Genomic DNA, 57671 nt, shown 5'->3' with positions numbered 1-57671 from the left:
ACACCGATCTTACATTGTAGCATTAAAACATATAGAATCTTTTACTAACGAGGAAATAACCATTAATAACACCGCCTTAACCATAAGTAGAAGTTATAAAAAGGATGTATTACAGATTTTAGAAAAGTATTAAAAACAAAAAAACCCTTTCCAAATTAATGAAAAGGGATTTAAATATAGATAGTTTCAATATTAACAAGTATTAACCAACCAAATTAACCCTAACTTATAGAAAACTCTGTTTATATATAACTAACTACAATTTACTTGTTATACCAGAGCACAAGTGTTAACTAACTTTTCTTTTGCTCTTTTTATTCTCATTTTAACCGCGCTTGTTCCTAACCCCATAACCTCTTCAATATTTTTAATAGATAAATCGTTTTGATATTTTAATAATAATATGGATTTATCTTCGGCAGAAATCATGCTTAAACCGTAGTTTAACTTGTCAACCAAATCTTGGTTACTATAACTTTCTTCAGTTAAATCGGCTGCATCATAAAACTCAGGAAAACGCTTTTCGTATTTTTTTACTTTACTTCTAGATAAATAATTTACACAATGATTATAAGTGAAAGAATATACCCAAGTTGAGAATTTAGAATCTCCTTTAAAACTTGAAAGTTTTACAAATAACTTTAAAAAGATGTCTTGAGTTAAATCTTTAGCTTCGTCTTCATCATTTACAAAAGAATAACATTTGTTGTAAATACGCTTTGAAAATCTATCGTATAAAATTTCAAATAAAGCGGAGTCTTTTTTTACTACTATTGCGGATACTAATTGTTCGTCTGTCAAAATTAAAAGGGTTATTGGTTATTGATACCCCAATATTACAGAATAGATAACCCGATGCACTTTTTAAACAGAATTGGTAAACCAAATCGATTAAAAACATATTTAATCGTTGATGTGTAATTATTTTTGACAGAAAAAACCTAATTTATAATTTTTAGCTGAATTTTAAAAAAAGGAAAACAATTAAAACCATCTGCGATAATTACTTTTTTAAATAAAAAAACCTCTTAAGTTATGATAAGACTCATAACGAAAGAGGTGTAATATAAGAGTAGAGAGTTTTTCGGTGTACAGAAAAGTAACCAACCAAATTTTAACCCTAACTTAAAGTTAATCCTGTATACTTACTTGACTCTCTACAATATCTTTAATTGGTACTATTAATTTTCCTTCTTCAGTTTTAATGGTTACTGTTATCCCGTCTATGGATTCAATTCTTCCTTTTAAATTATTAAATTCTATTTTCTGTCCTAACTCGTAGGTTTTTCTTGTATAAAAAGTTCTTAGCAAATCGGCTACTACCTTTTGTGCTCCTAAACCTAAAGCTAGTGCAAAGGCTATTAAAAAGGCTGCCAAAATCATGGTTAAATTACTCGTTATAATCTCGGTATCTATGCCCGCTTGATTTAATGCTGTAATGGATACAAAAATTAAAATAAGAAAAAAGACCACCTGACTAATCATTTTTGCTCCAGATAAATCCATAGATTCAAAAAACGATTTTATACCTTTCTTAATAAGGTTGGCTAAAATTAATCCTACTGTAAATATTACAAGCGCAGCAAACAATTGCGGTAATAAGCCTAATAAGTTGCTAATTTGCTCTGAGATCATGGTAAGGTTCATAATATCCGATGCCATAATAAATAGCATGATATACATAACCCACTTAACAAAATTTGATACAATTTTTATGGTATCGAAATTTAGTTTTTTGCCTTCTACAATTTCTATTTCATTAATAGCATCATCTAACTTTTCTGCCTTAGCTAGCTTTAAAGCTTTTTTAATAACCTTAACTATTAATTTTGTTATTAGCCATCCAAATACAAGTACAATAATAGTACCTATTATATTCGGAAATATTTTTGATATTTCAAGCCACATCGTTGTTAAAGATTCCATGGCCATGTCTTTCCATTGTGTTGCTTTATCCATTTTACTTATTTTTTATTGTTAGGGTTGTATTGGTTAAAATTTAATTATCAGAATTTCTATTCTTCATTACAGTTTCTATAACATCTCCTATGTTATATGAAAATAATGAAGCCAAATCCATTATAAGCTTTGCCATAGCAATATCGCTCATTACCTTGTTTTTAAGTTCCGGTGGAACTTCTTTAAGAGGCTGGTTTATTAATTTAAATGGATCTTCCATTAATTTTGGTTTTCGTTATACACTGCTATTAGCTTGTCTTTAGCGCGTTTAATTCGCATTTTAACCGCACTTTCTCCAATCTCCATAGCACTTACAATTTCCTTTATAGAAAGGTTATCTTGATACTTCATCAATAAAATCATCTTCTCTTCTGGAGAAATTAATTCTAAAGCCACTTTCAACTTATCAACCTTCATTTTTAAGAAACTACTATCATCTTCCTCGTCTTCCGATAGATTTTCTAAATCTTTATAATCAACAGAATCTTTTTCAAACTTTTTAGCTGTATTTCTTGTTACATAATTAACACAGTGATTGTATGAAAAAGCATAAAGCCAAGTTGAAAACTTAGATTTTCCTTTAAAACTACCCAATTTAACAAAGAGTTTTAAAAAGATATCTTGTGTTAAATCTTTAGCTTCATGGCCATCTTTTGCAAATCCGTAGCATTTATTATAAACTAAAGTAGAATACCTATCATACAAGGTTTCAAAAAGCAAGGTATTATTGGTTTCCACAATGGCTTTCACCAAATCTTCGTCCGATAGTTTAGTAATGTTATTTAGGGTTTTCAAAATTAGCTTTCGCTATTTAGTTGTTATACGGTTTTAAGACACAACCTTTTGCAAAGAGTCACAAAAAACACTAAAAATTAATAAATTACGTACAAACTAAAAGGTAATTCTTCGGATTTCCCTAAACTAAACCCCATAAAAAACTAAAAAACAATGACTTAATATAATTTTCACAATTACTTCGTGCTACGATAGATACCATAATTAAACTTTTGTTAAGGCTCATTTTAACATCTTAACTTATTAATGATATTGCTAAATTTGCTCAAAATCAAAATTTATGAAATTCATTTACACAAGCCTTATAGTTATTTTCTTTATTTTACCGTACAAGAGTCATGCTTTTGATGATTTTTGGGGAGCCACCGGCCACCGTGTTGTTGGTAAAATTGCCGACGATTATTTATGTGGCAAAACAAAAAGACAGGTTAAACGCCTTTTAAAAAGAAAATCTTTGGCTTTTGTATCAACATTTGCCGATGAAATAAAATCTGATAAACGCTACAATGAGTTTTATACTTGGCACTATATTAATATGTCTCATGATGAAAACTATGAAGACTCTAAAGTAAACCCTAAAGGCGATTTAGTTACTGGTATTGAATTTTGCAAAACCATAATAAGTGATAAAAATGCAACTGATGATGATAAAGCATTTTACCTTAAACTATTAATACATTTAGTGGGCGATTTACACCAACCTATGCACGTAGGCTTACAAGAAGATAAAGGTGGTAACGATTTTAAAGTACAGTGGTTTTATGAAGATTCCAACTTACATCGCGTTTGGGATACAGATATGATAAAGAGTTTTGGTATGAGTTATAATGAACTTGCCGAAAACGCTGATGTTTTATCTAAAAAACAAGTAAAAGCCTTACAGAAAGGTACTGTTGTTGATTGGGTAAACGAAACGCACGAACTTACTAAAAAGGTATATGCATCTGCTAAACTAGGTGATAACTTAAAATACCGCTACTCTTACGAGAACTTTAATACCGTTAGAAGTCAGTTACAAATTGCCGGCATTCGTTTGGCTAAGGTTTTAAATGATTTGTTTTAAAAAACAACCTATATATTATATTAAAAAGGCTGACTTTAATTATTAAAGTCAGCCTTTTCTATTTTGAAATTTCTGCCTTCGCAGGAATTAGATATGTAACGCTCTATCTTCAGTGGCAGCTAAAGCCGCTTCTTTAATAGCTTCTGTAAACGTTGGGTGTGCGTGAGACATACGAGAAACATCTTCGGCAGAGGCTCTGTATTCCATAGCAACAACCGCTTCGGCAATCATATCTGCAGCACGAGCTCCAATCATATGTACACCTAAAATTTCATCGGTAGTTTTATCTGCAAGAATTTTTACAAATCCATCTAAATCCATACTTGCTCTACTTCTACCTAAGGCACGCATTGGAAAAGATCCTACTTTATAATTAACACCTGCTTCCTTAAGTTGCTCTTCTGTTTTACCAACAGCAGCTACTTCTGGCCATGTATAAACCACACCAGGAATTAAGTTATAATCGATATGTGGTTTTTGTCCTGCTAAAGTTTCGGCAACAAAAACACCTTCTTCTTCTGCCTTGTGTGCTAACATAGCACCTTTAACAACATCTCCAATAGCATATATGTTTGATGCCGATGTTTGTAAATGCGCATTTACTTCAACACGACCTCTATCGTCTAATTTTACTCCTGCAGCTTCAGTATTTAAACCATCGGTATACGGCTTACGCCCTACAGAAACTAAACAGTAGTCGCCTTTAAACTCAACTTCTTCTCCTTTTTTGTTATCGGCTTTTACAATTACTTCGTCGCCAACGCGCTCTACCGATTTCACTTTGTGAGAAACCTGCATTTTAAACTTCGCTTTTTTGAAAACTTTGTTTAATTCTTTAGATAAGCCAGCATCCATTGTTGGAATAATTCTATCCATGTACTCAACAACAGTAACTTCCGCACCTAAACGACGGTAAACTTGACCTAGCTCTAAACCAATAACACCACCACCAATAACAATTAAATGTTTAGGGATTTCTTTAAGTTTTAAAGCTTCGGTTGATGTTATGATGCGTTCTTTATCAATATTTATAAATGGTAAGCTTGATGGTTTACTACCTGTAGCAATAATGGTGTTTTTTGCTTCAATCTCGGTTGTTTCTTCACCATTAATAGTAATATGAGTGGCATCTTTAAAGCTACCTAAACCTTGGTACACATCAATATTGTTTTTCTTCATTAAAAAATCAATACCTCCAGTGGTTTGGTCAACAACAGCTTGTTTACGAGCAATCATTTTCTCTAAATTCACTTTTACCTCACCAGGAATTTCAATACCATGCTCTTCAAAATGTTTTACCGCATCGTCGTAATGGTGCGAAGAATCTAAAAGTGCTTTACTTGGTATACAACCTACATTTAAACAGGTTCCTCCTAATGTTGAGTATTTTTCTATAATGGCAGTTTTCATGCCTAATTGTGCGCAACGTATGGCTGCAACATATCCTCCGGGTCCAGAACCAATAATGGCTACATCGTATGAATTCATATAATAATTTTGAGATTTTCTATTTATAAATCGAAAATCAAAAATACAAATTTAGATTCAAGGTTATTAATGGATTAACAGTTTTTTTGAGGAAATTAATCTAAATTATAAATATCTTTAAGAATCCACTCTAACTCGGTATCAATACCCGATTGAATATCCATTATATTTGGTACCACCTTAACATCGGGTTTAATACCAAAGCCATCTGGATTTTGCTTTTGTGGCGCCTCTATTTGCATTAAGCCAAAGCCCACTTTAACCTGAGACTCCGGTAATTTATAAATTTTGAAAACGCCTGCTACGGTTCCATTATACGCGCCTCCAGTTTCTTCCCCTATAAATGTAGCGCGCTTTGTAGCTTTTAAATGGGTAGAGAGTATTGAGGATGCCGAAAACGAATTACCATTTATTAAGACATACAACTTTCCGGTATATGCTAATGGCTTAGGGGCTTTAATTTTGGTGTACTTATTAAAATTAAAATAAATTTTATCGTTATACGTTTTAGTTTTTATTAAACTATAAGTCGCAACCACGGGATAAAACAAAGAACCTATTACTTTTATACTATTAGGTATGGTATTACTCATTACAGATTTTATAAATGGGGTCCTACTCATTACCTCACTTTCTTTAATAAATTGAAACGGCTTATTAGCTAAATAGCCATATAAATAGTCTATTTCGGCTATTCTTCCGCCTCCATTATCTCTTAAATCTAGAATAAAGTGGGAGGTGTTTTTGGCATCTATTTTAGCAAAAACTTCTTTATAAAAACGTTTATAATTGCCGTTGGTAAAACTTCTTAATTTCATATAGGCTATTGTGCTATCTTTTCCTATGTATTTAAAATTTCTGGTAAAGTTTTTATCCTTTGGTATATACCCTCGTTTCCTTTTTTGTTTTCTAAATTGTTTTTTTGCTAGTCTATTTTCTTTTTTATCCTCTAGACTACGTTTTTTAGGTTTTATGTCTTCCGCGGAAGCGCTAATGGAATCCTTATTATCTTTTTTTGGATTTTTATCGATGCGCCTTAATACTTTTGAAAACACCGAATCCTTAGCCTTAAAAGTTACCTGTAAACTATCTAGAAACCCTTTATCTCTGTAATAATACAATGAAAACGATTTAGACACATATCTGTTATACAGTGTTTTATTATAACCATCGGAAGCAAAACGTGTTTTATATACTTCTGCCAATTTTGTTGCCGACTCGCCATTAATACGCACAATTTCTTTTCCTATTAAAGTAGAATCGTTTCCTTTATAATTTTTTACCCAAAGTTTACCCTCTAGATAAACGATATCTAAATCGTAGAACTCAAATTTTTTCTTTTTTAATGCCTTAAGTTCTTTTCTTGTAAACCGCTTACCTTCTAGCCCAACCGAAACATGACCTTGCTTAACTTGTGCCACAACCGGAGCTAATTGCTTATAAAACGCTCTGGAATCCATAGGTCGATTAATGGCTTGTTTTAAACTATCAAACTTAAAATCCAAAACCGCTTTAGGTGTGTATTGATATAACTTAGGATGATGGCGTTTAAGTTGCTTATATAGCTTATCGATATCTTGATGTAAGTCTTGTATCGTATGCAACTTGGTAATTTGTGTATTATGTTTTTCAACACTCTTACAAGACACCAAAAAGGCCAATAATATAAATGTATAACACATTTTTTTCATGCTTACTAAAATAGTGCTTCTGGTTAAATCTTTATTATCTATTAATGTTTGTTTAACTTTTAATTAAATTCGAATGAAATTCTGTAATTTTGTGCGGCATGCAAAAAAACATAAACATACAAAATAAGAAAGCACGCTTTCTATACGAAATACTCGATAAATATACCGCTGGTATTGTATTAACGGGTACCGAAATTAAATCTATAAGAAGTAGTAAGGCCTCTATAGCCGAAAGTTTTTGCGAGTTTAGCGAAAATGGTGAACTATTTGTGGTGAATATGACTATTCAAGAATATGCCTTTGGTAACTACTATAACCATAAACCAAAAGCAACTAGAAAACTACTTTTAAATAAAAAGGAATTAAAAAAGTTAAATAAGGAAGTGCAAAATTCTGGGTTAACTATTATTCCTTTACGCCTATTTATTAACGATAAAGGTTACGCTAAGTTAGATATTGCATTGGCTAAGGGTAAAAAATTGTTTGACAAACGCGAAACAATTAAAGATCGAGATAATAAACGTGATTTAGACAGGATAAAGAAAGCGTACAAATAGTATTATATATTTTTTAACGCTTTGACTAGTTAATTTTTACTAATTTTCAATTTTAAATCTACAACATGAAAAAGTTATTAATTCTTGTTTTGCTTAGTGTTTTATCCATAAACCTTCAGGCTCAAGATAAACAGAAAGACAAAGGCGAAAAACCTGAAAAAGAAACCGTGGAATTTATAGTAGATAGTACTTCTGTTTTAACCTTAGATAAAACTATAGAAACCTTATATAACGTTATTTCGGGCGAGAAAGATGAAGAAAGAAATTGGAAACAATTTAAATTTCTGTTTTCATCTGATGCTAAATTGATAGCTTCTGGAAAAGATAAAGAAGGGCATTTAAAAGTCGTTTATATGTCTCCTGGAGATTACATAAAAAGCTCTGGAAAATGGCTTGTTGAAAACGGATTTATAGAAAAAGAAATACATAGAAACGTGGATGTATTTGGTAATATTGCTCAAGTTTTTAGCACTTACGAATGTTTTAAAAGCAAAACAGACCCAGCGCCTTTTATGCGAGGTATAAATAGTATTCAATTATTAAATGATGGGGAACGTTGGTGGATTGTTAATGTGTTTTGGTCTCAAGAAACGGATAAACATCCTATTCCTGCAAGGTATTTAAACTAAGCATTTGTGGTATGCTGGATTCTAATACAGAAGAAACTTATTGGACACAACGCTATTTAGAAAACCAAACTGGTTGGGATATTGGCGCGCCATCGGCACCACTAAAAGCATATATAGATCAATTAGAAAACAAGGGTTTAAAAATTTTAATTCCTGGTGCAGGACATGCCTACGAAGCCGAATATCTGTTTAAAAAGGGCTTTAAAAATGTTTATGTGTTGGATATTTCTCAAGAACCTTTGGATGCCTTAAAAAAACGCATCCCAGAATTCCCCGTTCACCAAGCCATTCAAGGCGATTTCTTTACACATAACAACACCTACGATTTAATTATAGAGCAAACCTTTTTCTGCTCCTTCCCTCCTACAAAAAGTAGCCGACAACAATACGCTGCTAAAATGCACGAACTACTAAACCCTAATGGGAAACTAGTGGGCCTATGGTTTTCAATGCCATTAACAGGCGATATGGAAAAACGTCCTTTTGGTGGTTCTAAACAAGAATATTTAGGCTATTTCGAGCCCTTTTTTAATATCATAACTTTAGTGGGTTGCTATAATTCCATTACGCCACGACAGGGCAATGAGTTGTTTGGTATTTTCAAAAAGAAATAAAACCCTAATTTTTATCCTCCAACAAAGGCACAAATCTAAACTCGCCAAACTCTTCTTGTTCAAATTCTTTAGGACCTTTTCTGGTAAACATATTCATGATTTGCACATCGTCGCCCACAGGAATAACAAGTCTACCTCCTATTTTTAACTGGCTTAACAAGGGTTTTGGTACAAAAGGTGCTCCCGCGGTTACTATTATGCCATCAAAAGGTGCCTCGTCTACAAGTCCTATATAACCATCGCCAAAAATTAACTTCTTAGCACGATAACCTAATTTAGGTAGAAACTTACTCGTTTTTTTAAACAACTCGTTTTGGCGCTCAATACTATAAACTTTAGCGCCCAATTCGCATAAAACAGCAGTTTGATATCCACTTCCTGTTCCAATTTCTAGAATCTTACTTCCCGGTTTAATTTTTAGTAATTCCGACTGAAAAGCCACCGTATAAGGTTGAGAAATGGTTTGGTCTGCACCAATAGGAAATGCTTTATCCTGATAAGCATGGTCTAAAAAGCTAGAATCCATAAACAAATGCCTCGGTATTTTACCTATGGCGTTTAAAACACGGGTATCTGTTATCCCTTTGTTTTCTAATATTTTAACGAGCTGCAGTCTTAATCCTTGATGCTTAAATGTGTCTTTCAATGTTGGCGTGGTTTAGTTGGATAAAATTAGGCAAACATTTTTAAGCTAAAAACTATTTATTGAGATTTTATTTTTCGTCATTTATAAGCCAAATTTTTAGATTAATTTCCTAACTTCATCTTTTAATTATCTTATTTTTGTTGAAAACGTATAAATTATGCTAAAAGCTGGAGTTCTTGGTGCTGGCCACCTAGGAAAAATTCATTTAAGACTTCTTAAACAATCTACAAAATACGACCTTGTTGGGTTCTATGATGCCGATGAAACAAACGGTAAAAAGGTAGAAGCCGAATTTGGATATAAATTTTTTAACTCTATAGATGCGCTTATTGATGCGGTTGATATGGTTGATATTGTTACACCAACCCTATCGCATTACGATTGTGCAAAACAAGCTATTGCCAAAAGCAAACATGTTTTTATTGAAAAACCTATAACAAATACGGTTGAAGAGGCAGAACACATTAGAGAACTGCTAGCACAACATAATTTACGCGGACAAGTAGGCCATGTAGAGCGTTTTAATCCGGCTTATCTTGCTGTTAAAGATGAAATTAATTCGCCTATGTTTATCGAAACACATCGATTGGCAGAATTTAACCCTAGAGGTACCGATGTTCCTGTGGTTTTAGATTTAATGATACATGATATTGATATTATACTTAGCGTTGTAAAATCTAAGGTTAAACATATTTCGGCAAGTGGTGTTTCGGTAATTAGTGATACTCCAGATATTGCCAATGCGCGTTTAGAGTTCGAAAATGGCTGTGTTGCCAACCTAACAGCGAGTAGAATTTCTCTTAAAAACATGCGTAAAGCACGCTTTTTTCAAAAGGATGCTTATATCTCTGTAGATTTTCTTACTAAAAAATGTGAGGTGGTAAAAATGAAAGATGCCCCAGAAACCCCTGGCGATTTCGATATGGTGTTACAAAATGCCGAAGGCGTAAAAAAACAGATCTATTTTGATAACCCATCGGTATTAGAAAACAATTCCATTTTAGATGAATTAGAAACCTTTGCCGATGCTATAAATAACAACACGACACCTATTGTTTCTTTACATGATGGTACCGAAGCACTTCGTGTGGCCACCCAAATAATAAATGCTTTTTAAATGAAAAAAATTGCAGTAATTGGTGCAGGCACTATGGGTAATGGTATTGCGCATACCTTTGCGCAATCTGGATTTAAAGTCTCGCTTATAGATATTAATGAAGCCGCTTTAGAAAAAGGCATGAATACTATTGCTAAGAATTTAGATAGAATGATTGCTAAAGAAAAAATTTCGGAAGCAGATAAAACTAATACTTTAGCAAATATAAGCACATATACCAATTTAGAAGACGCTGTAAAAACCATTGATTTAGTTGTAGAAGCTGCTACCGAAAATTTAGACCTAAAACTTAAAATATTTAGGCAATTAGACCAAGCGTGTCCAAAAGCTGCCATTTTAGCTAGTAACACATCGTCCATATCTATAACCCAAATTGCAGCTGAAACATCTAGACCAGAGCAAGTTATTGGTATGCATTTTATGAATCCGGTTCCAATCATGAAACTGGTTGAAATAATTAGAGGATACAACACAAGCGATACCGTTACTAAAACCATTATGGAACTTTCTGAAACTTTAGGAAAAGACCCTGTTGAAGTAAACGACTACCCTGGTTTTGTAGCCAATCGCATTTTAATGCCCATGCTTAACGAATCTATTGAAACCCTTTACAATGGTGTTGCTGGTGTTAATGACATTGATACCGTAATGAAGTTAGGAATGGCACACCCAATGGGACCATTACAACTTGCCGATTTTATTGGACTAGATGTTTGCTTGTCTATTTTAAATGTAATGTATAACGGTTTTAAAAACCCTAAATATGCCCCATGCCCATTATTAGTTAATATGGTGCAAGCAGGTAAATTAGGAGTTAAATCTGGTGAAGGGTTTTACGATTATTCCGAAAGTAGAAAAGCAGAAAAAGTTTCGAAACAGTTTTTAAAATAATGATTGAAACCAAGGCTTTTTCATTAACTAAAGAGAACTATTATAAAATTGTTTTATTAACTCGATTTAAAAAATCATGGTGGCTTTACCTCATCATGATACTTATTGCTATTTTCAATTTACCTAAGTTTGGAAACGATAGTTTTAGTACCTTTTTTATTATTTTCTCATTTTCATACCCTTTCATAATATCAATTTACCTCTATTTTTGGACAGGTTTAAAAGGCCATAACCCCGTATTTTCAGAAACCCATTTATCTTTTAATAATGCGTATTTGTATTTTAAAAGAGTAGGAAATGAATCGAAATTAGTGGCGAATAGCAGCCAAAAAGCCGTTTCAAAAAACAACTATTGGTTAATATATATTGCTGAAAATCAACCTATTTACATCCCATAACATATTTTTTATAATGTTAACGATTTAGAGGCTTTTTCTAAATTAATAAAACAGAATTTATAGATACATGAGCATTAAAGAAAACCTAAACAACATAAAAGCTAAACTCCCGGAGCATGTTACTTTAGTAGCCGTTTCAAAAACCAAACCTGTTAGCGATTTAATGGAAGCTTATGAGGCGGGTCAGCGTATTTTTGGAGAGAATAAAATCCAGGAAATGGTAGAAAAATACCAAGACATGCCAAAAGATATTGAATGGCACATGATTGGCCACGTGCAGCGGAATAAAGTTAAATACATGGCCGAATTTGTGAGCTTAATTCATGGTGTTGATAATTACAAATTATTAAAAGAAATTAATAAGCAAGCAAAAAAACATAATCGTGTAATTGATTGCTTGTTTCAACTAAAAATAGCATCAGAAGATTCTAAATTTGGAATGTCTTTTGAAGAAGCATCAGAAATTATTCAGTCGGAAAAATTTTCAGAATTAAAAAATATTAATGTGGTTGGTGTTATGGGAATGGCTACTTTTACTACTGATGAAAACCAAATAACCAAGGAGTTCAATCGTTTAAAATTTGCATTCGAAGCTTTAAAAGCCTTACAAACCCAATACTGCAGCTTAAAAACTATTAGTATGGGTATGAGTGGCGATTTTCCTTTAGCAATTGCAGCGGGTAGTACAATGATTCGAGTTGGAAGTAGTATATTTGGTTCAAGAAATTATACAAATTAAAAAATAAAGGTATACTATTTACGCAATACTAGACATAGAAACCACAGGTGGTAAATTTAATGAAGAAGGTATAACTGAAATTGCTATTTATAAATTTGATGGTCATGAGGTGGTCGATCAATTTATAAGCTTAGTAAACCCAGAACGCGATATCCAACCTTTTGTAGTAAATCTAACCGGTATTAATAGTAATATGCTTCGTAATGCACCTAAATTTTATGAGGTTGCTAAGCGTATAGTAGAAATTACTCAAGACTGTATTCTTGTGGCGCATAATGCCCAATTCGATTACCGCATTTTAAGCACAGAATTTAGACGATTAGGCTTCGAGTACCAGCGTAAAACCCTGTGTACTGTAGAACTTTCTAAAAACTTAATTCCAGATCAGGACTCTTATAGTCTAGGAAAATTAGTGCGCTCTTTAGGTATTCCTGTAACCGACAGACATCGGGCTTCTGGCGATGCTTTAGCCACCGTAAAACTATTTAAATTATTACTAGCAAAAGACACCACTAAAACCATTATACAAAAATCTATAAAGCTTAGTACCAAGCGAAAAATGGAACCCAAGCTATTAGATATTATTGAAACTTTACCCTCTACAACTGGCGTTTATTACATTCATAAATCCGATGGCGACATTATTTATATTGGCAAGAGTAACAATATAAAAAAGCGTATTAATCAGCATTTTACAGGCACCAATTCCAAATCAAAAAAACTACAATCTAAAGTAGCCTCGGTAACGTACGAAGCTACAGGTAGCGAATTGGTAGCACTACTAAAAGAAAGCGAAGAAATTAAAAAGAATAAGCCGCTACATAATAGAGCGTTACGTCGATCTTCATTTACCCATGCCTTATATGTTTTTAAAGACGATAACGGCTATTTAAATCTTAAAATTGATGTGGCCGATGGTCGTAAAAAAGCCATAACAACCTTTAGTAATCGCGAGAGCGGAAAAAGTTTTATTACTAGAGCGGTTGAAGATTATAACTTATGCCAAAAGCTTGCTGGTTTATATAAAACAAAAACAAGTTGTTTTGGATACGATATTAAAGCTTGCGAAGGCGCTTGTATCCAAAAAGAATCTGCAGAATCTTACAACAAACGTGTTGAGGCTTTAATTGAAAAAAACAGCTATTCCAACAAAAATATGGTTATAGTCGATAGAGGTCGAGCGGTCGATGAGCGCAGTGCTATACTAATTGAAAATGGCGTTTTTAAAGGCATAGGCTTTTTCAATTTAAACTACCAAATAACGAATCTTAAGGTATTAGAATCCATTATTACACCCATGGAAAATAATAGAGATGCGCAGCATATTATTCAAAATTACTTGCGAAAGAATAAACGTTTAAAAATTATTAGCTTAGATTAAAATATGAATTCATTCACTTTATTTATTTTTCTATTTTCTGTTTTTTCGGTATTTTTTTGCAAAAACTTTAACTTAAAACCTTACTTCTTAAAAAACCAACTAAGCTGCTGCCATTAATTAATATAACTTTTTGTTACATTTGATATCATGAAAAAGTTATTCGATAAACATTGGAAAACTAGGATCTATAAAATTATTTATCACTCGGATACACCGGCTGGAAAATTGTTCGATCTTGTACTTTTAGTAGTAATACTTACAAGTATCTTATTGGTAATGCTTGAGAGTGTAAATACTATTGATGCCAAATACCATAGTTTCCTTAACATTGCCGAATGGATAATAACCATTCTTTTTACTATCGAATATATTTTAAGAGTTATTACCAACTCGAGCCCTAAAAAATATGTATTTAGTTTTTATGGCGTTATAGATTTACTATCTACAATACCCAAATACTTATCGTTTTTCTTGGTAGGATCGCACTCCTTAGTAGCCTTAAGAGCATTACGCTTAATGCGTATTTTTAGAATTTTAAAACTAGCCCGTTTTATGGGCGAATCCAATAATTTTTTAAAAGCACTGCGAGCTAGTAGAGTTAAAATCGCGGTTTTTGTATCGTTTGTAGTTATTATTTGTGTTATTCTAGGAACCGTTATGTACCTTATTGAAGGAGATCAAGGTAGTGGGTTTACCAGTATCCCAAGAAGTGTATATTGGGCAATCGTAACCCTAACAACTGTGGGCTATGGAGACATTGCTCCTGTTACACCTTTAGGGCAATTTCTAGCTTCTGTTATTATGATAATTGGTTACGGTATTATTGCTGTACCAACCGGTATTGTTACTGCAGAGTTTGCTTCGCAGAAAAAAGTAGAAGTAAAAGAAGAAGAACAGGTTATAATAGAAACTAAAACCTGTAAAGAGTGCTTAACTAGCGATGTACGTAGCGAAGCAAAATATTGCTATGTCTGTGGTGCTGAAATAGTTTAGCTTATCGATAAGGCTATAAGTGCTGTGCTCCTATATTTAATAACTCTACGTTTAGTATTTTAACTACAACAGGTATTGTTTTTACATTGACAAAATTTTAAATTATACAGATGCAATACTGCTAAAGATAGTGCTGTTAAATACGTTATAGTTTCAGGTATTGAAACGAACTGAAATTTTTCATTTACAATTAATAACAATAAAGAAAACCAATTAATCCACAGTAATGATTTTATATATAGTTTTGAACTGTTTTTCGTTGAACGAGCTACCGCGAAATAGGAAATAATTAAAAATATATAATCTAAACTGCTCCACCAAATTGGGCTGGTTTCGCAACCATCTAAGGAACAAACTTGAGCTACAAATAGAAAAGGTGTAGCCACACAATGCACTACGCATAAAAAACTTGCTACTGCTCCAAAAACATCTGGTTTAACTAAAACTAATTTCATTTATTTTTTTGTTAACGCAACTAAGTTGCAAAAGTAATTATATAATTTGTAATTTCAACCTAGTTGTAATAACTTTGTTCTATGGGAATTATTAGAAAAACACAATCTATTGAACTTTTACTTAGCGAATTTAGCAATAGTACAGGTGCCATTTCTGCCATCGAATTAATTAAACGTCTTAGTGCAAAGGTTAATAAAACTACGGTATACCGCGTATTAGACAAATTAGAAGACGACGGCGTAGTGCATTCCTTTTTGGATAAAAGTGGCATTAAATGGTATGCAAAATGTAATTCTTGTACCCATGCGCAACATTTTGATTCTCATCCACATTTTCAATGCTTAAATTGTGGTAAAGTAGATTGTTTAGAAATTGAAGTTGCTCTACCTAATATTCCTAATAGACAAGTTGAAGTTTCTCAAATTTTAATTCAAGGTAACTGCGAATCTTGTAGTAAGTAAAAACCAACTACATTTAAACTTCTACTTACTAATATAAAAGCGATTTTGCTATAAAAGCATCGTACACCCAAATAATACTAAAAAAAAAGCACGTATAGTAATACGTGCTTTTTTTTCCTTATTTATTTTACTAATGATCAAAATGAGCACCTAAAATTTTAAATTGATAAGGCGTAATATTAAGATTAAATTCCTTCATATTACTTAAATCATTAAGTTCTATTTGAATTATTTTTTTCTGTGTTGGAATAGATACATAAATAAAATCTTCACTTAAATCAATATTACTAGTTACAGAGCCATGATCGGTAGCTTCGGTATCCATTGCAATATTTAATTTCCCTTGATATTTTACTAGTCCTGTTGACACTTCAGTAATATTTAAAAGACCTGTTTTTGTTAAACTTGCTATCAAGTCGCCATCTTTGGACTTGATACATTTGAACAAATTACTACTCTCAAGAATTGGTGTTATTTCTTCATCTGCAATATTAATAAAATAAGCCCCTTTACTACCTGTATATCCTACAAACAAATTGGCATCATTAGTACTTAATAAACTTCCAAACCAAACATCGTCTTCAAAATCGTCTGGGTAATTAATTAAGCTTTGGTCTCCATTACTTTTTACAACCAAAACTCCAGAATTTGATCCAAAAACAGCAACATCATCATGGCCTGCATTTCCATGAATGCCAGAAGTTACAATTACCGGTTTATCTTCAAAAAGAATCTCTCCATTTTGACTAATAATTTTAGCCGATTCTGGTAAACCTGCGCCATTACCCAATTCGGTTACTGCTAACGTTCCATTTGGAAAAACCACCATAGCACCATGATGAGCTGCAGAACCCGTATTAATAGTTCTTACAGGAGAAGATCCATTATGTATACTGCTTTCATTAAACAGGCTTAACGTAGCATCGCCATCATTATAAACCGCAACATAACCATGCTCTGATTTAAAGTGTGTTGGACTTTGGCTTTCAAAACTTATAGCTGCCATACCTTGCTCTCCAAGATCATGACTATGACTACCATGAGGAATCTCTCCTCCAAAATTAAAGGTTTCAGTAAAATTATTACTTCTGTGCGTAATTACGCCATAAATTCCAGATTCGGTTGCATAAATACTACCGCCGCTAAAACTGGCCTCAAAATCTTGAATTGTGTTATCGTAAGGCTTTAAAAAATTTAGAACATTGGATTCCGAATCGGAAATAAGTAAAGCGGTATGTTCATCTTCAACAATTTGAGAATCGTTTGTAATATCATCTGCATCGTCATTTGAACAGGACGTAATAATGCTTAAAACTAGCACATAGCTTAAAACTTTGAATACTTTCATTTTTTTGTGTTTTATAGATTTTGGCGCAAATATATAACAAAAACTTATAAATGCAACTCTGTTGCGTTTATAAAATTATTTTACATATTATATCTTTTCAATACGCTACATTAAAGCGTTTTACAACGTAAACCAATAAAAAATAACAATGAAACCCAGAAAAAAAAGCAATCTAAATTATGGTTTGTCCTCCAAATAAATTGGTATTAATCATTTATTCAAATTAACTTTACCAATTATAAAATACTAGATTATAAACTCGAATTCTAAATATTTAATTTCCATAATTGGCCCAACAGCCATAGGAAAAACGGCACTTAGTATTAAGTTGGCGCAGCACTATAACACCGAAATTATCTCCGCAGATTCACGACAGTTTTTCAAGGAGATGCAAATAGGTACTGCCGCACCATCACCCGAGGAACTCGCAGGTGCTAAACATCACTTTATACATCATAAATCGATAACGGACAATTATAATGTTGGGGCCTTCGAAAAGGATGCACTGCAATGTCTCGATTCCTTATTTAAAGCTCATAATGTGGTAATTATGGTTGGTGGCTCAGGCTTGTATGTCGATGCCGTTACAAAAGGCTTAGACCATTTTCCGGAAGTAGATCCTAGCATTCGCGAAGCCTTAAATTCCCAATTAGAAACCCATGGGTTAGAATCGCTTCAAGCCCAATTGCAAGCATTAGATAGTACCTCTTATAATAGCATAGCCATAGCTAACCCACATCGTGTAATTCGCGCTTTAGAAATTTGCATAGGCACAGGTAAACCGTATTCTTCTTTTTTAAACCAAGGGAAAGCCAAACGAAATTTTAAAACCATTACTATTGGTTTAATGGCAGATAGAGCTCTTATTTACCAACGTATAAACCAGCGTGTAGATATTATGATGGCTGAAGGTTTGCTAGACGAAGTAACAGCATTACTAGATTTCAAGAACCTTAATGCTCTAAATACGGTTGGATATAAAGAACTTTTTAGCTATCTAGATGGGACTTGGGATTTAGAATTTGCCACCTCCGAAATTAAAAAAAACACCCGTCGATTTGCCAAACGTCAGCTTACTTGGTTTAAAAGACAAGACGATACCCTTTGGTTTAATTTCGATACCCCAATAGAAACGATTACAAAGCAATTAAACGCTCATATTATTTAATACTATGCCTAACGAAAATGTTCTAGATAATCCCGTTTGGTTTTCACTAACAGAAAAACATACCCAACAAGGTATAGATTATGGGAACACTAAAATGTATCATCCCGATTTTACACCTTTTGGGGCCTTTATAAAAGGAGCCGATACCGCTGCTGCTATACTGGAACATGCTAAATTAACACCTTCCTTTTTTATGGTAGGCGAAAAACCAAACATGCCTTCCAATTTTAAACCACCTATACAATATGTTGGTTTACAAATGATACTATATAAAAAAATAGACCATCCCATAACCGAAAGCATAGTAGAACTTAAACCAAATCACCAAAAAGAAATTTTGGCATTAGTTGCCATTGCTTACCCCGATTTTTTTAAACCTAAAACCAATACGCTAGGTCGCTACTTTGGCATTTTTAAGGATGAAAAATTGGTAGCCATTACAGGGGAACGTATGCAAACAGAGCAGTTTACCGAAATTAGCGGTGTAATAACACACCCAGATTATGTTGGAAATGGTTACGCTAAACAGCTAGTTACCCATACATCCAATAAAATATTTGAAAAGAACAAAACACCTTTTTTACATGTAGACCAAACTAATCTTGGGCCTATAAATCTGTATAAAAAACTTGGTTTTGTTACGCGAAGAAAATTAGAATTCTGGCAAATAAACAGGTAATAATGCCAAAATATAAAAGTAGATTTACTGCATAGTAATATCGCTATATTTAGCATTAATTAAAATTGTTTTTCCAGTAGAAGGATTTCCTGTAGAAAAATTAGAGGTATTACTTTTTACAGCCTGATCTGGCTGTGCCAAACGAGAATGCGTGCCTTTATATTGCATACTATAATCTGTTTTAGGCAATCCAATAACAGCATTACTGTTTTGTAGAATAATATTTAAGTTATTAAAACTATCTTCAATATTATAAATATCTACATCGCCAATATTACTATCAATTATAGCACTTCCTGTTAAAGATTCTATATCCACCTCCGAAGATGTTAGATTTAAAACCAAATGAGCAACATGCTCAATATCTGCACTTTTAACATAATTTAAATTCAACTCACCCAAATTCCAGTGCGTAATCTGTATTGGCGAATATGAAGCATTAATGGAAGTAGAACTTCCATTAATACTTAAAGCTTTAAACTTTGTGTATGCTAAATCTGCTTTTAAATTATCAATATTATTAGCAAATTCTATTTCGCCATACTTAACATTTACTCGTAATTTAGCATCCTTAGGTATTTTAATTTTAATCGTTTTTTTAACTTTAATAGCCGACTTATTATCCAAAAGCTTTTCTATTTCTAGCTCTCTTTCTTTAATTAAAACAGCACGTTCCTTAAGGTGCGCTTTACGGTCTTTGGCATGTTCCTTAGCCATTTCGCGATGCATCATAGCGCGTTCCTTTTGTGCCGCCATACGTTCGGCATTGGCAGCAATATGTTCTGCTTGGGCTTCCACTCTACTGGCTTGAGCTTCCATGCGCTCTGCAAAACGCTCGCCCCATTCTTCCATACGTTCGGCATATTTTTCGCCCCACTCTTCTCCAAACTTCTCGCCCCAAGCTTCCATTTTTTCAGCAAAATCATCACCATACTTGTCACTCCACTCTTTTCCGAATTTTTCGCCCCAAGCTTCCATTTTTTTAGCGTAGTCTTTACCGTATTTAGACTCAAATTTACGCGACCATTTCTCCAAATAATCCTCTCCCTGCTCTTTATAGGCTTCATAATCAAAAGCAACAGCATTAACGCCTTCTGGTAATTCTGGTAATTCGGGCATTTCAAACATTTGTGGTATTTCTGGCATTTCCGGTATTTCCGGAATATTAATATGCATCTCTGGCATATCAGCAAGTTCAAATTTCAATTCATTTAAAATGGCACCAACACCATAATCGTCGTCGCAATTATCGCAATCGTAAGCCTCATGATGGGCCCACATAGCATTTGGAGCATGTCCACTACCAGCATTAATTATTACTTTATTTGTAGTAGCATCAATATCTATATGCCATTGCTTTAAAGCATCATCTAGCTGGTCTTTACTTAATTTTTCGCCTTCAATATAAGCCTCTATCTCTACAGTGTTTTTGTTCCATGTGTCAAACACAATATTGCAGTAACTGGTGTTTAAATCTACCACAACATCTTTATCTACTTTTATAGATTGCGATACTTTGGTTAATTTTTGTTGTGCTGCTATACTTCCCGAAATAAGAAAGCAGAGCACCACAAATTTGATTTTTATATAAAAACTGTTCATTTTTTGATTTTTTTAGATTGATTGAGATACTTCATTGGCTATACCATCAGAAGTATTAAATGTTTTTAATTGTGCTCTTAATCGATACAATAAATTTAAACGCAGTTTTAAATTATCAATTAAGGCATTAACTGTTAACTCACTTGGTCCAGACTCGGTGAGCTCTAAAGATAGTTTTTGGTAAGCTTTATCAAGTTCATTTAACTGGTTTAAATACCCATCAAACAACTCCTTAGTTTCTGGCGTATAGGTCATTTTTGCCAACTCTAAATTTATGCTAGCTAAATAATAATCCTCCACTTTTTTTAAACCTGGCGAGATATCACCCAACGATTTTGTTTCCATAGTTTTAGTACTAACCACCGCTGGTGTGCTACCTTTTATGGGCGATTCAATTACCTTATAAGCTCCAAAACTCACCCCTAAAAGCACCACAATACTGGCGGCAATTTTAAGCCAACCAAATGTAGCAGCTTGCTTTTCGGGCATTGCAACATCCAATTTTTCAAGAAAACGATTTTGATGGTTTTTAGGCATCTCCTCATGTTTTATCTGGTCGTTTTTAAACAACTCTCTAATGTCTTGTGCCATCTTTTTTAAGTGTTAACAGTTTTTGTAATTTTACTTTTCCTCTAGATAGTTGTGTTCTCGATGCTACTTCAGAAATATCTAGAATCTCCGAAATTTCTTGATGGTCGTAACCTTCAATCAAATATAGCATCACAACATATTTATACGTTTCTGGCAAAGCGTTAATAGCCAATTTAACATCGCTTAATGTTACCGTATCTTCTACCAACCATTTGTCGTCTTTAGGCGTATCAATAACCTTAAGGTGCACCTCGTTTAACTCAACAAGCGTGTGCTTTTTAGCCTTTAAAAAATCAATACTCTTATTCACCACAATACGTTTTAACCATGCACCAAAAGTAACCTCAGCTTGGTATTGATGCAGCTTAGTAAACGCCTTAATAAAGGCCTCTTGTACCACATCTTCAGCATCGGCAGCATCCTTTAAAAACCGTTTTGCAACAATATACATACCATCGCAGTACTGGTTGTATAACTGCAATTGCGCCTTCCGGTTATTCCGTTTACATTGTTCAATAATGTCAACTTGAAACATGCTTGCTTTACTTTTGGTTGTTATCCACATTATGCATCCTGCAGATAGGTTAGTTCGTTTAAAAGACGATTAAAAACTAAGAGTGTTGCAAAAAACTTTAATTTTTTTCAAAAAAAACAATTTGGGCGCTACCACAAGGGTCGGGCTTTCCGCTACAAGTCCTCGCTCCTCCTACGTCGGGCTGTGGGCTATCCGCTACAATCCCTAGCGCGGGTACGTTGGCTAGTGGCAGTTCAAAAACATAGGTAAAAACTCGGTTTGCATGCTACTTTAAACATCTGTTGCCAACCATTTGTATTGTGTTATTTCTCCCTTACAACAAATCTAAATAATTTAACGTTTCTACTTTAGCAGTTATTCCAATTAAATTATCTTTATACCTTAATAAATATCTCTAAATGAACACCTTTTTAAAGCGCACCTTTATCCTATTATCAATAATAGCTTTAGGTTTATTTTTATATTCAACTTTTGTCGAAAACATTTTCGCAAAACGATTAAGTCCAAAAGATACTGTAGAATTTAAATTAAACGACTTAAAACTCGAAGTATTTTATAACCGTCCATACCGTAAAGGCCGCGAAATATTTGGCGCTTTAGTACCATTTAACCAAGTTTGGCGTACAGGAGCAAACGAAGCCACAACCTTCGAAACCAACAAAACGTTACAAGTAAACGGCATGCCATTAGCAGCAGGAAAATATACCCTTTGGACCGTTCCAAAAGATTCCACCTGGAATGTTATTTTCAATTCTAAACAATACTCTTGGGGTGTAAATGCCGAAATGCAACCTATGTGGGACCCTAATTACGATGCTTTAAACATTGAAGTGCCTGTACAAAAATTACCAAACCATGTCGAGCAATTTACTATTGCTTTCGATAATTCTACCGATAACCTGTACCTAACCATGGCATGGGACGATGTAAAAATTGCAGTGCCACTTAAATAAGCTTTCAGTCGCAGTTACATGTGGCAGTCAATAAAAATAAAATGGTTAATTTAGACAAACGTTCGTGTATGTCCAGATAAACTGGGAGAGGCTATGGCTAAAAAAAACAAATCTGCTTTACAAGAAAAAGAAGGTGTTTCCATTTCCGAAACCACTAACAAAGCATCTATTGCGGCAATTAAACAAAAACGCAAAACCAAATTAGACAGTAACAGCTTAGTAACATCTTTATTAAACCAAGACATTACAGCCTTAGGTAGAGCCATTACACTTGTAGAAAGTAAAAATGCAACGCATAAAGCCCAAGCCAACACCATATTAAAAGCCTGTTTGCCTCATGCCAATAAATCCGTTAGAATTGGCATTACCGGCGTACCCGGTGTTGGAAAAAGTACGTTTATTGAGGCTTTAGGAAAACACCTAACCGCAAAAGGAAAACGCGTTGCCGTATTAGCTATAGACCCAAGTAGCAGTATTACCAAAGGCAGTATTTTAGGCGATAAAACCCGAATGGAAGCACTGGTTAAAGACGATAACGCTTTTATTCGTCCGTCGGCTTCCGGCGACTCGCTTGGTGGCGTAGCCCGAAAAACTAGAGAAACTATAATTTTGTGTGAAGCCGCAGGTTTCGATGTTATAATAATAGAAACCGTTGGTGTTGGACAAAGTGAAACCACTGTACATAGCATGGTCGATTTCTTTCTGCTTTTAAAACTAGCAGGTGCCGGCGATGAATTGCAAGGTATAAAACGAGGCATTATTGAAATGGCCGATACTATTGCCATTAACAAAGCCGATGGCAACAACTTAAAACAAGCCAAATTAGCGCAGGTAGAATTTAAAAGAGCACTTCACCTCTACCCAGAAAAAGCATCGCAATGGCAACCTAAAGTTACTTTGTGTAGCGCACTAGAAAACCAAGGTATTGAAGACATTTGGAATATTATTCTAGATTATGTAAGCACAACCACTAAAAGCAAATACTTTCAACATAACAGGTTACAACAGAATACGTTTTGGCTCATTCAGACGGTAGAAAATCAATTAAAATCGAACTTCTTCAGCACACCTAAAATCAAAAAAGCATTACAGGAACAAATACAGCTTTTAAAAAACAACAAAACCACACCTTTTGCTGCTGCCGATTATCTATTACGTATTAAAGATTAATCTTTTACAAACCGCTTAATGGCATAAGTTCCCAATTTGTAAAACATAAATCCGGATATGGCTCCAAAAGTCATTCCGCAAAAAATATCTAAAGGATAATGCACACCAACATAAATCCTACTGTAAGCAACAATAGCACTCCACAATAACAATATAAAGATTAAATTCTTATAGTATGGTTTAAGCATTAAGCCTGTAAACACAGCAGCTGCCATAGTATTTGATGAATGCCCAGAGAAAAAACCATATTTACCACAGCGCACTGCTATAAAACGAATTTTATCGGCTATATCTTCTGCTCCACAAGGTCGTGGTCGCATAAACGTACGCTTAAAAACATTAGTTATTTGATCTGTAAAGGTTACCATTAAAGCGATAACCACTATAAAAACCAATAACGATTTTAGTCCAAACTGTCTATAAAGTAAAAACAGCAAAATCGCATATAAAGGCGCAAAGGTATATTTATGCGTTATAGCTAACCATAAACTATCCCAAGTTGCAGAACCCAACCCATTTAAATATACAAATAACGCGGTATCATATTGTAAAAGCTGTTCAATCATTTAAATACAGGTATTTCGGTTTTTATTCGTCGTACTTAGCTATCTCACTATCGTAAAAATCTGTAGCATCCTTAATAGCGTTTTCGGTTTCAACTTCTAATTCTTTTTGGTCTTCGGCATCAAAATCTTCAAACCACTCTACCTCATCGTTTTCAAGATTAATAATAAACCTAGGAAACTCGGTATGAATCACATAGATTGCATTTGGGAATTCGGTGTTATCACCTAATATAAATTTTGGAAGACTCATTTTTTTTATAGTTTAAAGTGTCTAAAGTTATAAATACTTAAAGTTTTTCTTACTCGAATGAAATAGTACTCAAATTTAATTAACTAAAGCTTGTTTGCAATGGATGTAAAAATAGCTAAAAGTTCTTTGGCTTCAATTCTCAATTTAGAAATATTTGCCGTTTTCAACATTTCCATTTCCTCAATAATCTCAAGCCAGTAATCTGTTTCACTTGCTTCAGCTAAACTGATTTTTATTTTATTTTTAAAATCTTTTGGACTTCTAGATCTATTCGCTTCTCTATAGTTAGCGCCTATGCTTGTCCCGGATTTTGATATTTGATTTCGTAATACTAATGATTCTGGTGTATTGGGAAGACTCCCTGAAAGTTTAAGAATTTCAGTGGCAAATACAATTGTTCTTTTCTCTAAAACTTGAGCAAACTCTTTATTAGTCATACTTGTTTTTTAACTTTAAATACTCCAGACACTTTAGCTCACTTAAGACTTTTTCCAATTAACTTTTTTGTCAAATAGTTAAACCTTATATACAATAAAATTGAAGCCGTAGTTAAACCAGCCAGCAACCCTAACCAAATACCAAAACTTCCGTAAGCATCTTTATCACCTAAAAACCAACTTATAGGAAACCCAACTAACCAATACGATATAAATGTTATTACCGTTGGTATTTTTACGTCCTGTAATCCGCGTAAAGCGCCTAAAACAACCACCTGAATACTATCGCTTATTTGAAAAATAGCAGCAGCTATTAATAGGTTTGATGCAATACTTACCACCTCCATATTATCTGCATAATTTTCTGCGTCATTAAAATCGACATATATTCTTGGAAGGTAATCATGAAAAGCAAAGAAAAGCAAGGCAAAACAAAATGCTAGTAAGGTGCCCATTAAAAATAAAGAAAATGCAATACGCCGTAATTCTAAATACGCTTTTAATCCTTTTTGATTACCCACACGAATCATGGACGCTACACTTAATCCCATGGCAACCATAAAGGTCATAGAACTAAGGTTTAAAGCGATTTGATTAGCCGCTTGCGGATTTTTACCTAGTAATCCGCTTAGCCAAATAGCTGCGGTAAAAATAGCTACTTCAAAAAACATTTGCATAGCACTAGGTGCGCCTAAATTTAAAATCTTTTTAAGCATTAACTTATCGAGCACAAAAAACTTAATATTGGTAACAAATGCTTTCGATTTTTCTTTACCTTTTAATAAATACCATAGGTACCAAACCATAACTAACCTAGACACTAAGGTTCCGTAAGCCGCTCCTACAATGCCTAATTCTGGGAAACCAAACTTTCCAAAAATTAATACATAGTTTAAAACTATATTTATAATATTCCCTATTAATGTGGCATACATTGGGTATTTAGTCATGGATAAACCATCACTAAACTGTTTAAAGCCCTGAAACACAATTAAGGGTATTAGTGATACAGCTACATAATTAAGATAAGGAATAGCTAATTCGACCACCTCTACAGGTTGTTTCATTAAATACATAAGCGGTTTTGAAAAATAAACCAGTAAAAAAAGTAAAATGCCTAAAACGGTACATAAAAACAAACCGTGTTTAAACGCCGATTTTCCTTTTATAAAATCTTTAGAAGAATCTGCTTCGGCTATTAAAGGCGTTATGGCTGTTGAAAACCCAATACCTAAGGACATGGCAATAAACATAAAGCTATTTCCTAAAGATACCGCAGCAAGTTCTGCTGTACCTAATTGCCCAACCATTATGTTATCTACAAAACTAACAAAAGTATGTCCTAACATGCCCAACATTACGGGAGCTGCTAGTTGCCAATTGTATTTAAATTCTTTTGTGTAGTTACTAATTTGCATGTTGCAAAAGTAAACTTTACTTGATACTTAAAGTAAATTTCTTTTAAAGATTTGAGACGTTTTTTTTAGCCATTTCAAACGCCATTATAATATCTTGAACAATAGTAGCCACAGGCTTTATATCATGTATTAACCCTGCAATTTGACCAATTTCTAACTCTCCTTCTTCTAGGTCGCCTTCAAACATTCCACGTTTTGCTCTTGCTCGACCTAACAATGCTTTAAGTTGCTCTACCGTAGGCGCTGTTTTATATAAGTCTTGTACTTGATTGTAAAACTTGTTTTTAATTAAGCGCACCGGAGCTAACTCTTTTAACGTTAATTGTGTATCGCCTTCTTTAGCATCAACAACAACCTTTTTAAAATCTTGATGTGCCGAACTTTCATTACTAGCAACAAATCGGCTACCAATTTGTACACCATCGGCACCCAAAATCATGGTTGCTAACATGCCGCTACCTGTGGCAATTCCGCCAGCGGCTACAATAGGAATTTGTATCTGCTCCTTGACCATAGGAATTAAAGTTAAGGTCGTTGTTTCGTCTCTACCATTATGCCCACCAGCTTCAAAACCTTCGGCCACAATAGCATCAACACCAGCTTCTTGCGCTTTTAAAGCAAATTTGACACTGCTTACAACATGAACAACAGTTATACCGCGTTCTTTTAACCAAGCTGTCCACGTTTTTGGATTTCCTGCCGAAGTAAACACAATTTTAACACCTTCCTCAACTATAATATCCATTATTTCTTGAATGTTTGGATACAACATAGGCACATTAACACCAAAAGGTTTATGGGTTGCTTTTTTGCATTTTTGTATGTGCTCTCGTAAAACGTCTGGATACATAGATCCTGCTCCAATAAGTCCTAAAATACCCGAATTACTTGAAGCCGATGCTAATTGCCAACCACTATTCCAAACCATTCCTGCTTGTATAATGGGGTATTTAATTCCGAATAAAGTTGTAATTCTGTTTGCCATTAGTGCTTTATAATTTTGAAGGTTTTTGAAATAAAACTGCTTTCAACTCGAATAAAATATATACCATTAGCTAGTGCTGTTGTATTTATTTCATTTTGATAATACGTTATTTGAAAGCTATTCACTTCTTGTCCTAAAACGTCATATAACTTTACTGAAACTGTAGTATCCTCAGAAGGAAGTTCAAAAAACAACTTATTATAAACGGGATTCGGATAAATTTTAAAAGCATTATTAACCCCATTTTCTTTAACTGTTAAAGCACTATTTAAAGCCAATTCCAGATTAGGAATGCCATAGCCTAAAAAATAATCTGGTGTATTGTATTGTGATGCGGACTCCCTAACTAATTGCATAATTTCTTCATTTGTTTTCTCTGGTAAAGCTTGCCACAAACATGTTATTCCGCCAGCAATAATAGGCGAACTAAATGAAGTACCATTGGATGTGCCAATAACATCGTTTTCTGTAACCACAACACTAGCCAAACCTTGGGCCACCACATCTGGTTTTTGTGTTGGCTGTATAGCACTACCTACCGAACTAAAAGAAACATAATCTCCTGATGAATTTACAGCGCCTATGGATAAAACATTTGGAGAATCTGCAGGCGCTCCTACTCCATCATTTCCTGAGTTTCCTGCCGAAGTTACCATAAGTAAACCTTTTTCAAAAGCTATATTTGCACCTCGAGTTATGTAGGTGGTGTAGCCGTCTAAATCGGTATCAGCATGAGTATATCTTGTATAATTTGGTGCGTAATCTTTATAACCTAAGGAGGTATTTAAAATATCGACACCTAAACTATCGGCACGTTCGGCTGCTTCAACCCAATAACTTTCTTCAACTGGGTTTTCATTGGCGCTATCTTCGGTTATAAATAAATAATAAGAAGCATCAGGAGCCGTACCAACAAATTCATTTTCAATGTATCCAGCCATATTGCTTAGTACTAAGGTACCATGATTACTAGACGTACCCGTATATACATTAACATCTCTATTTACAAAATCGTAACTTCCTAAAAGGTTACCAGCATCTCGTAGTCTTTGAAACGCCGCCATAGTATTTACATTAGGAAAACCAGCATCTAAAATAGCAACTGTCATTCCAGAACCCGTATAATCTGCTAAGTGTAAAACATGACCATTAAACATTTCTATTTGATTGGCAGAATTGCCGTAATCGAAAGTAGTTATTGCACTTTCAAGCTTAAATTGCTTATTCTGTTTTTTGGTAACTACAGTATTTTTTGCGTTTAAACTTTTATCTGCAAAATCAATTCTACTTACAAAACTTAAACCAGTTAAAGCCTCAATATTGGTTTGAATACCTCGAACATGTACAGCATTAAACCATTTAGATTTAGCCAATACCGTTATACCCGCCGTATTTTTTAATTGTGCAATATAAGCCTCGTTAACGGGTACATCTCGTTCGTCGATGGTTACGTTATGCGCATTTTTTCTATCAATAGCCTTTTGGGTAAGTATAGAAATTGGATTAGCCAATGAAGCAGATACATTCTCTTTATCGGTAAGGTACACCCAAGCATCTTCTATTTGGGCAGATACATTATTAATAAGTAGAACAAATACGATAAATAGAATAGATACTTTTTTCATAACTCGAAGGCATTAGCTTTGCTAAGTTATGAAATTACTCCCGAACCTATTAATTCATCTTCAATATACCAAGCTACAAATTGTCCTTCGGTTATTGCAGACTGAAATTCGTTAAACTCTACATACAAGCCGCCATCTACTTTATAAAGCGTTGCATCCTCTAAAGCTTGTCGGTATCTAATTCTTGCTTTTACTTGCATGGTTTCGTCTAGCTTTAAAGCTAAATCTTCACGAATCCAATGTAATTCTTCATTACTAACAAATAATGCTTTTTTGTACAAACCAGGATGGGCTTTACCTTGACCGGTGTATATAATATTCTCTTCTACATCGGTATCAATAACAAACAACGGTTCTACTGTGCCACCCACACCTAATCCTTTACGTTGTCCTTTTGTAAAATAATGCGCACCTTGATGTTTACCTACTACTTTACCTTGATTAATATTATAATCAATTTTACGCGATAGGTATTCTAGTTTTTCTATTTCGGAATCAAATTGCGTTTTTACCTCACTATAAACGGCTTGCTCTTTAGGTACTTCTACAATTACACCCTCTTTAGGTTTAAGTTGTTGTTGCAAAAAATCTGGCAACTTTACTTTACCTATAAAACAAAGCCCTTGAGAATCTTTCTTTTCGGCTGTAACTAAATCTAGTTTGGTAGCTATTTCTCTTACCTCTGGTTTTGTTAATTCACCAATTGGAAATAATGCTTTAGATAATTGTTCTTGTGATAATTGACATAAAAAATACGATTGATCTTTGTTTCCATCAACACCTGCTAAAAGTTGATATACTTCTTTTCCGTCTTTCTGAATGGTTCCTTTTCTGCAATAATGACCTGTAGCCACGTAATCTGCCCCAAGATCTAAGGCTATTTTCATAAAAACATCAAACTTTATCTCTCTATTACATAGCACATCTGGGTTTGGTGTTCTTCCTTTTTCGTATTCATGAAACATATAATCTACAATACGCTCCTTATATTGTTCACTTAAATCGACGGTTTGAAATGGTATACCTAATTTTTCGGCAACCAACATAGCATCATTACTATCATCTAACCACGGACACTCATTAGAAATGGTAACCGAATCGTCATGCCAGTTTTTCATAAACAAACCAATAACCTCATAGCCTTGTTGTTGTAACAAGTATGCTGCAACACTAGAGTCTACACCTCCAGAAAGTCCAATTATAACGCGTTTCATTCTTAAAAAATTAGTTTACAAAGATACGTATTATTGTAAGATTGCAATGCGTTTAGCTTAAATGTTAAAGGCTAAGGAAATTCGTTTTGTTTTATTTTTTATAAAAAAACATAAACAAAACAGAAATTGTGTTTAATTATTTTATATATTTGTTAAACAAAACTTAAACACAAACATTATGAAAATCTTAAATCCTTTAAAAAAAATAACTTTAGCCTCAGTGCTTTTAATAGCATTTAGCTCTTGTAGCGATGATGACGACAATACTCCTGAACCACCAATGCAACTTAATATTGTAGAAACAGCGCAAACTGTAGACGACTTAAGTATTTTAGTTGATGCTGTTGTGCAAGCTGGATTAGTAGATGCCCTAACTGCAGATGGAGACAAAACTGTTTTAGCTCCAACCAATGCCGCTTTTACAGCGTTTTTAGCTGATAATGGTTTTAATTCACTATCTGAAGTTCCAAACGATGTATTAACCCAAGTGTTATTAAACCACGTAATTGCAGGTACCAACATTACCTCTGCAGACCTTTCTGGAAATACAGGATATACCAACACTTTAGCCGATGGACCAAGCGGAACAAAATTAAGTTTATACTATGATGGAACAGCAGGTGTTATGTTTAATGGTGGCGCCGAAGTAACCCTACCGGATGTAATGACTACAAATGGTGTGGTTCATGTTATCGATCAAGTTATAGCGTTACCAACCATAGCAACATTTGCAACTACAAATCCTGCATTATCTATTTTGGTAGATGCATTAGCGTATGCCGATTCTGGTGCCCCAACCGTCCCTTACATTGAAACAGTATCCAATCCAGATGCAGGACCTTTTACTGTTTTTGCTCCTACTAACGATGCTTTTGTAGATTTATTAGCAGAATTGGAAGTGGACGCACTTACAGAGATTGAAACGAGTACTGTTGATGCCGTATTATTACACCATATAGTAAATGCAAATGTACAATCTAGTGCTTTAGCAACTGGAGAAGTAGGTACACTTGGTGGTCCAATTATGGCCGATACCTCTACGTTTACACTTACAGATGGTAATGGAAGAATGAGTAACATTATTACAACCTTAGTAGATATTCAAGGTGTAAATGGTGTGGTACACGTCATTGACAAAGTAATACTTCCTGCTGCGGAATAATATAGTTTGGTTTGTTGATTGTAGATTACAATTAGAATTATTACTAAAAGTGGTCTATGAAAAAGGACGCCTTAAGAAATTAAGGCGTTTTTTTTATGTATTTTGGTTTATATGTAAAGTCTTTTTCATTGGTAAGTTTACCGTTTTCGTAGTACTTCCAAACGCCATCTTTTTTACCTCGTTTATAACGCCCTTCGGAAAGTAATTCACCTTTAGGATTATAAAATTTGGCCTCTCCATGTAACTCGCCGTTTTCATACACATAGCTTTTTAGCACTACATTTTTTTCTGACAACCACAGAGATTCGCCATCTAGTTTACCGTTAACATAATTTTGCTTTTCGGCTATTTGCCCGTTAGGATAATACACCAAACGCTCCCCTATTAAAGCGCCATGGTCGTTATAATGTTCCAGAATAAGTAATTGATCGGAGTTTTTTTGGTAATACTTCCAAGTGCCAATATAGGTTTTACCATCCATTTCTCCCTTACTAATCACCCTTCCGTTAGACGCTAAAAAAGTGACTTCTGCTTTCTGGTTAGTGTCATTAAACAACTTAGTAGCAGACAAAATGCCTTTCTTTTTATAATACTTATAAAACTTAAACAAACCTATTTCCTTGCCATGAGCAAATTGGCCTTCGTACCTTAAAACATCTGTACCTTCAAATTTCTTTTGCCAAACACCATGACGTTTTCCGTTTTCGTCAAACTGATTTATAGTTTGCCCAAACATAAGCCCACTTAACATTAAGAAGAAAAATAAATTATAACCTGTTTTCATGTTTAAAATTTTAATTTTATCGCTTTCGCGGAAATTATACTCCACTAACGCATAAACTCTAAATTTCTTATAACAAAAAAGCTGCCAAAATGATTTCTGACAGCTTTTTTAATTTAATAGTATCTACAAGAGCTTAAAAACCTTGCAGTAAAGATTATTTACGCTTTTGCTGCGCTTGTTTTTGTTTTTCGGCTTGTTCCATCATTTCAGCCATTTTTTTCTGAAAACGATTTTCCTTTTTAGGCTGCTTCTTCTTTTCTTGAATTTGAGCATGAATCTTATCTTCATCAAGAATAAAGTTTTTAATTACTAAAATAATTCCAATACTAATAACATTAGAAATAAAGTAGTATAAACTTAAACCAGACGCATAGTTATTAAAGAAAAACAACATCATTATTGGCGAGAAGTACATCATATACTTCATCATTTTTGCCATATCTGGCATGCCTTCTTGCTGTGGTTGCGATTGCATATTTTGTCCTGTAGTTAGTCGCATATAAAAGAATATGGCTATAGACGCTAATATTGGAAATAAACTTACGTGGTTTCCATAAAAAGGTATATTAAATGGCAAGTCTGCAATAACATCGTAAGACGATAAATCGTTAACCCAAAGGAAAGATTTCTGTCTTAAATCGAATGCCGATGGGAAAAACTGGAATAAGGCATAAAACACGGGAAGCTGAATTAAAGCTGGTAAACATCCTGCCATAGGGCTAGCTCCTGCTTTAGTTTGCAACGCCATTGTTTCTTGTTGCGCTTTCATTTTGTTATCCTTATACTTTTCGCGAATAGCATCTAATTCTGGCTTTAAAATTTTCATTTTTGCCTGAGATAAAAACTGCTTGTATTGCACAAACGACAATAAGAACTTCACTAATACTGTCATGACAACAATAGCAATTCCGTAAGACATGTACCCACCTAAAAACCCAAATAAAGGCATAAAAATATAACGGTTAATCCAACCAAAAAGTCCCCATCCAAATGGCACTAATTCGTCTAGATTTCTGTCGTATGCATTTAATACTTTAAAATCACTTGGTCCGTAATACCAATCCATGGTTTGGTTAAACTCACCACCTTGTAATTCTAAAGGAATAGAAGATGCAAAACTTTTAGTAAACACGGTATCTATTTCTTCGTCTTGTACTAAATTTTCAGTTTTAACTTTTACATTCTTAAATTTATTATCTGTTAATAATACCGAAGAAAAGAAATGCTGTTTGTAACCAATCCAAGATACATCTTCAACATCATCCTCACCATCTCTGGTATAATCTGCCTTACCATCTTCGTAATCATAATGCAAATCGGTATATCTATTTTCATAAGAAATACTTTTTGCATGTCTGAAACCTTTTAATTTCCAATCTAAATTAATGGCTTGCGAACTATTAATAACAGAGCTTAAGCCTTGAGAACGGATAGCAAAATCTATCATATAATCGCCCTCTTTAATCTCGTAACGGTATTCTAAAAACTGACTTTCGGAAACTTTAAGTTTCATAGAAACCACAGTTACATCGCCATTTTTAGTAACTTTTGGTACAAATGGTAAATCTTTAGTATTTAGAATTCGGCTATCTGTTGTTCCGAAGTTTATATTAAAGGATGCATTATTATCCTTAATCATATAAATTGGAATAGAATCGTAATCTACAAATTCCTTTAAACGTACTTCTGAAAGAAAACCACCTTTGTTGCTAAATTTAAGTGCAAATAAATCGCTTTCAACAACTGTTTCTTTATCATTAGATTGCGCTGCAGAATAAGCAAATGCACCTAATTTGTTTTTTAACTGAATCATTTGAAGCGAATCTACACCAGAACCAACGGCGTAATCTGCTGCAGTAGTCAATAAAGTATCATCTTGAGCTTTTGCTTTTTGCTCTGCCTCTACCTGCTCTTGTTTTGCTTTTTCCTGAGCTTCTAGTTCTTCTGGCGTAGGTTGATTTTGCCAAAGCATGTAGGCTAATATTCCGAAAATAAGCACAAAGCCAATAATCGAATTAATATCTAATTTCTTTTCTTCCATGTGTTAGTTATAGTGATTTTAGTCTATTGATTGCTTAACCATCCTTCAAAAGGATTCATATCCTCAAGAATTCAAAATAAGCTATCAAATAGCTATCCAATCTTACAATTGTGCCATAGTGGCATTATTTACTCTTTTTTTTATGATTTAGTGCTGCTTTAACGAAAGCCACAAATAAAGGATGCGGATTAGCAACGGTACTCTTATATTCTGGGTGATATTGTACCCCAATAAACCAAGGATGTTCAGGTACTTCAACAATTTCTACTAAACCTGTATCTGGGTTTAATCCTGTTGCCAACATACCTGCAGCTTCAATTCTTTCTTTGTAGGCGCCGTTAAATTCATAACGATGTCTATGACGTTCTGTAATGCTTTCGGCTTTATAAATATCGCGAACTTTACTACCCATTTTTAAATCGCAAGCCCAAGCACCCAAACGCATGGTACCACCTTTATCGGTAATATTTTTTTGATCTTCCATTAATCCTATTACTGGATTAGCAGTAGTCGTATCCATTTCGGTTGACGCCGCATCTTTAATACCCAATACGTTTCTTGAAAATTCTATAACCGCCATTTGCATACCTAAGCAAATTCCTAAAAACGGAATATTATTTTCTCTAACAAACTGTACTGCATCAATTTTACCATCAATACCACGTTCGCCAAAACCGGGAGCTACTAAAACACCGTCAAGATGTCCTAATTTTAATTTTGCATTATCTTTATTTATGTATTCTGAATGTACCGATTCTACATTTACCTTTACCTCATTAACCGCTCCAGCATGAATAAAGCCTTCTAGGATAGATTTATAAGAATCTTGTAACTCTACATATTTACCTATTAAACCAATAGTAATTTCGGTTTTAGGATTTTTATGACGATGCACAAATTCATTCCATTGATCGATATCTGGTTTGGTACTTTTAAGTTTTAATTTTTTAAGCACCACTTTATCCAAGCCTTCTTCAAGCATTAAATTAGGTACATCGTAAATGGTTGAAGCATCTATAGATTGAATTACAGCCTCTTCTTTAACGTTACAAAACAATGCTAATTTGCGGCGTAAATCGCTAGGCAAATCATGCTCTGTTCTACACACTAGAACATCAGCTTGCACACCGCTTTCCATTAAAGTCTTAACACTATGTTGTGTAGGTTTTGTTTTTAACTCACCCGCAGCCGATAAATAAGGCACCAATGTTAAGTGTATAACTATGCCATTGTTTTCTCCTAAATCCCAACGTAATTGACGAACAGCTTCTATGTATGGTAAGGATTCAATATCACCAACGGTACCACCTATTTCGGTTATTACAATATCATAATCGCCAGATTTCCCAAGTTTTTGAATACGCTCTTTAATCTCGTTAGTAATATGAGGAACGACTTGAACCGTTTTACCTAAAAACTCACCACGACGCTCTTTTTCAATAACACTTTGGTAAATTCTACCTGTAGTTACGTTATTAGCCTGACTTGTTGGTCTGTTTAAAAAACGTTCGTAATGTCCTAAATCTAAATCGGTCTCTGCCCCATCTTCGGTAACATAACATTCGCCATGTTCGTAAGGGTTTAAAGTTCCTGGATCGACATTTATATAAGGATCTAATTTTTGGATGGTAACCCTATAGCCTTGAGCTTGAAGTAATTTAGCCAGAGATGCTGCTATGATACCTTTTCCTAATGATGATGTAACCCCACCGGTTACAAATATGTATTTTGCTGTAGTTGTCATGTTGCGCTTATAAACGCAGGCAAATTTACAAAATTAAAATAGTTATTTAAGTGGTACTTGTTAACAATTTTTGAAAGATTGAATATTGGAATTATTGTGGATATACTTTATTCTCTAATTAATTTACGGCAACTATATTAAAAGTCATTACACCCCTATAAAACAAGGCTTTACAGCCGATTTTAATTTTACCCGAAAAACAAATTTATATTTAACCCTTAAAAATAAGTTGAATACTAGTATTTTTATAAAAATTCTTAAAATGACTTACAAGATGAGAATCTTATTTTTCTGCATACTAACATTGATTTTAAATTCCTGCCAAAACCAAAATCCGAATCTTAATAAATCGGGAGAAGACGAATTAAAGTCTCTTGAAGTTGAACAAACTTTAGATAAAGACCTTGTAAATTTTAAGGATCTTATTTATGTTCCTATATATTCGGACATATATATTGATAACAATAACCCAGAACATTTACTTGCTGCTACCTTAAGCATTAGAAACACAAGTATTAATGACACCTTATATATCTCTAAAATAGATTATTATAATACCGGAGGAACCTTGGTGAAAAATTATATAAACAACACCATTATATTAAACCCCATGGCAACTGTTAACTATGTTATTGAAAAAGAAGATACTAGCGGTGGTTCTGGCGCTAATTTTATTGTAGAAGTAAGTGCTAAAAACCGAAACACAAGACCATTAATTCAGGCTATTATGATTGGGCAATTTAATAATAAGAGCTTCTCGTTTTCAACCGATGGCTATTCTATAAGTGATAAAACCCCTGCGCTAAAAACCGATAAAAAATAATTAGTATATCTAATTACAACAGCTTAAATCTGATGTTTTAAACTTCAAGAATGGTTTCTTCTTCCTTTTGAAATACATAGGTTAAAAGCCACATAATAGTAAAGGTTGGAATAACATCAAACCCTGGAATAATTTCTTCTATAAACGAAATGACACCAGCTACTTTACCTTTGGTACCTTTATACATTTTACTCATTAAATACCCAGATGCTGGTGCCCAAATAATATCGAATATGGTTAACATACCAATGGCATCAAACACTAGACTAAGCCCGAGCTTTTTATATTTACTTAAATTTTCTAAATTCATAATTGTTTCTTTACTAAGACTATAGCAAGAAACATACCAAATTTAAAAAACGAATTACTTTCCAATAAGCTTTAAAAACTCATTTCTAGTTTCAATTTTTTCAAACTGACCTCTAAAACCAGAAGTTGTTGTGGTAGAATTTTGCTTTTGTACACCACGCATCATCATACACATATGCGAAGCCTCAATAACAACTGCAACACCTTGTGGATTTAGGGTATCATTTATACAATCTAAAATTTGTTGAGTTAAGCGTTCTTGCACTTGTAAACGTCTTGCAAACACATCAACAATTCTAGGTAATTTACTTAAACCAACAATTTGCCCATTAGGAATATAAGCGATATGCACCTTACCAAAAAATGGTAAAATATGGTGTTCGCAAAGCGAGTACAATTCAATATCTTTTACAATTACCATTTCGTTATAAGACTCCTTAAACATAGCGCCTTTAAGAATCTCAACCGGATCTTGATCGTAACCTTGGGTTAAAAACTGCATTGCTTTTGCAGCACGCTCTGGTGTTTTTAACAAGCCATCACGACTAGTATCTTCACCTAAATCTGTAATAATTTCTTGGTATTTATTTTTAACATTATCAGTAACATCATCACTGTATTCCTCAAAACTCTTATATGGCATAATTAATTCTATAAAGTCAACTTGTTTGTGCAAGTTTATTGTAAAACAAAATAATATTTAAATATAAGCATAAAATAGAATTCACAATTAAATCTTCTATTAATAAAACATATTCGTCAATAAACATTTGCTATAACCGTATTAAATAGTAATTTCACGTCTGTTATTTATTTTAGATGATACAAGCAAAAAACATTCATAAATACTACGGCGATTTACAAGTTTTAAACGGTGTTAACCTGCAAATTAATACAGGCGAAATAGTTTCTATAGTTGGAGCTTCGGGTGCCGGAAAAACAACCTTATTGCATATTTTAGGTACTTTGGATAAAGCTTCGGTTAAAGCAGATTCCCAATTACTTATAAACAACACCAATATAACAACGCTTAAGGACAAAGCTTTAGCTAAGTTTAGAAATGAGCATATTGGGTTTATATTTCAATTTCATCAATTACTTCCTGAGTTTACAGCCATTGAAAATGTGTGCTTACCTGCATTTATAAAAGGCACAAAAAAGACCGATGCCGAAAAACGTGCCAAGGAACTCCTAGATTTTTTAGGATTATCGCATAGATACAACCATAAACCTAACGAACTTTCGGGTGGTGAGCAACAGCGAGTAGCAGTAGCACGCGCTTTAATAAATAATCCAGAACTCATTTTTGCCGATGAACCTTCGGGTAATTTAGATAGCGAATCTGCCGACAATTTACACAACCTCTTTTTTAAACTACGTGATGAGTTTGGTCAAACCTTTGTAATTGTAACACACAATGAAGATTTGGCAAATATGGCCGATAGAAAATTAGTAATGGTTGATGGTAATATAATAGACTAACTTTTATTGTAAAGCGCATACAACCCTAAAACGGGACCAATAGCCAATACTAAAAACAGATACTTTACCTCTACCTCGGTTTGTAAATAATTTAAAAGCTGAATACTTATAATGGTAATAGCAAAACCAATAGAGTTAACAATAGTTAATGCTGTACCTTTAGATGCCGCGTCTACATTTTGAGCCACTAAAGTTGAAAACAATGGCGAATCTGCAATAACAACCATTCCCCAAAACATTAAAAATAGCAGAAAAGTAATTTCTGAATTTATCATAAAAAAAAGCGGCGAAACCAAACAGCATAAGCCAGATAAAGCAAGTGCCGTGGCGGCAACTTTTTTACTAGAAAAACGCTGCGATAAATAACCAGAAATTACACAACCTAAACTTCCAATGGCAATGCTATAAAAACTGTACAACGGAATATTAAAATCTGCTGTATTATGGTAACTAGAATACGCCTTTAAAAATACAGGCACAAAAGCCCAAAAAGCATATAACTCCCACATATGTCCAAAATAACCAAAAGCTGCACTTCTAAATGTTTTAAGTTTAAAAACCTTGTAACACATAGATACATCAAATTTAGGCAAGGTTTTTTTATAAGGCCCATCGGGAACTAATAAAACCACTAAAACACCACCTAAAACAGCTAAACCAGATGTAACATAAAGCATATGTTCCCAGAAAAACAAACCTGGAGCCCCTTTTAATACATGCGGAAAAGCGGTTCCTAACACTAAAGCACCAACTAAAAAACCTAGCGATTTACCCAAACCTTTCTCGAAATAATCGGATGCTATTTTCATGCCCACTGGATAAATGCCTGCCAGAAAAAAGCCGGTTAAAAAACGAAGTGCTATTAAACTTAAAAGCGTGTGCGAACCAAAGGCTATTAAAACATTAAAAAATGCGGCTAATATAGCGCTAACAAAAAACACCTTGGATGGCGAAAAACGATCGGCAATAGTTAAAATAGCAAATATAAAAGTGCCTGCAATAAAACCAAATTGTAGTGCCGAAGTTAAATTACCTAAGGCCAACGGGTTTAAATTAAAGCTAATTACCAAATCGCCAATAATGGCATTACCTACAAACCATAAGGATGTACAAAAAAATTGGGATAATACAATTATGGGTAAAATTGCCTTTTTACTTGTCATTTAGCACGAATTCTTTTTAATAAGCTATTAAGTCTCTTATTTATTCAACTAATTACATTTATTTTTGTTGAATTATGAAGGAAAAACAAATAAAACTTACCCAGGCAGAACTTAAAGAGTTTTTAGACGCTAAAGTTTTAGAGTATAACAACCCTAAGTTTATTGAAAGCGACCCGATACAAATACCGCATAAATTCAGAAAAAAAGAAGATATTGAAATTTCGGGGTTTTTAACCTCTACCATTGCCTGGGGAAACCGGAAAAGCATAATTAATAACGCCAATAGGTTAATGGATTTGCTAGATCACTCACCTTACGATTTTGTTATAAACCACGAAGAAACCGATTTAGACAGACTTGCGCCTTTTGTACACCGCACGTTTAACGGACAAGACTGCATACAGTTTATAAAATCGTTACAACATATATATTTAAACCATGGTGGATTAGAATCTGTATTTGCTAAACATGCCGAAAAAGACTCCTTACAGCTTGCTATATCGAAGTTTAAATCTGTGTTTTTTGAGATTGAACATTTACAACGTACCAAAAAACACGTTAGCGACCCGTTAAAAAAATCGGCTGCAAAACGTATAAACATGTTTTTACGTTGGATGGTGCGAAACGATAAAACAGGCGTTGATTTTGGAATTTGGGATAGCCTGTCGCCCAACCAACTATCTTGCCCATTGGATGTACACTCGGGCAATGTAGCTAGAAAATTAGGTTTACTAAAACGCAAACAAAACGATGGTGTTGCTTTAACTGAGCTTGATACGGCATTAAGAAAATTAGATGCAAACGACCCTGTTAAATACGATTTTGCTTTATTTGGTTTAGGAGTTTTTGAAGGTTTTTAACGCAATGTAATTTACTCTACATACATTTACGTAAGCTTTAACACTGCAATTCGACTACTTTTTAATGATAAACCCTAATTTGCCCCCTAACGAACTTAAACGCTTAAATGCTGTTAAAAGATATAACTTACTTGATACTCTCCCTGAAGAAGATTACGATAACATTACCACTTTAGTTGCAACTATTTGTAAGGTGCCCATTTCGTTAATTACCCTGTTAGATGAAGATAGGAATTTTTTAAAATCACATTACGGTATAGATTTTAATGAGTCTCCAAGAGACATTTCGTTTTGCGGACATGCTATTTTAAGCAACGAGCCAATACTCATTGTCGAAGATGCTACAAAAGATGTTCGTTTTCACGACAACCCCATTATTACAGAAAATAACGTGTCTTTTTATGCCGGTGTTCCGTTGATTAACCCTGATGGTTACGCCCTAGGAACGCTATGTGTTTACGACAATACACCAAGATCGTTTACTCAAGAACAAAAAGATGCTTTAATTATTTTGGCAAAACAGGTGGTTCAGCTTTTTGAATTAAGATTAAAAAACAAAACATTAAATGACACCTTACACACCCTAGAAGAGCGTCATGATATGCTAAACACCTTTGCTAACAAAGTATCGCACGATTTAAAATCGCCATTAGCAAATATAACCTCACTTACCAGTTTATTTAAGGATGAATTAAAGGCATCGCACCCAGAAATTGATTTAGAATATTTAAATTACATTGAAGAGTCTGCCGATACCTTAAGAGCTTATATTGATGGTATTTTAAAACATTATAAAAGTGAAAAATTAATTCATAAGGATAAAATTGAAACTAAATTAGAAGATGTATTTAATTCGATTAAAACGGTTTTAAACTTAAACGATTCTAATTTTAAACTCCTTAAAACAGCGTCGCTAAACAATGTAAACACCTATGCTTTAAAACAGATTTTATTAAATTTAGTGGATAATGCTTATAAATATAATTTTAAAACATTACCCGAAGTTAGTATTGATTTTGATGAAAATAAAACGCATTACATCTTTTATGTAAAAGACAATGGTAATGGTATAAAACCAGAAAAACTACCTATTTTGTTTGAGTTATTCCATACCGCCCACCACGAAGATAGTAAAGGCAATAAAGGTACGGGTATTGGCTTATTTACGGTAAAATCGTTAATAAACAAATTGGGAGGTACTATTACCGTAGAATCGACAGTAGGTATTGGAACAACCTTTAGGTTTACTGTTGCTAAATAGCATTTGGGCGTTACCACACCCTGCGACTCCGCTGAGCCCAGGCGTGACCCGTCCTGAATAAAGGCTACATAATTTTAAACATTATGTATAAAAACGACAAAGTAATTAGACGTTACAGCGAACCTTTCAAATTAAAAATTTTAGACGAACTTAGCATTGGAAAACATACAAAGAGTGAACTTTGTAAGCTCTACTCTATCGCACCTACAACTGTTAATGAGTGGATTAAAAAGTATAATCGTAAAGATTTAATGAACACCAGAGTAAAAGTGGAAACTAAAGACGAAATATCACGAATTAAAGCACTTCAAAAAGAAATAGAACAGCTTAAAAAACTGTTGCTTAAAAAGGATCTCGATGCTATGGTATTAGATTCTTATCTAGAAGTAGCCGCTGAAGATCTAGGCTATAAATCTGTAGCTGAGCTAAAAAAAAAGTTAAGCATAAAGCCTTAATCAAAGCGAAAGAAAAATCTAAGGGATTTGCCTCTTTAACAACTATAAGTCATTGTTTCGGGCATAAACGTGATGCGTATTATAAATACAAATCTAGAGCTGATAAGCGTTTAAAACAAGAACAACAGATTATTAACATAGTCAGTAAAAAACGTAAATCCCTTCCTAGAGAAGGGGTACGTAAACTCATAAAATCATTAGATGATGAGTTTACTAAAGCCAATCTTAAAGTCGGGAGAGACACCTTATTTAACGTCCTTAGAAAACACAATATGCTTACACTTAGAAAGAAAACCAGTGCTAGAACAACCAATTCTTATCATCGTTTTTATAAATATAATAACCTGATAAAGAACATAGAAGTTACCAGACCAAACCAAGTTTGGGTATCTGATATAACCTATATAAGAACCATAAAAGGCTTTTGCTACTTGGCTTTAATAACTGATGTCCATTCCAGGAAAATTGTTGGGTATGACCTGAGTGATAGCCTTGAGCTTAAAGGATGTGTGAGAGCGCTTAAAAAGGCTATTTATCAAGCTAAAAACATTAATGGACTCATACATCATTCCGATAGAGGCATACAATATTGTAGCAATGTATACACACAAATACTCAAAAGAAAAAAGATAGATATTAGTATGACAGAAGAAAATCATTGTTACGAGAACGCTATGGCAGAACGTGTAAATGGAATCTTAAAAGACGAGTTTTATCTCGACCAAACCTTTGATAACGTGGCTCACGCAAAAAGAGCTGCAAAAAATGCAATTAATTTATATAACGAAATAAGATTACACTTATCTTTAGACTATAAAACACCAAATATGGTATATAAATTATCAGCTTAAATTAATTATTAACCTGTAGCCATATTTCAGGACTAGACAGCGGTCGTGCTTTTCGCTATACCTGCCCGCCGCAGGCAGGTCTTTTTTTGCCATTTATGGCAGCAAAAAAAGGATGCCGCAACAATCCCTAACGCAGAGAAACGCATAAAATACAGTTTTTTTTAAGCTCGCTTGCTACTAACAGCATTGAAAAATCATGGCATTCTGGATACACAAAACACCTGTGAGTTTATAACCTACACCGGCAAATAAACCCGCGCTAGGGATTGAAAAGGAAAGCCCACAGCGACCTTTTTGGGGAGCGAGGACTTGTATTGGAAAGCCCGACCGCCTGCCCTGAACGGAGTCGAAGGGTGTGGTAGCGCCATAAAAAAACGGCTGATAAACATCATGTTCATCAACCGTTTAAACTTTACTTTATTGTTTTTTTTAACCCTTTAACCAAGCGTTACGTAAGTCTATTTGTGCTTTGGTAGCACTAGGCTTTTCTATTAATGCTTGCCCGGAGGTATACCCTTGGGTAGTTGTTGTTTTTATAACCACCTCTTTACCATCTCGTTCTAATACAACCTCAACATCTAGTCCTGGTGTCCAACCGAAAACCTGACCTAAAACTTGGTTTGCATTTTGTAGGGTAACAGCAGTACCATCTATAGATTTAATAATATCGTTTGGTTGTGCCCCTTGCGCTTTCCAAAAACTATTTTCTAACACGCTATCTACAAAAAAGATACCTTTTGTTGGATCGCCGCTTACTATTGGCGCACCATTTATTAAAATGTAATTGGCTTTTATTTGCGATTCGCCAACTTCTAAACCTGCCTTTTCGAAAAACGTGTTGTAGTTAATTGGAATATCTCCAACTACGTGCGTGTTTAAAAATTCTCCCACGGCTGGGTAAGTCATAGCAGTGATTTCGCTAATTAGTTTATCATCTTCGAAGGGTTTGTTTTTTCCGTATTTATTAGATAATTCTTTCATTAGCGACAAGATACCACGGTTTCCGTTGCTTTCTTCGCGCATTATAATATCGATACACATGCCTATTAACGCCCCTTTTTGGTACACGTTTAAATACTCGTCTTTATACGGTGCCTTTAAAATATTTTCGCTCATTATAGTAAAGCTCATAGCATCGTTTAAACGCTTAGAGGCCTCTATTTTTTCCATAATGGTATTATAAAACTCAGCCTCGTCTACTAAACCTTGGTTAACTTGAAATAAGGTTGCAAAATACTCTGTAACTCCTTCGTACATCCATAAATGCTTAGAGAAGGTTGGATTGTTGTAATCGAAATAATGCACATCTTCTGAGTGTACACTTAACGGTGTTACAATATGAAAAAACTCATGCGACACAACATCTGTCATGCTTGATGCAATGGCAGCCTCGTTCATAGATTCTGGCAACACAACAACTGTTGATGTGTGGTGCTCTAATGCGCCGAAACCTTTAGGAGAATCGTCTTCTCCTTCCGATAAATACAAGTAAATATCATAGCGTGGTGTAGCATTAATATCGCCTAAGTAGGCTTTTTGAGCCTGCATCATTTTATAAACTACATCTTTTAGCGATCTTGCCGAATGTACTTTATTAGGCGAATATACACTTAATACAATTTTAATATCGCCAACTTGAAACTCTTCAACATCTAAGTTTCCGTACATCATTGGGTTATCGGTAATATCAAAATATCTAGGTGCATAATAACTAGTGGTCATGGTTTTACCATCTTCGCTAGTTTGAGAATCTACGTTTTGTAAAGCCGAAGTACGCTTTAAATCTGCAGCAGCAATAACATCTAACTTATATTGGTTGTTTTTTAAAGAATCAAAATACCCAATAAATCCATGTAGGTTTAAAACATAGTTGTTTGGCTCTATATTGGTTCCTGCAGGCGAAAACGGTGTTTCTTTTCCTATACCGCCATCAATTTCAATATCGAAAGTATCGTTAACTAAATAGGTTATTTTATCTAGTTGCTTAGCATTTTCAATGGTCCAAGTATTGGTATCCACTTTCTTTACAGGCATTTCGTTTCCGTTATAATCGATAGCCTTAAAATTGTCTACATATTTCCCAAAATCACTTACCGAATAGGTACCTTGAATAACCCTTGGCAGTCTATACGTTACCGTTTGGGTAGTAAAACGCCCAGGATTAATGGTTACAGGTGCTTTATCATCTGTAATGTTAGATAAATTTATTGAAGTCTCAATAGGTAAACTTGTTGCTAAATCGTTACTAACATTTTTAGTTGAGCCACAGCCAACTAACACAGCACCAGCAAATAAAGCGAATAGTGTTTTTGTATACATTAAATTAATTTTAAAAGTTTTTTAATTGACGCGCAAATTACCATATTGTTACCGTCTCCTTTCTTAAGGTTTTGTTAAATTCGCAACATGCAAAATTTACTAGTAAGTATATTAATTCCGTTTAAAAACACGCAAGAATTTATAGGCGACTGTATCCAATCTATTATAAACCAAACCTATACCAATTGGGAACTTATTATAATTGACGATAACTCGACCGATACGAGCTTTACTATGGTTAAAGCATTTGCTAAAAAAGATAGCAGAATTAAACTTTTTAAAAATTCTGGAAGCGGGATTATTGATGCTTTACAATTGGCTTTCTCTAAAAGTGAAGGCGATTTAATTACTAGAATGGATAGCGACGATATTATGCGACCTAACAAGCTAGAGGTTATGGCCGCTAGTTTAATGCACCACGGAAAAGGTAATTTGGCTGTTGGTTTAGTTCATTATTTTGCTGAAGAAGGCATAAAAGCAGGATACAAAAGTTATGAGATTTGGCTGAATGCCTTAACCAAAAAAGGCACAAATTACTCTGAAATTTACAAGGAATGTGTAATACCCTCTCCTTGTTGGATGCTTTACAGAGACGATTTTATAGCTTGTGATGCTTTTAACCCAAACAGATATCCTGAAGACTACGATTTAGCCTTTAGGTTCTACAAACATGGGTTTACCTGCATACCGTGCAACACCATTTTACATGATTGGAGAGATTATAGCCATAGAACCTCTAGAACAAATGAGCATTACGCCGAAAACCATTTTATACCACTAAAATTAGATTACTTTTTAGAACTGGATTACATACCAGAAAAAACACTATTTGTTTGGGGCGCCGGAAACAAAGGTAAGTTTATAGCCAAAACACTTATTGAAAAACAAATAGATTTCGAGTGGATTTGCGATAACCCCAAAAAAATTGGTAAGGATATTTATGGCAAAATTTTAAGGCCTTTTAAGGACCTGGAATCTGTAAAACACCCGCAAAGCATTATCACTGTTGCTAATAAGGAAGCGCAACAGGACATAAGAAACTATCTTAATGCTTTAAAACTAAAATCTGTAGAAGATTATGTTTTCTTTTGTTAAAAAACGTAAAAGATAAAATGCTAAATTCCTTAAAGCACGTTTATAAATTCAAATGCATTTTCTATATTTGGGCAATCTAAAACAATATGCAGTTTAAACACCCCGAACTTCTTTACGCATTATTTTTACTGCTCATCCCTATTATTGTTCATTTATTTCAGTTACGAAAGTTCCAGAAAGTCGAATTTACTAATGTGGAATTTTTAAAGGAAGCCACTTTGCAAACCCGTAAAAGTTCGCAAATAAAAAAGTGGTTAACCCTGTTAACACGGTTATTACTTTTAGCGGCTTTAGTGTTTGCTTTTGCGCAACCTTTTACATCAAAATCTGATGCCTTTAAAAAAGACAAAGCAACCGTTATTTACTTAGACAATTCATTTAGCATGCAAGCCAAAGGCACGCATGGCGAATTACTAAAACGTGCAGTGCAAGATATACTAACTCAGGTACCAGAAAACGAAACCATATCGCTTTTTACCAACGATGCTGTTTTTAAAAACACAACTATAAAGGCAATAAAAAACGATTTATTACAACTCGATTATTCCACAAATCAACTCACTACACAAGCGGCATTATTAAAAAGCAAATCGTTTTTAAACAAAAAAATAAACACTTTAAACAATATTGTTTTAATATCTGACTTTCAATATATTAACACACAAATTGAAACAGAAAAAGATTCATTAACCCGGTTGAATTTTGTAAAACTCAGTCCGGTGAACACCAACAACATTTCGGTTGATAGTCTTTACATTTCTGAAACCACACCAACAGCTATTGCCTTAAAAGTAATTCTTAAAAACAGCGGTACCGAAATTGAAAATTTACCAGTTTCATTGTATAACAACAACAAGCTAATTGCTAAAACTTCGGTAGCTATTCAGCAAGAATCTGAAGCTATATTTTCACTTCCTGTTAATCAAATCATCAATGGAAAAATAAGCATTAACGATGCCAATTTACAATTTGATAATAGCCTTTATTTCAACATTAATAAACCATCAAAAATTAATGTTTTAAGTATTAACGGCACAACCGATTCGTTTTTAAAACGCATTTACACACCCACAGAATTCAACTTTTTAGCCACTCCAGAAAACCAATTAAACTATAATTTAATTGACAACCAACACCTCATTATTTTAAACGAGTTAAAAACAATTCCTGTTGCCTTAAATGCTGCTTTAAAACAATTTTCGGCACAAGGCGGATCGGTTATAATAATTCCGGCGCAAGATATTAACCTAGCGTCTTACAATCAATTATTAGCCAATTATAGCAGTGGCTTTAATGCCATTACCAATACCGAAAAGCGCATTACAACCATAAACTACTCGCACCCTTTGTACAGTAATGGTGTTTTTGAGAAGCAAGTTAAAAACTTTCAATACCCGAAAGTTAATAGCTTCCACCCTATTACAACCAAACAATTAGCGTCGGTTTTAAATTTTGAAAATGGTAAACTCTTTTTAGGACAGTTTAAAAACACTTTTGTTTTTACTGCGGCATTAAATACAGACAATTCTAGCTTTAAAAACTCGCCTTTAATTGTGCCAACCTTGTATAACGTAGCAAAGCAGAGTTTTAAAATTCCTGAATTATATTACAGTATTGGGCAAGAAAACACCTTTGATGTGGATACCAAAATGCAGCAGGACGAGGTACTTTCATTACAAAAAAACGGTATTAGCATGATACCTAAACAACACTATTTTAACAATAAAGTGGTAATAAACACTTTCGATGAACCATCGGAAGCCGGTATTTACGCATTAACCACTAAAAACGACACCATAAAAAAACTGAGTTACAATTTTAACCGAAGCGAAAGTAATTTAAACTACAACGATCTTTCGGCTTTACAAGAAGTAACTGTTAGCGATTCAATTACCGAAATTTTCGATACTATAAAAAGTGACACAAAAGTTAACGCGCTATGGAAATGGTTTGTTATTTTTGCACTAGCGTTATTGATTATTGAAATGCTCATCTTAAAATTCTTTAAATGAACATACTTATAAAATCTGCCACAATCATAGATTCTAAAAGCGAGTTTCACAACACAACTCAGGATGTATTAATTGAAAACGGTAAGATTACTAAGATTTCCAACAGCATAGAAAACCCTAAAAATTACAAAGAAATTAATTTCGAGAATTTACATATTTCTCAAGGTTGGTTCGATAGTAGTGTAAGTTTTGGCGAACCTGGTTACGAGGAGCGCGAAACCATACAAAATGGTTTAAAAACTGCAGGACTTTCTGGTTTTACAAGTGTGGCTGTAAATGCCAACTCCAACCCAGTAATAGATTCTAATGCTAATATTACATTTTTAAACTCTAAAGCCAACAACCACGCCGTTAGTTTATTGCCTATTGGCGCACTAACCGTAGGAAGTTTAGGTACAGATATCGCAGAACTTTACGATATGCGTAGCGCAGGAGCTGTGGCGTTTTACGATTATAAAAAATCGATTTCTAACCCTAACCTCATGAAAATTGCACTGCAATACGCTAGTAATTTTGATGGCTTGGTATGCTCTTTTCCGCTGGAAAATAAAATTTCCGGACATGGGGTTATGAACGAAAACATAACAAGTACACGCTTAGGTTTAAAAGGTATTCCGGCTTTAGCCGAAGAGCTACAAGTGGCTAGAGATTTATTTTTACTAGAATATACAGGCGGAAAATTACATATCCCAACTATTTCTACTGCAAAATCTGTAGAATTAATTAGAGAAGCAAAAAATAAAAAATTAGACGTTACCTGTAGCGTAGCCATACATAACCTGTATTTTTCGGATGCGGTATTAACCGATTTCGATACCAATTATAAAGTATTACCACCGCTTAGAACACAACCCGATATCGATGCTTTAATAGCTGGGGTAAAAGATGGCACCATTGATATGGTTACTACCGACCATACACCTATTGACATTGAGGAAAAAAAGATAGAATTCGATCATGCCAACTACGGCACCATTGGTTTAGAAAGTGCTTTTGGAGCCTTACAAAGTCTATTTACGACCAAAAAGACCATCGAGGTACTAACCAAAGGTAAAGCTAGATTTGGAGCCGAAATACAACCTATAGCTGTAGGTAATATGGCTAACATCACGCTTTTTAACCCGGATACTAAATATACCTTCTCGAAACAAAATATTACATCGAAATCTAAAAATGCTATTTTTGAAAACGAAACACTAAAAGGTCACGTTTTTGGTATTATAGCAAACAACCAAAAGGTTTTAAAATCATAACATGACAGAACAAGATATAGATAAAGGGCGCCAAAACGCCATAATAAGTTACATTACCATTTTTGGTGTTATTATAGCCTATTACTTAAATAATGAAGACAATAAAAAAAGCGGTTTTGCCAGTTTTCATATTAGACAATCCTTAGGACTTTGGCTTACTTTTTTTGCCTTAGGGTACATTATTGGTAATTTTGATAGTTGGCTAGTAACGTCTTCGTTTTACTTGTTTTTTGCTGTCCTTTTTATTTATGGGTTCTCTAACGCTATAGCACGAAAAGCACAGGCTGTTCCACTTGTAGGTAACTTATACCAACGTATATTTTCAAACTTAGGGTCTTAATACATCTTTTAAAGGTGTAATTCTAAAATATGAAATACCGAAGCCTAAGAAAACCAGACTTCACTAAAAGCAATACATAAAAGCATGGCAAATCCATCACTTTCTTTACAACACATCGTTCGCGAATCTAGTTTAACCGAAAACGCACCATTATTAATCATGATGCATGGTTATGGAAGCGACGAGAACGATTTGTTTTCATTTGCTGCCGAATTACCAGAGGAGCTATTTATTATATCTGTTAAGGCGCCTTACACCATGCAACCATACGGAAATGCTTGGTACGCCATTAATTTTGATGAAGACAGAGGAAAATGGAGTGATAACGAGGAAGCTATAGCTTCAAGAGATTTAATTGCTAAATTTATAGACGAAGCCATTGCCACCTACCCAGTTAACAAAAATAATGTATCGCTTTTAGGCTTTAGCCAAGGGTCTATTTTAAGTTACGCCGTAGCATTAACTTACCCTGAGAAAATTAAAAATGTAGTGGCACTTAGCGGTTATATTAATAAAGATATTTTCCCTACTGATATGGACACAAAAAACTACGCAAATTTAGATTTTTACTGTTCTCACGGTAGTGTAGACCAGGTAATACCTGTAGATTGGGCAAGACTTACAGCTCCGTTTTTAGACGCCTTAAACATAAAACACAGCTATTCTGAATTTCCTGTTGGCCATGGTGTAGCACCTCAGAATTTTTACGAATTAAAGGCGTGGCTAGAAGCACGTATTTAAAGCAAATTTTAACCTAAATATAAACAAACAAGTTTGGTTGTTATTTTATAATGACTACACTTGTTTTGCCTTTCAATTTGTAAGAAAAATTAATTATATTTACGAGATAACAATTAAAAAAACTTGTTATATTCTGATGTGTTTTCGGGATATGAATAGTGAACGTTATTTTATAATAGGTTGTAGCCAATTTGAGAAAATGCAGAATTCCATTCAAAAATTTATAACTAAAAATTGTCATTATTTGTCTGAAAAAGATATTTTTCAAATGAGTGAATCTGATAATGGTCCTATCAACAATGTATTGACTGGATTAAATAAGCATTGTTACGGAATTTGGCTTTTAGATGATAAAACCGACAATAACTATATCTTGTTTTATATTAACAAAAGAACTGAATTAAGTGGTTTAGTTTGTAGATTTAAAATAAATGAGAAAAAACGAAATGATTTCGCTCTTGGTTTTGCGAAAGTTATAAATCAAGAATACCCAAAAGACACCGATTTAATTGAAACCTTTAATACGTTTCAAAATCATACAAGAACAATGTTAGAAAAACTAAATCGGTTCACTTATGGTAATGAAATTGCGGACAAAAACGGAACTTTAATTGTTAAAAACAAAGTAGGAATTGATTATGTACCGTTCGTAAACAAAAAAGAAGCTTTTAAACATATTTTTTCAACAGACAATGAAAGTGTATCAATAGAAAATGGCAATAAAATCTATCTTATGTTTAATCCGAGAAATGGTTACACTAAAATTGGTCGAAGTATAAAACCAAAAGTCAGAGAGAAAACTCTTCAAGGAGAAGACCCAGAAACTGAAATTATTGCAATGTGGAATTCACCAAAATCGACTGAAAAAGATTTACACAATGAATTTAATGAAAAAAGAATTCGTGGAGAATGGTTTAATTTGGGAATATCTGACTTACTGAAAATAAAAGAAAAAATGAAATAAAAAACTGGCTACAACAATGTATAACCGCAATTACGGCGGATTCGACTACGTCCGAATCCACTCGGAATTGCTAACGTCTGTGCTAAACCGAAAATAATCGCTAATTTAACCCGTAACTGACGGTTATACGAGACCGTTCGGCTTATAACCCAATGAAAAATGACTACTAAGATTAAAGAATTTTATATTCAAGATTTATTTGAAAATGAATTGAATAAAATATGGAACGATGAACTGTTTTCAGAATTAAACGTGATTGAAAGGGGTTATGGAGTACATAATAATGTAATAGAAAATCAATTATTATTTATCGGTATAAATCCTTCTTTTGCTAAAGGATCTGTAAATGGAAATTTCTTTGCTTCTATAAATCAAAAAGGACAAAATAATTGGGGAATTTCATATCCATACTTTAAAAAATTTGTTGAAATTGCTGAAAATACAAATCTTTTATGGTCTGATATCGACTTATTATTTTTTAGAGAAACCCAACAAAAATATATTAGCAAAATAGAAAAAACGGAAATAGGAAAGAAATTTATTAGTAGACAACTAGATATTTCAAAAGAGGTAATTCTAAAAGCGAAACCCAAGGTTATTGTGATTTGTAATACAAAAGCTAGAGATTTACTAAAAGATAAAAAAATTAATAATAAAATTGAATTCGTTTTTGAATTTTGTGAAAAATTAGGAACTGAAAAAATTATTAAACCTACAGAATTAAAAGGGACACCTGTTTTTTTCACAAGCATGCTTACAGGACAAAGAGCATTAGATAAAGGAAGTTTTAGAAGGCTAATTTGGCATATAAATAAAGTAGCAATGAGTTAATATTTATAGAAAAAAGATTAATAAGGTAAGATTATTACAAATAGCCAAAAAGTTAACAACAGCTAAAGTTAATGTGGATATATAACATTCTCATTTTTTTTAGCTTCTTTACTTTGTCCGCCTAAAGGTATATGATTAATTTAAACTAACGAAGATTAAAACTAGGTCTAAGTTAATTGAACCGTTCAATAAATCCTTGATTTATCAACTCCCACACTGAGCCTAACCAAAACCATTAAAAAGCACTATGAATACTAATTTTAATTTTGAAGTTTTAAAAAGCAAAATTGAATTTGCCGTTAAAACATGTTTTAAAGAAAACATTCAGAAATATGGTTCTGATATTTGTTCTTTTGCATTAATAAGTGATGATGGAGCAATGACTGTGGTTCCGTTTACAAATACTAAAACTCATTTAAAAAAAATGCAAGCTCAAAACCCAGAACACAAAGATTACTATGAATTTGAACCAGCCGAATGGTTTACTTCTAATGGGGCTAATGAAGCATTCAATGCAATTTGTAAAATGGTGTCTTTGGAAATTGACAATGAAGAATTAGACTTCGAATATTTTAGAAACAGCTTATTCGAATCATGCGTTGAAGTATTGGAGAAACTTCGAACCGAAGTTTTTTTTCAAAAAGAATTAGGAGAAAATTTGTTGGTACAGTTTAATATTTTGGATACTGACGAATCGAAAGACAATTTAATACATTGGACCAAACGACTTAATGATAGTACATACGTAAAACGTTATCAAGACTATATGACACAGCAATAAACTTATAATATTTAACTATACTATTACCGAACCTCGAGCAAACTAATTCCTTTTTAAGTATGAAATATAAAATACTAGCCGATTCTAAATCGTTATACGAATTTGCAGACCAAAAAACATCTCAGGCTGTAATGGATGCCTTGATTATTAATGGTAAAGAAACAACGTATAACTTTAATAAAATTCTTTATATTCAAAATCAGAAAAACATTGAAGGCAACATAATAAGTACTATCGAAACGCCTGTATTAACTGTTGGAGGAAAGCTATTTATTTCTCAAAGTTTAAAAAACATTTTTGAAAAATACGATGTAATTGGCGAGTACTTTGAGGCACAAGTAAAAGCTAATGGCACCGCTTTTAATGAAGATTACTTTTTATTTAACCCACTGACTGGTAGTAATTGTTTAGACTATAAAAATTCTACTTATAATAAAATATATGACGATTGGAGTAAGATATTTAACATTTCTAAAATAACGCATTTAAAAATTGAAGAGCATAAAACACCTAACAATGCGCCCTTATTTTTTTTAGGACAATTTCCTTATAAAGAAAATGACAATCGTATTTTAGAGAAAATTATTTTTATACGAGAGGATTTGGCAAAAGAAATTAAAGATGCTAAAATATTAGGTGTTAATATTTTTGAAATTGAAAATTATAGCTACAATTGGAAATGGCTATAACTAGAATAAAAACTCCAAACACTATCTTTAAATAACACACCCGCGTTAGGGATTGAAGTGGATAGCCCACAGCCTGACGAAGGAAGAGCGAGGACTTGTAACGTAAAGCCCGACCCTTTTGGGGTAACCTGCCTGCCGGCAGGCAAGCGCCCAAATCATTTATTAAAATGCATTTAGTTTGCTACTTCGCTAATAAATTTAATACGGTATAAACGCAGTTCTTCATCGTCATAATCGCCATCAAATTCCTCGATTGCTAAACCAATGCTATCGGTTTCAGATTCCATGAAATACTCGTGAATTTCTTCTTGCTGGTCCTCGTCTAGAATATCGTTTAGCCAATAATCTATATTTAACTTAGTACCCGAAAACACAATGGCTTCCATTTCTTTTATAAACTCGGACATCGACATACCTTTAGATGACGAAATATCGTCTAAGGGCAATTTCCTGTCTATATTTTGAATAATGTATAGCTTATTGGCAGAATTGGTTCCTGTAGATTTTACAACTAAATCGTCTGGACGTGTAATATCATTTTCCTCGACATATTTTTCAATAAAGGCCACAAAATCTTTTCCGTATTTTTTAGCTTTACCCTCGCCAACTCCATGTACATTGGCCAATTCGGTTAAGTTAATGGGATATTTTAAGGCCATATCCTCCAATGATGGATCTTGAAATATAACAAACGGCGGAACGCCTAACTTTTTAGCATTCTTTTTACGTAAATCTTTTAACATGCCCATTAAAACAGGGTCGGCAATAGCACCACCTCCTTTTTGTGCTGTAATAATGGTACCATCTTCTTGTTCACCTTCAAAAATATGGTCTTCGGTCATCATAAAAGATTCTGGTTTTTTAGGGAACTCTCTACCCGCTTCCGATAGTTTAATAACGCCGTAAGTTTCTATATCTTTTTTAAGATACCCAGCCACTAAAACTTGCCTTAATAAGGCCATCCAATATTTATTATCTTTATGTTTACCACCACCAAAAAACGGTTGTTCGTTTGTTTTGTGCGAGTTAATTAAAGCGTTTTCTTTACCTATTAAAACGTTTACTAAATCTTTAGATTTGTATTTTTCATTCGTGTTAGCAATAGTTTCTAGCAATAACTTAACATTATCCTTTGCCTCGACCTGCTTTTTAGGATGCCTTACATTATCATCCATATCGCCACCTTCGCCTGTTTCATTATCGAACTCTTCGCCAAAATAATGCAGGATAAATTTTCGTCTAGAAATGGATGTTTCGGCAAAAGCAACTACTTCTTGTAGTAAGGCTTGCCCTATTTCTTGTTCGGCAACAGGTTTACCTGACATGAATTTCTCAAGCTTTTCAATATCCTTGTACGCATAATATGCTAAACAATGGCCTTCGCCACCATCACGTCCTGCACGTCCTGTTTCTTGATAATAACTTTCTATACTTTTTGGAATATCATGATGAATTACAAAGCGCACATCTGGTTTATCTATTCCCATACCAAAAGCAATAGTAGCCACAACCACATCCACATCTTCCATAAGGAATTTATCTTGATGGCTAGACCGCGTTTTGGCATCTAAACCAGCATGATATGGTACTGCATTTACACCATTTACTTGAAGCACTTGTGCTAACTCCTCAACACGTTTTCTGCTTAAACAATATACAATGCCCGATTTACCTTCGTTCTTTTTAATGAACCTAATAATATCGACATCTACATTCTTAGTTTTTGGGCGTACTTCGTAATATAAATTAGGTCGGTTAAAGGATGCTTTAAAGGTTTTAGCATTGCCAATACCTAAATTTTTAATAATATCTTCTTGCACTTTAGGCGTTGCGGTAGCCGTAAGCCCAATAATTGGAATATTATCGCCTATCCGTTTTATAATGTGTCGTAGGTTTCTGTATTCTGGTCTAAAATCGTGTCCCCACTCACTAATACAGTGGGCCTCATCGATGGCCAAAAACGAAATTTTTACGCTTCTTAAAAACTCGACATTCTCTTCTTTGGTTAAGGATTCTGGAGCGACATACAATAATTTAGTTACGCCATTAACAATATCTTCTTTAACCTGCTTTATTTCGGTTTTATTTAAAGAAGAATTTAGCACGTGTGCTACACCATTTTCTTTTGAAACACCTCTAATGGCATCTACCTGGTTTTTCATTAAAGCAATTAAAGGAGATACAACAATAGCCGTACCTTCTTGCATTAATGCTGGTAATTGATAACATAGTGATTTTCCTCCGCCTGTGGGCATTATTACAAAGGTGTGCTGTCCAGCTAAAATACTTTCTATAACACTTTCTTGAAGCCCTTTAAACTTACTAAACCCAAAATACTTTTTTAGAGCGGCATGCAAGTCGTTTTTTGATATTGACATGAATTATTTTAAAATTATTGTTTAATTATTTCTCTAAAATGCACATAAATCAATTTTAAATAATTTCATAAAACATTAAGAGAAGCCTCATATTTTTTTCGTTAGTTTTGTAACCAATTTCCAAATTACAACAAAAATTCAATTTGACTAACATTTAAAGATAATAAAATCTTTAAAACTCAACTCAAAAAACAATAAATTTTGAAAGATAAAAATGCCATAATTAAAATTGCTAAGCAAACCATTGAAATGGAAAGCAAAGCTATTTTAAACTTAGCAAGCTTAATTACAGATGATTTTGCAGCGGCTACACAGCTCATTTACAAATCGAAAGGGCGCGTAATTATTACAGGCATAGGCAAAAGCGCTTTAATAGCAAATAAAATTGTAGCAACCTTAAACTCTACTGGTACACCTTCAATTTTTATGCATGCAGCAGATGCCATTCATGGAGATTTAGGCTTAATTCTTAAAGAAGATATCGTAATCTGTATATCTAAAAGTGGAAATACACCAGAAATTAAAGTATTGGTGCCACTAATAAAAAGTTCAAAAAATAAAATAATTGCTATAACAGGCAATCCAGAGTCCTTTTTAGGGCAACATGCTAACTATATTTTAAATGCTTTTGTAGAAAAGGAAGCATGCCCAAATAATTTGGCACCTACCACAAGCACTACTGCGCAACTTGTTGTTGGTGATGCTCTTGCGGTTTGCTTACTAGAACTACGGGGATTTTCTAGTAACGATTTTGCTAAATATCATCCAGGTGGCGCGTTAGGTAAAAAATTATACCTGCGCGTTAAAGATATTAGCTCTGTAAACCAAAAGCCAAAAGTAACTCCTAATACGAATATTAAAAGTGTAATTGTTGAAATAACCGAAAAGATGCTAGGGGTTACAGCTGTTGTTGA

At 33.7% G+C, this 57671-nt stretch carries 59 protein-coding genes (2 of these 59 cut by a window edge); 33 read left to right on the top strand and 26 right to left on the bottom strand.

Annotated elements, in window-relative coordinates; genetic code table 11:
* Positions 1 to 133: the 3' portion of a LytTR family transcriptional regulator DNA-binding domain-containing protein gene (locus tag BMY96_RS05585; protein WP_092850910.1), read on the top strand. It extends 65 nt beyond the left edge of the window; the window shows 133 of its 198 coding nt (coding positions 66-198); its start codon lies beyond the left edge, outside the window; its stop codon occupies positions 131 to 133.
* 137 nt (positions 134 to 270) lie between these two features.
* On the opposite strand, the gene BMY96_RS05580 is transcribed toward BMY96_RS05585, so the two are convergent.
* The 3 genes from BMY96_RS05580 to BMY96_RS05565 form a co-directional block, all read right to left on the bottom strand.
* On the bottom strand, positions 271 to 801 hold the full coding sequence (locus tag BMY96_RS05580) for an RNA polymerase sigma factor (RefSeq protein ID WP_092850160.1): 531 nt from the start codon (positions 799 to 801) through the stop codon (positions 271 to 273).
* Positions 802 to 1131: 330 nt separating this feature from the next.
* Positions 1132 to 1959, bottom strand: coding sequence for a mechanosensitive ion channel family protein (locus BMY96_RS05575; RefSeq protein WP_092850157.1), 828 nt, complete (start codon positions 1957 to 1959; stop codon positions 1132 to 1134).
* Between the two features lie 219 nt (positions 1960 to 2178).
* A complete protein-coding gene (locus tag BMY96_RS05565; protein ID WP_092850150.1) occupies positions 2179 to 2754 on the bottom strand; it encodes an RNA polymerase sigma factor in 576 nt (191 codons plus the stop codon).
* Between the two features lie 280 nt (positions 2755 to 3034).
* Between BMY96_RS05565 and BMY96_RS05560 the strand changes: the two genes are divergently transcribed.
* Positions 3035 to 3817, top strand: coding sequence for a S1/P1 nuclease (locus BMY96_RS05560; RefSeq protein WP_092850147.1), 783 nt, complete (start codon positions 3035 to 3037; stop codon positions 3815 to 3817).
* Between the two features lie 87 nt (positions 3818 to 3904).
* Here the strand turns inward: BMY96_RS05560 and lpdA are convergent, their stop codons facing one another.
* The gene (gene lpdA / locus BMY96_RS05555; RefSeq protein ID WP_092850145.1) at positions 3905 to 5305 is read right to left on the bottom strand and encodes a dihydrolipoyl dehydrogenase; all 1401 of its coding nucleotides are present in this window, start codon (positions 5303 to 5305) and stop codon (positions 3905 to 3907) included.
* Positions 5306 to 5400: 95 nt separating this feature from the next.
* Entirely contained in the window at positions 5401 to 6987 is a 1587-nt protein-coding gene (locus tag BMY96_RS05550) for a S41 family peptidase (protein ID WP_245750552.1), read from the bottom strand.
* A 107-nt stretch (positions 6988 to 7094) separates the two neighbouring features.
* Between BMY96_RS05550 and smpB the strand changes: the two genes are divergently transcribed.
* The 3 genes from smpB (at position 7095) to BMY96_RS05535 (ending at position 8796) form a co-directional block, all read left to right on the top strand.
* Positions 7095 to 7553 (top strand): SsrA-binding protein SmpB, encoded by a 459-nt coding sequence (gene smpB, locus BMY96_RS05545; RefSeq protein ID WP_092850140.1) that lies wholly within the window; start codon positions 7095 to 7097, stop codon positions 7551 to 7553.
* Between the two features lie 65 nt (positions 7554 to 7618).
* Complete coding sequence (locus BMY96_RS05540; RefSeq protein WP_092850138.1) at positions 7619 to 8182, top strand: hypothetical protein; 564 nt, start codon at positions 7619 to 7621, stop codon at positions 8180 to 8182.
* A gap of 11 nt (positions 8183 to 8193) precedes the next feature.
* Positions 8194 to 8796 carry a methyltransferase domain-containing protein gene (locus BMY96_RS05535; protein ID WP_092850136.1) on the top strand — a complete coding sequence of 201 codons (603 nt, stop codon included), beginning with the start codon at positions 8194 to 8196 and terminating at the stop codon, positions 8794 to 8796.
* Between the two features lie 4 nt (positions 8797 to 8800).
* Here BMY96_RS05535 and BMY96_RS05530 read toward each other — a convergent pair whose 3' ends face one another.
* Entirely contained in the window at positions 8801 to 9442 is a 642-nt protein-coding gene (locus BMY96_RS05530; RefSeq protein WP_092850134.1) for a protein-L-isoaspartate(D-aspartate) O-methyltransferase, read from the bottom strand.
* A 157-nt stretch (positions 9443 to 9599) separates the two neighbouring features.
* Here BMY96_RS05530 and BMY96_RS05525 point away from each other — a divergent pair, with 157 nt between their 5' ends.
* The 6 genes from BMY96_RS05525 to BMY96_RS05500 all read left to right on the top strand — a co-directional run bounded on the left by BMY96_RS05525 (position 9600) and on the right by BMY96_RS05500 (position 14961).
* Positions 9600 to 10559, top strand: coding sequence for a Gfo/Idh/MocA family protein (locus tag BMY96_RS05525; protein WP_092850132.1), 960 nt, complete (start codon positions 9600 to 9602; stop codon positions 10557 to 10559).
* Positions 10560 to 11450 (top strand): 3-hydroxyacyl-CoA dehydrogenase family protein, encoded by an 891-nt coding sequence (locus BMY96_RS05520; protein WP_092850126.1) that lies wholly within the window; start codon positions 10560 to 10562, stop codon positions 11448 to 11450.
* Positions 11450 to 11848: a hypothetical protein gene (locus BMY96_RS05515; RefSeq protein WP_092850122.1), complete on the top strand. Its 399-nt coding sequence runs from the start codon at positions 11450 to 11452 to the stop codon at positions 11846 to 11848. Before BMY96_RS05520 ends, BMY96_RS05515 begins: the two co-directional genes overlap by 1 nt.
* A gap of 67 nt (positions 11849 to 11915) precedes the next feature.
* The gene (locus BMY96_RS05510) at positions 11916 to 12587 is read left to right on the top strand and encodes a YggS family pyridoxal phosphate-dependent enzyme (RefSeq protein WP_092850119.1); all 672 of its coding nucleotides are present in this window, start codon (positions 11916 to 11918) and stop codon (positions 12585 to 12587) included.
* A gap of 16 nt (positions 12588 to 12603) precedes the next feature.
* A complete protein-coding gene (locus BMY96_RS05505; protein WP_092850113.1) occupies positions 12604 to 13968 on the top strand; it encodes an exonuclease domain-containing protein in 1365 nt (454 codons plus the stop codon).
* A 147-nt stretch (positions 13969 to 14115) separates the two neighbouring features.
* Positions 14116 to 14961, top strand: a complete 846-nt coding sequence (locus tag BMY96_RS05500; protein ID WP_092850110.1) for an ion transporter — start codon at positions 14116 to 14118, stop codon at positions 14959 to 14961.
* A gap of 59 nt (positions 14962 to 15020) precedes the next feature.
* Here the strand turns inward: BMY96_RS05500 and BMY96_RS05495 are convergent, their stop codons facing one another.
* On the bottom strand, positions 15021 to 15416 hold the full coding sequence (locus tag BMY96_RS05495; RefSeq protein WP_092850108.1) for a MerC domain-containing protein: 396 nt from the start codon (positions 15414 to 15416) through the stop codon (positions 15021 to 15023).
* Between the two features lie 81 nt (positions 15417 to 15497).
* Between BMY96_RS05495 and BMY96_RS05490 the strand changes: the two genes are divergently transcribed.
* Complete coding sequence (locus BMY96_RS05490; RefSeq protein ID WP_092850105.1) at positions 15498 to 15878, top strand: Fur family transcriptional regulator; 381 nt, start codon at positions 15498 to 15500, stop codon at positions 15876 to 15878.
* A gap of 130 nt (positions 15879 to 16008) precedes the next feature.
* On the opposite strand, the gene BMY96_RS05485 is transcribed toward BMY96_RS05490, so the two are convergent.
* On the bottom strand, positions 16009 to 17226 hold the full coding sequence (locus BMY96_RS05485) for a hypothetical protein (protein WP_092850103.1): 1218 nt from the start codon (positions 17224 to 17226) through the stop codon (positions 16009 to 16011).
* A gap of 253 nt (positions 17227 to 17479) precedes the next feature.
* On the opposite strand from BMY96_RS05485, the gene miaA reads away from it, so the two are divergent.
* Positions 17480 to 18394: a tRNA (adenosine(37)-N6)-dimethylallyltransferase MiaA gene (gene miaA, locus BMY96_RS05480; RefSeq protein ID WP_092850101.1), complete on the top strand. Its 915-nt coding sequence runs from the start codon at positions 17480 to 17482 to the stop codon at positions 18392 to 18394.
* Positions 18395 to 18398: 4 nt separating this feature from the next.
* Positions 18399 to 19073 carry a GNAT family N-acetyltransferase gene (locus BMY96_RS05475; protein ID WP_092850099.1) on the top strand — a complete coding sequence of 225 codons (675 nt, stop codon included), beginning with the start codon at positions 18399 to 18401 and terminating at the stop codon, positions 19071 to 19073.
* A gap of 24 nt (positions 19074 to 19097) precedes the next feature.
* Here the strand turns inward: BMY96_RS05475 and BMY96_RS05470 are convergent, their stop codons facing one another.
* The 3 genes from BMY96_RS05470 to BMY96_RS05460 are packed head-to-tail and all read right to left on the bottom strand — an operon-like array spanning position 19098 to position 21801.
* Entirely contained in the window at positions 19098 to 20675 is a 1578-nt protein-coding gene (locus BMY96_RS05470) for a DUF4097 family beta strand repeat-containing protein (RefSeq protein ID WP_139205218.1), read from the bottom strand.
* A 12-nt stretch (positions 20676 to 20687) separates the two neighbouring features.
* Positions 20688 to 21266, bottom strand: coding sequence for a hypothetical protein (locus tag BMY96_RS05465; protein ID WP_092850095.1), 579 nt, complete (start codon positions 21264 to 21266; stop codon positions 20688 to 20690).
* Positions 21250 to 21801 (bottom strand): RNA polymerase sigma factor, encoded by a 552-nt coding sequence (locus tag BMY96_RS05460; protein WP_092850908.1) that lies wholly within the window; start codon positions 21799 to 21801, stop codon positions 21250 to 21252. Before BMY96_RS05460 ends, BMY96_RS05465 begins: the two co-directional genes overlap by 17 nt.
* Positions 21802 to 22199: 398 nt before the next feature.
* On the opposite strand from BMY96_RS05460, the gene BMY96_RS05455 reads away from it, so the two are divergent.
* Positions 22200 to 22754: a DUF2911 domain-containing protein gene (locus tag BMY96_RS05455; RefSeq protein ID WP_092850094.1), complete on the top strand. Its 555-nt coding sequence runs from the start codon at positions 22200 to 22202 to the stop codon at positions 22752 to 22754.
* Between the two features lie 93 nt (positions 22755 to 22847).
* Positions 22848 to 23924, top strand: a complete 1077-nt coding sequence (gene meaB / locus BMY96_RS05450) for a methylmalonyl Co-A mutase-associated GTPase MeaB (RefSeq protein WP_092850091.1) — start codon at positions 22848 to 22850, stop codon at positions 23922 to 23924.
* Here meaB and BMY96_RS05445 read toward each other — a convergent pair.
* From BMY96_RS05445 to mnmA, 7 genes are all read right to left on the bottom strand, one after another.
* Complete coding sequence (locus BMY96_RS05445) at positions 23921 to 24490, bottom strand: phosphatase PAP2 family protein (RefSeq protein ID WP_092850088.1); 570 nt, start codon at positions 24488 to 24490, stop codon at positions 23921 to 23923. The two genes, meaB and BMY96_RS05445, sit on opposite strands and share 4 nt — an antisense overlap.
* A gap of 22 nt (positions 24491 to 24512) precedes the next feature.
* Positions 24513 to 24740, bottom strand: a complete 228-nt coding sequence (locus BMY96_RS05440; RefSeq protein ID WP_092850086.1) for a DUF8828 family protein — start codon at positions 24738 to 24740, stop codon at positions 24513 to 24515.
* Positions 24741 to 24823: 83 nt separating this feature from the next.
* Entirely contained in the window at positions 24824 to 25177 is a 354-nt protein-coding gene (locus BMY96_RS05435) for a four helix bundle protein (RefSeq protein ID WP_092850084.1), read from the bottom strand.
* A 38-nt stretch (positions 25178 to 25215) separates the two neighbouring features.
* Entirely contained in the window at positions 25216 to 26595 is a 1380-nt protein-coding gene (locus BMY96_RS05430) for an MATE family efflux transporter (protein ID WP_092850082.1), read from the bottom strand.
* Positions 26596 to 26638: 43 nt separating this feature from the next.
* Complete coding sequence (locus BMY96_RS05425) at positions 26639 to 27580, bottom strand: NAD(P)H-dependent flavin oxidoreductase (RefSeq protein WP_092850079.1); 942 nt, start codon at positions 27578 to 27580, stop codon at positions 26639 to 26641.
* Positions 27580 to 29205, bottom strand: coding sequence for a S8 family serine peptidase (locus tag BMY96_RS05420; protein ID WP_092850077.1), 1626 nt, complete (start codon positions 29203 to 29205; stop codon positions 27580 to 27582). The genes BMY96_RS05425 and BMY96_RS05420 overlap by 1 nt, the downstream gene beginning before the upstream one ends.
* A gap of 26 nt (positions 29206 to 29231) precedes the next feature.
* Positions 29232 to 30419, bottom strand: coding sequence for a tRNA 2-thiouridine(34) synthase MnmA (gene mnmA / locus BMY96_RS05415; protein WP_092850075.1), 1188 nt, complete (start codon positions 30417 to 30419; stop codon positions 29232 to 29234).
* Between the two features lie 178 nt (positions 30420 to 30597).
* On the opposite strand from mnmA, the gene BMY96_RS05410 reads away from it, so the two are divergent.
* Entirely contained in the window at positions 30598 to 31581 is a 984-nt protein-coding gene (locus tag BMY96_RS05410; RefSeq protein WP_092850072.1) for a fasciclin domain-containing protein, read from the top strand.
* Positions 31582 to 31660: 79 nt separating this feature from the next.
* Here the strand turns inward: BMY96_RS05410 and BMY96_RS05405 are convergent, their stop codons facing one another.
* The 3 genes from BMY96_RS05405 to pyrG form a co-directional block, all read right to left on the bottom strand.
* On the bottom strand, positions 31661 to 32365 hold the full coding sequence (locus tag BMY96_RS05405) for a toxin-antitoxin system YwqK family antitoxin (protein ID WP_092850906.1): 705 nt from the start codon (positions 32363 to 32365) through the stop codon (positions 31661 to 31663).
* A gap of 154 nt (positions 32366 to 32519) precedes the next feature.
* Positions 32520 to 34406 carry a membrane protein insertase YidC gene (yidC, locus tag BMY96_RS05400; protein ID WP_092850070.1) on the bottom strand — a complete coding sequence of 629 codons (1887 nt, stop codon included), beginning with the start codon at positions 34404 to 34406 and terminating at the stop codon, positions 32520 to 32522.
* Between the two features lie 124 nt (positions 34407 to 34530).
* Positions 34531 to 36150, bottom strand: a complete 1620-nt coding sequence (pyrG, locus tag BMY96_RS05395) for a CTP synthase (RefSeq protein ID WP_092850067.1) — start codon at positions 36148 to 36150, stop codon at positions 34531 to 34533.
* 274 nt (positions 36151 to 36424) lie between these two features.
* On the opposite strand from pyrG, the gene BMY96_RS05390 reads away from it, so the two are divergent.
* Complete coding sequence (locus BMY96_RS05390) at positions 36425 to 36973, top strand: DUF3124 domain-containing protein (protein WP_217639586.1); 549 nt, start codon at positions 36425 to 36427, stop codon at positions 36971 to 36973.
* A gap of 37 nt (positions 36974 to 37010) precedes the next feature.
* Here the strand turns inward: BMY96_RS05390 and BMY96_RS05385 are convergent, their stop codons facing one another.
* Positions 37011 to 37283, bottom strand: a complete 273-nt coding sequence (locus tag BMY96_RS05385) for a hypothetical protein (protein ID WP_092850062.1) — start codon at positions 37281 to 37283, stop codon at positions 37011 to 37013.
* A gap of 54 nt (positions 37284 to 37337) precedes the next feature.
* Positions 37338 to 37925, bottom strand: coding sequence for a GTP cyclohydrolase I FolE (gene folE / locus BMY96_RS05380; protein ID WP_092850059.1), 588 nt, complete (start codon positions 37923 to 37925; stop codon positions 37338 to 37340).
* Positions 37926 to 38101: 176 nt separating this feature from the next.
* On the opposite strand from folE, the gene BMY96_RS05375 reads away from it, so the two are divergent.
* Complete coding sequence (locus tag BMY96_RS05375; protein WP_092850057.1) at positions 38102 to 38764, top strand: ABC transporter ATP-binding protein; 663 nt, start codon at positions 38102 to 38104, stop codon at positions 38762 to 38764.
* Here the strand turns inward: BMY96_RS05375 and BMY96_RS05370 are convergent.
* Complete coding sequence (locus BMY96_RS05370) at positions 38761 to 39927, bottom strand: MFS transporter (protein ID WP_092850055.1); 1167 nt, start codon at positions 39925 to 39927, stop codon at positions 38761 to 38763. The genes BMY96_RS05375 and BMY96_RS05370 overlap by 4 nt on opposite strands.
* Before the next feature lie 74 nt (positions 39928 to 40001).
* Between BMY96_RS05370 and BMY96_RS05365 the strand changes: the two genes are divergently transcribed.
* From BMY96_RS05365 to BMY96_RS05350, 4 genes are all read left to right on the top strand, one after another.
* Complete coding sequence (locus BMY96_RS05365) at positions 40002 to 40787, top strand: TIGR02757 family protein (RefSeq protein WP_092850054.1); 786 nt, start codon at positions 40002 to 40004, stop codon at positions 40785 to 40787.
* A gap of 64 nt (positions 40788 to 40851) precedes the next feature.
* Positions 40852 to 42048: a GAF domain-containing sensor histidine kinase gene (locus BMY96_RS05360; protein WP_092850051.1), complete on the top strand. Its 1197-nt coding sequence runs from the start codon at positions 40852 to 40854 to the stop codon at positions 42046 to 42048.
* 83 nt (positions 42049 to 42131) lie between these two features.
* Positions 42132 to 42503: a transposase gene (locus BMY96_RS05355; RefSeq protein WP_092850049.1), complete on the top strand. Its 372-nt coding sequence runs from the start codon at positions 42132 to 42134 to the stop codon at positions 42501 to 42503.
* On the top strand, positions 42503 to 43354 hold the full coding sequence (locus BMY96_RS05350; protein ID WP_139205217.1) for an IS3 family transposase: 852 nt from the start codon (positions 42503 to 42505) through the stop codon (positions 43352 to 43354). Before BMY96_RS05355 ends, BMY96_RS05350 begins: the two co-directional genes overlap by 1 nt.
* Before the next feature lie 429 nt (positions 43355 to 43783).
* On the opposite strand, the gene BMY96_RS05345 is transcribed toward BMY96_RS05350, so the two are convergent.
* Complete coding sequence (locus BMY96_RS05345; protein WP_092850044.1) at positions 43784 to 45673, bottom strand: M61 family metallopeptidase; 1890 nt, start codon at positions 45671 to 45673, stop codon at positions 43784 to 43786.
* An 87-nt stretch (positions 45674 to 45760) separates the two neighbouring features.
* On the opposite strand from BMY96_RS05345, the gene BMY96_RS05340 reads away from it, so the two are divergent.
* The 9 genes from BMY96_RS05340 to BMY96_RS05300 all read left to right on the top strand — a co-directional run bounded on the left by BMY96_RS05340 (position 45761) and on the right by BMY96_RS05300 (position 54379).
* A complete protein-coding gene (locus BMY96_RS05340) occupies positions 45761 to 46768 on the top strand; it encodes a glycosyltransferase family 2 protein (protein ID WP_092850042.1) in 1008 nt (335 codons plus the stop codon).
* Positions 46769 to 46854: 86 nt separating this feature from the next.
* Positions 46855 to 48780, top strand: a complete 1926-nt coding sequence (locus tag BMY96_RS05335; RefSeq protein WP_092850039.1) for a BatA domain-containing protein — start codon at positions 46855 to 46857, stop codon at positions 48778 to 48780.
* The gene (locus BMY96_RS05330; protein ID WP_092850037.1) at positions 48777 to 50033 is read left to right on the top strand and encodes a dihydroorotase; all 1257 of its coding nucleotides are present in this window, start codon (positions 48777 to 48779) and stop codon (positions 50031 to 50033) included. Before BMY96_RS05335 ends, BMY96_RS05330 begins: the two co-directional genes overlap by 4 nt.
* Position 50034: 1 nt before the next feature.
* The gene (locus BMY96_RS05325) at positions 50035 to 50373 is read left to right on the top strand and encodes a hypothetical protein (protein WP_092850035.1); all 339 of its coding nucleotides are present in this window, start codon (positions 50035 to 50037) and stop codon (positions 50371 to 50373) included.
* An 84-nt stretch (positions 50374 to 50457) separates the two neighbouring features.
* The gene (locus BMY96_RS05320; RefSeq protein WP_092850033.1) at positions 50458 to 51114 is read left to right on the top strand and encodes an alpha/beta hydrolase; all 657 of its coding nucleotides are present in this window, start codon (positions 50458 to 50460) and stop codon (positions 51112 to 51114) included.
* A gap of 244 nt (positions 51115 to 51358) precedes the next feature.
* Positions 51359 to 52078 (top strand): GIY-YIG nuclease family protein, encoded by a 720-nt coding sequence (locus tag BMY96_RS05315; protein WP_175473519.1) that lies wholly within the window; start codon positions 51359 to 51361, stop codon positions 52076 to 52078.
* A 159-nt stretch (positions 52079 to 52237) separates the two neighbouring features.
* Complete coding sequence (locus BMY96_RS05310) at positions 52238 to 52909, top strand: hypothetical protein (RefSeq protein WP_092850028.1); 672 nt, start codon at positions 52238 to 52240, stop codon at positions 52907 to 52909.
* 247 nt (positions 52910 to 53156) lie between these two features.
* A complete protein-coding gene (locus tag BMY96_RS05305) occupies positions 53157 to 53690 on the top strand; it encodes a DUF4303 domain-containing protein (protein ID WP_092850026.1) in 534 nt (177 codons plus the stop codon).
* A 59-nt stretch (positions 53691 to 53749) separates the two neighbouring features.
* Entirely contained in the window at positions 53750 to 54379 is a 630-nt protein-coding gene (locus BMY96_RS05300) for an imm11 family protein (protein WP_092850024.1), read from the top strand.
* 173 nt (positions 54380 to 54552) lie between these two features.
* On the opposite strand, the gene BMY96_RS05295 is transcribed toward BMY96_RS05300, so the two are convergent.
* On the bottom strand, positions 54553 to 56757 hold the full coding sequence (locus BMY96_RS05295) for an ATP-dependent DNA helicase RecQ (protein WP_092850021.1): 2205 nt from the start codon (positions 56755 to 56757) through the stop codon (positions 54553 to 54555).
* A 249-nt stretch (positions 56758 to 57006) separates the two neighbouring features.
* Between BMY96_RS05295 and BMY96_RS05290 the strand changes: the two genes are divergently transcribed.
* A protein-coding gene (locus BMY96_RS05290; protein ID WP_432416256.1) for a KpsF/GutQ family sugar-phosphate isomerase crosses the window boundary here: on the top strand, positions 57007 to 57671 show its 5' portion. Its footprint extends 253 nt past the window's final position; the window shows 665 of its 918 coding nt (coding positions 1-665); it begins with the start codon at positions 57007 to 57009; its stop codon lies off the right edge, out of view.

Origin of the sequence: Algibacter pectinivorans (assembly GCF_900112595.1) — a bacterium.
Lineage (GTDB): Bacteria > Bacteroidota > Bacteroidia > Flavobacteriales > Flavobacteriaceae > Algibacter_B > Algibacter_B pectinivorans.
The sequence above is the reverse complement of the archived record's forward strand: the minus strand, read 5'-3'. Positions and strand labels throughout refer to the sequence as shown.

Coding starts and splice junctions, on each gene's coding strand:
- BMY96_RS05325 (WP_092850035.1), top strand. CDS start 50,035: ATGACAGAACAAGATATAGATAAAGGGCGCCAAAACGCCATAATAAGT.
- BMY96_RS05305 (WP_092850026.1), top strand. CDS start 53,157: ATGAATACTAATTTTAATTTTGAAGTTTTAAAAAGCAAAATTGAATTT.
- BMY96_RS05515 (WP_092850122.1), top strand. CDS start 11,450: ATGATTGAAACCAAGGCTTTTTCATTAACTAAAGAGAACTATTATAAA.
- BMY96_RS05460 (WP_092850908.1), bottom strand. CDS start 21,801: ATGTTTCAAGTTGACATTATTGAACAATGTAAACGGAATAACCGGAAG.
- BMY96_RS05430 (WP_092850082.1), bottom strand. CDS start 26,595: ATGCAAATTAGTAACTACACAAAAGAATTTAAATACAATTGGCAACTA.
- BMY96_RS05370 (WP_092850055.1), bottom strand. CDS start 39,927: ATGACAAGTAAAAAGGCAATTTTACCCATAATTGTATTATCCCAATTT.
- folE (WP_092850059.1), bottom strand. CDS start 37,925: ATGCCATATAAGAGTTTTGAGGAATACAGTGATGATGTTACTGATAAT.
- BMY96_RS05500 (WP_092850110.1), top strand. CDS start 14,116: ATGAAAAAGTTATTCGATAAACATTGGAAAACTAGGATCTATAAAATT.
- BMY96_RS05300 (WP_092850024.1), top strand. CDS start 53,750: ATGAAATATAAAATACTAGCCGATTCTAAATCGTTATACGAATTTGCA.
- BMY96_RS05295 (WP_092850021.1), bottom strand. CDS start 56,757: ATGTCAATATCAAAAAACGACTTGCATGCCGCTCTAAAAAAGTATTTT.
- BMY96_RS05320 (WP_092850033.1), top strand. CDS start 50,458: ATGGCAAATCCATCACTTTCTTTACAACACATCGTTCGCGAATCTAGT.
- smpB (WP_092850140.1), top strand. CDS start 7,095: ATGCAAAAAAACATAAACATACAAAATAAGAAAGCACGCTTTCTATAC.
- BMY96_RS05475 (WP_092850099.1), top strand. CDS start 18,399: ATGCCTAACGAAAATGTTCTAGATAATCCCGTTTGGTTTTCACTAACA.
- BMY96_RS05455 (WP_092850094.1), top strand. CDS start 22,200: ATGAACACCTTTTTAAAGCGCACCTTTATCCTATTATCAATAATAGCT.
- BMY96_RS05445 (WP_092850088.1), bottom strand. CDS start 24,490: ATGATTGAACAGCTTTTACAATATGATACCGCGTTATTTGTATATTTA.
- BMY96_RS05525 (WP_092850132.1), top strand. CDS start 9,600: ATGCTAAAAGCTGGAGTTCTTGGTGCTGGCCACCTAGGAAAAATTCAT.
- BMY96_RS05465 (WP_092850095.1), bottom strand. CDS start 21,266: ATGGCACAAGACATTAGAGAGTTGTTTAAAAACGACCAGATAAAACAT.
- BMY96_RS05470 (WP_139205218.1), bottom strand. CDS start 20,675: ATGAACAGTTTTTATATAAAAATCAAATTTGTGGTGCTCTGCTTTCTT.
- BMY96_RS05390 (WP_217639586.1), top strand. CDS start 36,425: ATGAGAATCTTATTTTTCTGCATACTAACATTGATTTTAAATTCCTGC.
- BMY96_RS05550 (WP_245750552.1), bottom strand. CDS start 6,987: ATGTGTTATACATTTATATTATTGGCCTTTTTGGTGTCTTGTAAGAGT.
- BMY96_RS05335 (WP_092850039.1), top strand. CDS start 46,855: ATGCAGTTTAAACACCCCGAACTTCTTTACGCATTATTTTTACTGCTC.
- BMY96_RS05420 (WP_092850077.1), bottom strand. CDS start 29,205: ATGAAAAAAGTATCTATTCTATTTATCGTATTTGTTCTACTTATTAAT.
- BMY96_RS05435 (WP_092850084.1), bottom strand. CDS start 25,177: ATGACTAATAAAGAGTTTGCTCAAGTTTTAGAGAAAAGAACAATTGTA.
- BMY96_RS05345 (WP_092850044.1), bottom strand. CDS start 45,673: ATGTATACAAAAACACTATTCGCTTTATTTGCTGGTGCTGTGTTAGTT.
- BMY96_RS05495 (WP_092850108.1), bottom strand. CDS start 15,416: ATGAAATTAGTTTTAGTTAAACCAGATGTTTTTGGAGCAGTAGCAAGT.
- lpdA (WP_092850145.1), bottom strand. CDS start 5,305: ATGAATTCATACGATGTAGCCATTATTGGTTCTGGACCCGGAGGATAT.
- BMY96_RS05375 (WP_092850057.1), top strand. CDS start 38,102: ATGATACAAGCAAAAAACATTCATAAATACTACGGCGATTTACAAGTT.
- BMY96_RS05490 (WP_092850105.1), top strand. CDS start 15,498: ATGGGAATTATTAGAAAAACACAATCTATTGAACTTTTACTTAGCGAA.
- BMY96_RS05330 (WP_092850037.1), top strand. CDS start 48,777: ATGAACATACTTATAAAATCTGCCACAATCATAGATTCTAAAAGCGAG.
- BMY96_RS05540 (WP_092850138.1), top strand. CDS start 7,619: ATGAAAAAGTTATTAATTCTTGTTTTGCTTAGTGTTTTATCCATAAAC.
- BMY96_RS05510 (WP_092850119.1), top strand. CDS start 11,916: ATGAGCATTAAAGAAAACCTAAACAACATAAAAGCTAAACTCCCGGAG.
- BMY96_RS05310 (WP_092850028.1), top strand. CDS start 52,238: ATGACTACTAAGATTAAAGAATTTTATATTCAAGATTTATTTGAAAAT.
- pyrG (WP_092850067.1), bottom strand. CDS start 36,150: ATGACAACTACAGCAAAATACATATTTGTAACCGGTGGGGTTACATCA.
- BMY96_RS05340 (WP_092850042.1), top strand. CDS start 45,761: ATGCAAAATTTACTAGTAAGTATATTAATTCCGTTTAAAAACACGCAA.
- BMY96_RS05425 (WP_092850079.1), bottom strand. CDS start 27,580: ATGGCAAACAGAATTACAACTTTATTCGGAATTAAATACCCCATTATA.
- yidC (WP_092850070.1), bottom strand. CDS start 34,406: ATGGAAGAAAAGAAATTAGATATTAATTCGATTATTGGCTTTGTGCTT.
- BMY96_RS05535 (WP_092850136.1), top strand. CDS start 8,194: ATGCTGGATTCTAATACAGAAGAAACTTATTGGACACAACGCTATTTA.
- BMY96_RS05365 (WP_092850054.1), top strand. CDS start 40,002: ATGAAGGAAAAACAAATAAAACTTACCCAGGCAGAACTTAAAGAGTTT.
- BMY96_RS05360 (WP_092850051.1), top strand. CDS start 40,852: ATGATAAACCCTAATTTGCCCCCTAACGAACTTAAACGCTTAAATGCT.
- BMY96_RS05440 (WP_092850086.1), bottom strand. CDS start 24,740: ATGAGTCTTCCAAAATTTATATTAGGTGATAACACCGAATTCCCAAAT.
- meaB (WP_092850091.1), top strand. CDS start 22,848: ATGGCTAAAAAAAACAAATCTGCTTTACAAGAAAAAGAAGGTGTTTCC.
- BMY96_RS05560 (WP_092850147.1), top strand. CDS start 3,035: ATGAAATTCATTTACACAAGCCTTATAGTTATTTTCTTTATTTTACCG.
- BMY96_RS05410 (WP_092850072.1), top strand. CDS start 30,598: ATGAAAATCTTAAATCCTTTAAAAAAAATAACTTTAGCCTCAGTGCTT.
- BMY96_RS05520 (WP_092850126.1), top strand. CDS start 10,560: ATGAAAAAAATTGCAGTAATTGGTGCAGGCACTATGGGTAATGGTATT.
- BMY96_RS05485 (WP_092850103.1), bottom strand. CDS start 17,226: ATGAAAGTATTCAAAGTTTTAAGCTATGTGCTAGTTTTAAGCATTATT.
- BMY96_RS05405 (WP_092850906.1), bottom strand. CDS start 32,365: ATGAAAACAGGTTATAATTTATTTTTCTTCTTAATGTTAAGTGGGCTT.
- mnmA (WP_092850075.1), bottom strand. CDS start 30,419: ATGAAACGCGTTATAATTGGACTTTCTGGAGGTGTAGACTCTAGTGTT.
- BMY96_RS05575 (WP_092850157.1), bottom strand. CDS start 1,959: ATGGATAAAGCAACACAATGGAAAGACATGGCCATGGAATCTTTAACA.
- BMY96_RS05385 (WP_092850062.1), bottom strand. CDS start 37,283: ATGAATTTAGAAAATTTAAGTAAATATAAAAAGCTCGGGCTTAGTCTA.
- BMY96_RS05355 (WP_092850049.1), top strand. CDS start 42,132: ATGTATAAAAACGACAAAGTAATTAGACGTTACAGCGAACCTTTCAAA.